Annotated in this window: 54 protein-coding genes and 2 pseudogenes (2 of these 56 cut by a window edge); 51 read left to right on the forward strand and 5 right to left on the reverse strand. The window is 45.5% G+C overall.

Annotation, left to right across the window (positions count from 1 at the left end; all coding sequences use genetic code 11):
- The 38 genes from FYJ39_RS12965 to FYJ39_RS13150 form a co-directional block, all read left to right on the forward strand.
- On the forward strand, positions 1-65 hold the 3' portion of the coding sequence (locus FYJ39_RS12965) for a YihY/virulence factor BrkB family protein (protein WP_154472894.1). Its footprint begins 787 nt before the window's first position; only the last 65 of its 852 coding nucleotides appear in the window; the start codon falls outside the window, past its left edge; its stop codon occupies positions 63-65.
- A 182-nt stretch (positions 66-247) separates the two neighbouring features.
- Entirely contained in the window at positions 248-1984 is a 1737-nt protein-coding gene (locus tag FYJ39_RS12970) for a S8 family peptidase (protein ID WP_154472895.1), read from the forward strand.
- 172 nt (positions 1985-2156) lie between these two features.
- Positions 2157-4325 carry an extracellular solute-binding protein gene (locus tag FYJ39_RS12975; protein WP_154472896.1) on the forward strand — a complete coding sequence of 723 codons (2169 nt, stop codon included), beginning with the start codon at positions 2157-2159 and terminating at the stop codon, positions 4323-4325.
- A gap of 398 nt (positions 4326-4723) precedes the next feature.
- Positions 4724-5827, forward strand: coding sequence for an extracellular solute-binding protein (locus FYJ39_RS12980; protein WP_154472897.1), 1104 nt, complete (start codon positions 4724-4726; stop codon positions 5825-5827).
- 18 nt (positions 5828-5845) lie between these two features.
- Positions 5846-6850 (forward strand): ABC transporter ATP-binding protein, encoded by a 1005-nt coding sequence (locus FYJ39_RS12985; protein ID WP_154472898.1) that lies wholly within the window; start codon positions 5846-5848, stop codon positions 6848-6850.
- A gap of 11 nt (positions 6851-6861) precedes the next feature.
- Positions 6862-8619 (forward strand): ABC transporter permease, encoded by a 1758-nt coding sequence (locus FYJ39_RS12990; RefSeq protein WP_154472899.1) that lies wholly within the window; start codon positions 6862-6864, stop codon positions 8617-8619.
- Entirely contained in the window at positions 8613-9467 is an 855-nt protein-coding gene (locus FYJ39_RS12995; RefSeq protein ID WP_154472900.1) for a glycerophosphodiester phosphodiesterase family protein, read from the forward strand. The genes FYJ39_RS12990 and FYJ39_RS12995 overlap by 7 nt, the downstream gene beginning before the upstream one ends.
- Positions 9449-10132, forward strand: a complete 684-nt coding sequence (locus tag FYJ39_RS13000) for an MBL fold metallo-hydrolase (protein WP_154472901.1) — start codon at positions 9449-9451, stop codon at positions 10130-10132. The genes FYJ39_RS12995 and FYJ39_RS13000 overlap by 19 nt, the downstream gene beginning before the upstream one ends.
- Positions 10133-10315: 183 nt before the next feature.
- Complete coding sequence (locus FYJ39_RS13005; protein WP_154472902.1) at positions 10316-11008, forward strand: MgtC/SapB family protein; 693 nt, start codon at positions 10316-10318, stop codon at positions 11006-11008.
- Between the two features lie 171 nt (positions 11009-11179).
- Positions 11180-11653: an RrF2 family transcriptional regulator gene (locus tag FYJ39_RS13010; protein WP_154472903.1), complete on the forward strand. Its 474-nt coding sequence runs from the start codon at positions 11180-11182 to the stop codon at positions 11651-11653.
- A 114-nt stretch (positions 11654-11767) separates the two neighbouring features.
- Positions 11768-13651, forward strand: a complete 1884-nt coding sequence (gene cooS / locus FYJ39_RS13015; protein WP_154472904.1) for an anaerobic carbon-monoxide dehydrogenase catalytic subunit — start codon at positions 11768-11770, stop codon at positions 13649-13651.
- An 11-nt stretch (positions 13652-13662) separates the two neighbouring features.
- On the forward strand, positions 13663-14115 hold the full coding sequence (locus FYJ39_RS13020; RefSeq protein ID WP_154472905.1) for a 4Fe-4S dicluster domain-containing protein: 453 nt from the start codon (positions 13663-13665) through the stop codon (positions 14113-14115).
- Positions 14112-15356, forward strand: coding sequence for an NAD(P)/FAD-dependent oxidoreductase (locus FYJ39_RS13025; protein WP_154472906.1), 1245 nt, complete (start codon positions 14112-14114; stop codon positions 15354-15356). The genes FYJ39_RS13020 and FYJ39_RS13025 overlap by 4 nt, the downstream gene beginning before the upstream one ends.
- A gap of 274 nt (positions 15357-15630) precedes the next feature.
- On the forward strand, positions 15631-16326 hold the full coding sequence (locus FYJ39_RS13030) for a cell wall hydrolase (protein ID WP_154472907.1): 696 nt from the start codon (positions 15631-15633) through the stop codon (positions 16324-16326).
- A 199-nt stretch (positions 16327-16525) separates the two neighbouring features.
- Positions 16526-16957, forward strand: a complete 432-nt coding sequence (locus tag FYJ39_RS13035; RefSeq protein WP_154472908.1) for a hypothetical protein — start codon at positions 16526-16528, stop codon at positions 16955-16957.
- A complete protein-coding gene (locus FYJ39_RS13040) occupies positions 16954-17910 on the forward strand; it encodes an ABC transporter permease (protein ID WP_154472909.1) in 957 nt (318 codons plus the stop codon). The genes FYJ39_RS13035 and FYJ39_RS13040 overlap by 4 nt, the downstream gene beginning before the upstream one ends.
- A 31-nt stretch (positions 17911-17941) precedes the next feature.
- The gene (gene cdaA, locus FYJ39_RS13045) at positions 17942-18814 is read left to right on the forward strand and encodes a diadenylate cyclase CdaA (RefSeq protein ID WP_154472910.1); all 873 of its coding nucleotides are present in this window, start codon (positions 17942-17944) and stop codon (positions 18812-18814) included.
- On the forward strand, positions 18795-20153 hold the full coding sequence (locus FYJ39_RS13050) for a CdaR family protein (protein WP_154472911.1): 1359 nt from the start codon (positions 18795-18797) through the stop codon (positions 20151-20153). Before cdaA ends, FYJ39_RS13050 begins: the two co-directional genes overlap by 20 nt.
- A 35-nt stretch (positions 20154-20188) precedes the next feature.
- Positions 20189-20452: an HPr family phosphocarrier protein gene (locus FYJ39_RS13055; protein WP_154472912.1), complete on the forward strand. Its 264-nt coding sequence runs from the start codon at positions 20189-20191 to the stop codon at positions 20450-20452.
- 67 nt (positions 20453-20519) lie between these two features.
- Entirely contained in the window at positions 20520-22241 is a 1722-nt protein-coding gene (ptsP, locus tag FYJ39_RS13060) for a phosphoenolpyruvate--protein phosphotransferase (protein WP_154472913.1), read from the forward strand.
- Entirely contained in the window at positions 22241-23548 is a 1308-nt protein-coding gene (locus tag FYJ39_RS13065; protein ID WP_154472914.1) for an O-antigen polymerase, read from the forward strand. The genes ptsP and FYJ39_RS13065 overlap by 1 nt, the downstream gene beginning before the upstream one ends.
- A gap of 225 nt (positions 23549-23773) precedes the next feature.
- Entirely contained in the window at positions 23774-24604 is an 831-nt protein-coding gene (gene licT, locus FYJ39_RS13070; RefSeq protein WP_154472915.1) for a BglG family transcription antiterminator LicT, read from the forward strand.
- 49 nt (positions 24605-24653) lie between these two features.
- The gene (locus FYJ39_RS13075) at positions 24654-25148 is read left to right on the forward strand and encodes a PTS sugar transporter subunit IIA (protein ID WP_154472916.1); all 495 of its coding nucleotides are present in this window, start codon (positions 24654-24656) and stop codon (positions 25146-25148) included.
- A 16-nt stretch (positions 25149-25164) separates the two neighbouring features.
- Positions 25165-25419 (forward strand): HPr family phosphocarrier protein, encoded by a 255-nt coding sequence (locus tag FYJ39_RS13080; protein ID WP_287848326.1) that lies wholly within the window; start codon positions 25165-25167, stop codon positions 25417-25419.
- Positions 25420-25563: 144 nt separating this feature from the next.
- Complete coding sequence (gene nagE, locus FYJ39_RS13085; protein ID WP_195840437.1) at positions 25564-27069, forward strand: N-acetylglucosamine-specific PTS transporter subunit IIBC; 1506 nt, start codon at positions 25564-25566, stop codon at positions 27067-27069.
- A 309-nt stretch (positions 27070-27378) separates the two neighbouring features.
- The gene (locus FYJ39_RS13090) at positions 27379-28482 is read left to right on the forward strand and encodes a DUF362 domain-containing protein (RefSeq protein WP_154472917.1); all 1104 of its coding nucleotides are present in this window, start codon (positions 27379-27381) and stop codon (positions 28480-28482) included.
- A gap of 147 nt (positions 28483-28629) precedes the next feature.
- Positions 28630-30180, forward strand: coding sequence for a cardiolipin synthase (gene cls, locus FYJ39_RS13095; protein WP_154472918.1), 1551 nt, complete (start codon positions 28630-28632; stop codon positions 30178-30180).
- Positions 30181-30655: 475 nt separating this feature from the next.
- Positions 30656-31027, forward strand: coding sequence for a GntR family transcriptional regulator (locus FYJ39_RS13100; RefSeq protein ID WP_154472919.1), 372 nt, complete (start codon positions 30656-30658; stop codon positions 31025-31027).
- Complete coding sequence (locus FYJ39_RS13105; RefSeq protein WP_456236687.1) at positions 31027-31884, forward strand: ATP-binding cassette domain-containing protein; 858 nt, start codon at positions 31027-31029, stop codon at positions 31882-31884. Before FYJ39_RS13100 ends, FYJ39_RS13105 begins: the two co-directional genes overlap by 1 nt.
- Positions 31881-32534, forward strand: a complete 654-nt coding sequence (locus FYJ39_RS13110; protein ID WP_154472920.1) for an ABC-2 transporter permease — start codon at positions 31881-31883, stop codon at positions 32532-32534. Before FYJ39_RS13105 ends, FYJ39_RS13110 begins: the two co-directional genes overlap by 4 nt.
- 87 nt (positions 32535-32621) lie before the next feature.
- Positions 32622-32819, forward strand: coding sequence for a hypothetical protein (locus tag FYJ39_RS13115; protein WP_154472921.1), 198 nt, complete (start codon positions 32622-32624; stop codon positions 32817-32819).
- Positions 32820-32876: 57 nt separating this feature from the next.
- Positions 32877-34235 (forward strand): magnesium transporter, encoded by a 1359-nt coding sequence (gene mgtE / locus FYJ39_RS13120; RefSeq protein ID WP_154472922.1) that lies wholly within the window; start codon positions 32877-32879, stop codon positions 34233-34235.
- Between the two features lie 13 nt (positions 34236-34248).
- The gene (gene mobB, locus FYJ39_RS13125) at positions 34249-35403 is read left to right on the forward strand and encodes a molybdopterin-guanine dinucleotide biosynthesis protein B (protein WP_154472923.1); all 1155 of its coding nucleotides are present in this window, start codon (positions 34249-34251) and stop codon (positions 35401-35403) included.
- Complete coding sequence (locus tag FYJ39_RS13130; protein WP_154472924.1) at positions 35390-36067, forward strand: Crp/Fnr family transcriptional regulator; 678 nt, start codon at positions 35390-35392, stop codon at positions 36065-36067. The genes mobB and FYJ39_RS13130 overlap by 14 nt, the downstream gene beginning before the upstream one ends.
- Positions 36068-36497: 430 nt before the next feature.
- Entirely contained in the window at positions 36498-37340 is an 843-nt protein-coding gene (locus tag FYJ39_RS13135; protein WP_235919837.1) for a tyrosine-type recombinase/integrase, read from the forward strand.
- Between the two features lie 487 nt (positions 37341-37827).
- A complete protein-coding gene (locus FYJ39_RS13140; protein WP_154472925.1) occupies positions 37828-39135 on the forward strand; it encodes a thioester-forming surface-anchored protein in 1308 nt (435 codons plus the stop codon).
- 3 nt (positions 39136-39138) lie between these two features.
- Positions 39139-39747, forward strand: a complete 609-nt coding sequence (locus FYJ39_RS13145; protein ID WP_154472926.1) for a Spy0128 family protein — start codon at positions 39139-39141, stop codon at positions 39745-39747.
- Between the two features lie 187 nt (positions 39748-39934).
- Positions 39935-40777 (forward strand): class B sortase, encoded by an 843-nt coding sequence (locus FYJ39_RS13150; protein ID WP_154472927.1) that lies wholly within the window; start codon positions 39935-39937, stop codon positions 40775-40777.
- A gap of 357 nt (positions 40778-41134) precedes the next feature.
- Here FYJ39_RS13150 and FYJ39_RS21525 read toward each other — a convergent pair whose 3' ends face one another.
- From FYJ39_RS21525 to FYJ39_RS21540, 5 genes and pseudogenes are all read right to left on the reverse strand, one after another.
- Positions 41135-41296, reverse strand: coding sequence for a hypothetical protein (locus FYJ39_RS21525; RefSeq protein WP_407923843.1), 162 nt, complete (start codon positions 41294-41296; stop codon positions 41135-41137).
- Between the two features lie 68 nt (positions 41297-41364).
- Positions 41365-42153, reverse strand: a pseudogene (locus tag FYJ39_RS13155) (recombinase family protein); the annotation flags it as partial.
- A 545-nt stretch (positions 42154-42698) separates the two neighbouring features.
- Positions 42699-42794, reverse strand: coding sequence for a winged helix-turn-helix domain-containing protein (locus tag FYJ39_RS21530; RefSeq protein WP_154472928.1), 96 nt, complete (start codon positions 42792-42794; stop codon positions 42699-42701).
- A gap of 65 nt (positions 42795-42859) precedes the next feature.
- Positions 42860-42970: pseudogene (locus tag FYJ39_RS21535) on the reverse strand (hypothetical protein); the annotation flags it as partial.
- Positions 42943-43194 carry a response regulator gene (locus FYJ39_RS21540; protein ID WP_407923844.1) on the reverse strand — a complete coding sequence of 84 codons (252 nt, stop codon included), beginning with the start codon at positions 43192-43194 and terminating at the stop codon, positions 42943-42945. The pseudogene FYJ39_RS21535 and the gene FYJ39_RS21540, both read right to left, overlap by 28 nt.
- 577 nt (positions 43195-43771) lie before the next feature.
- Here FYJ39_RS21540 and asrA point away from each other — a divergent pair.
- The 13 genes from asrA to radA all read left to right on the forward strand — a co-directional run.
- The gene (gene asrA / locus FYJ39_RS13175; RefSeq protein ID WP_154472930.1) at positions 43772-44815 is read left to right on the forward strand and encodes an anaerobic sulfite reductase subunit AsrA; all 1044 of its coding nucleotides are present in this window, start codon (positions 43772-43774) and stop codon (positions 44813-44815) included.
- Between the two features lie 4 nt (positions 44816-44819).
- On the forward strand, positions 44820-45614 hold the full coding sequence (gene asrB, locus FYJ39_RS13180; RefSeq protein WP_154472931.1) for an anaerobic sulfite reductase subunit AsrB: 795 nt from the start codon (positions 44820-44822) through the stop codon (positions 45612-45614).
- Between the two features lie 12 nt (positions 45615-45626).
- Positions 45627-46589, forward strand: coding sequence for a sulfite reductase subunit C (gene asrC / locus FYJ39_RS13185; RefSeq protein ID WP_154472932.1), 963 nt, complete (start codon positions 45627-45629; stop codon positions 46587-46589).
- A gap of 16 nt (positions 46590-46605) precedes the next feature.
- A complete protein-coding gene (locus FYJ39_RS13190; protein WP_154472933.1) occupies positions 46606-48771 on the forward strand; it encodes a molybdopterin oxidoreductase family protein in 2166 nt (721 codons plus the stop codon).
- The gene (locus tag FYJ39_RS13195; RefSeq protein WP_154472934.1) at positions 48758-49180 is read left to right on the forward strand and encodes a 4Fe-4S dicluster domain-containing protein; all 423 of its coding nucleotides are present in this window, start codon (positions 48758-48760) and stop codon (positions 49178-49180) included. Before FYJ39_RS13190 ends, FYJ39_RS13195 begins: the two co-directional genes overlap by 14 nt.
- Positions 49177-50418 carry an NAD(P)/FAD-dependent oxidoreductase gene (locus tag FYJ39_RS13200; protein WP_154472935.1) on the forward strand — a complete coding sequence of 414 codons (1242 nt, stop codon included), beginning with the start codon at positions 49177-49179 and terminating at the stop codon, positions 50416-50418. Before FYJ39_RS13195 ends, FYJ39_RS13200 begins: the two co-directional genes overlap by 4 nt.
- 12 nt (positions 50419-50430) lie before the next feature.
- Positions 50431-51357, forward strand: coding sequence for a TDT family transporter (locus FYJ39_RS13205; RefSeq protein WP_154472936.1), 927 nt, complete (start codon positions 50431-50433; stop codon positions 51355-51357).
- A gap of 169 nt (positions 51358-51526) precedes the next feature.
- Complete coding sequence (locus FYJ39_RS13210) at positions 51527-51937, forward strand: GntR family transcriptional regulator (protein ID WP_154472937.1); 411 nt, start codon at positions 51527-51529, stop codon at positions 51935-51937.
- A gap of 32 nt (positions 51938-51969) precedes the next feature.
- Positions 51970-52590 (forward strand): UvrB/UvrC motif-containing protein, encoded by a 621-nt coding sequence (locus FYJ39_RS13215; protein ID WP_154472938.1) that lies wholly within the window; start codon positions 51970-51972, stop codon positions 52588-52590.
- Positions 52583-53623 (forward strand): ATP--guanido phosphotransferase, encoded by a 1041-nt coding sequence (locus FYJ39_RS13220; protein ID WP_154472939.1) that lies wholly within the window; start codon positions 52583-52585, stop codon positions 53621-53623. The genes FYJ39_RS13215 and FYJ39_RS13220 overlap by 8 nt, the downstream gene beginning before the upstream one ends.
- Before the next feature lie 24 nt (positions 53624-53647).
- Positions 53648-56227, forward strand: a complete 2580-nt coding sequence (locus FYJ39_RS13225; protein WP_154472940.1) for an ATP-dependent Clp protease ATP-binding subunit — start codon at positions 53648-53650, stop codon at positions 56225-56227.
- Between the two features lie 188 nt (positions 56228-56415).
- Positions 56416-56832 (forward strand): endosialidase, encoded by a 417-nt coding sequence (locus FYJ39_RS13230; RefSeq protein ID WP_154472941.1) that lies wholly within the window; start codon positions 56416-56418, stop codon positions 56830-56832.
- Between the two features lie 213 nt (positions 56833-57045).
- Positions 57046-57671: the 5' portion of a DNA repair protein RadA gene (radA, locus tag FYJ39_RS13235; RefSeq protein ID WP_154472942.1), read on the forward strand. Its footprint extends 775 nt past the window's final position; the window shows 626 of its 1401 coding nt (coding positions 1-626); the start codon lies at positions 57046-57048; its stop codon lies beyond the right edge, outside the window.

A 57671-nucleotide genomic window follows, 5' to 3' on the forward strand; every position in this document is an offset into this window, starting at 1 on the left:
CGGAGATTAACTGTCAATGGAGGGAAGCGAAGGAATATCTGTTTAATCGGAGTATGCGAATGTAAAAAGCGGAAATAGAAGAACGCGGTTCCAAGCCGATTTTATAGATTGGAGCCGTGTTTTTATTATGGGCTTTTGCCAGTTGAGTACTTTAAAATATTGTACTATGTACTATGGGGGCGTATACAGGGCATAGTATAAATATGAAGTATATGGGTAGGGGACAGATATATTCCCAAGGAGCAAAATGGATGATCAAAAGCTGGAGAATCTGTTGAATCTGGCCTTAAGCGCTACGGAGGAGGAAAGGCTGCAATCAGAAAATCTGAATATAGGCTATAATCCGGAAGAAAAAACCTGGGAGCTGATTGTAAGGCATTCCGGCAGTCTGGAGGGACTGACGGCTCTGGGAATCCAGGTGGATGAGCTGCTGAATGGATATGCAGTTCTGATTGTTCCTGAGCATCTCATAGACGCGCTCAGCTCTTTAAATCAGATTGAATATGTGGAAAAGCCCAAGCGGCTGTTTTTCGCCAGCAAGGGAGCCAGAGCAGCTTCCTGCCTTTCGGCAGTGCAGCCGGGAGTAAGCGGTACAAGCAGCGTCATCAGCGGACTGGGGGCAGGGCTTACAGGGCGAGGAGTTCTGGTGGCTGTAATTGATTCGGGAATTGATTATTTTCATGAGGATTTTAGAAATGAGGATGGAACTACCCGGATTCTGGCTTTGATGGATCAAGACAGGAACCAGATATACCGTTCGGAGGAACTGAATGCGGCCCTGGCGGCTCCCTCCAGAGCCGAAGCGCTGGAACTGGTTCCCACAGTGGATTTAAGCGGACATGGAACAGCAGTTGCGGCTATTGCGGCAGGCAATGGACGGGAGGGAAGAGGCGTTTACCGGGGAGTAGCTTATGAAAGCCAGCTGTTGGTGGTAAAGCTGGGAACGCCTCTGACTGATAATTTCCCCCGGACGACACAGCTAATGAAAGCCCTGGATTTTGTGGTTCGCCAGGCAGAAGAGATGGGGCTTCCGGTAGCTGTGAATATGAGCTTTGGAAATACCTACGGTTCACATGATGGAAAAAGCCTGCTGGAAACTTTTATGAATGACATATCTAATTATGGACGCAGCGTTCTGGTAGTGGGAACCGGAAATGAAGGGGCTGGGGCCGGACATACCGGAGGGGAGCTTATCATGGGTCAGGAGACCAATGTGGAGCTATCGGTTGCACCTTTTGAGACGGGCATGGGAGTGCAGCTATGGAAATCCTATGTAGATGAATTCGCGATCCGGCTCATAACGCCCTCTGGAGATATCATTGGACCCATTGACAGCCGCCTGGGACCTCAGACATTTACTTACGGAGGTACCCGTATTTTGATATATTATGGAAAGCCAAGTCCTTACAGCAGCGCACAGGAGGTTTATTTTGATTTTATTCCAGTGAGAGATTACCTGGACAGCGGTATCTGGACCTTCCGATTGACGCCGGAGCGGATTGTCACTGGGCTATATGATATGTGGCTGCCGTCGAGAGGAATTTTGAATCCTTCTACCCGCTTTCTTCTGGCGGTGCCGGAGACTACTCTTACCATTCCCTCCACGGCAGCTAATGTAATTTCCGTTGGAGCCTACGATGATTCCTACCGGGCCTACGCAGACTTCTCCGGCCGGGGCTTTACCCGTCAGACCCGTCAGGTAAAGCCGGATCTGGCCGCTCCCGGAGTGGATATTATCACAGCCAGGCGTGGCGGAGGATATGAGGCGGTCACAGGCACCTCCTTTGCGGCTCCTTTTGTTACAGGAAGCGCAGCTCTTTTAATGCAGTGGGGAATCCTAGAGGGAAACGACCGGTTTCTGTATGGAGAAAAGGTAAAAGCATATCTGCAAAGAGGCGCCCGCCATCTGCCAGGTTATGAGGTCTGGCCGAATCCGCAGCTGGGATATGGGGCGCTGTGCGTGCGGGATAGTTTTCCGATATAAAAGAATTTATACGTCCGCTCATCAGGAATCAGCTAAGATAAAATGATGCAAGGAAAATTTACGCTGTTATTATTCTTAGTTGCAGTTGATTTTAAGAATATATTTTTTTATAATATGTTTCATAAAATGGTTTTTACAATTTCTTTGCGTAATATGAAGAGAGGTGATAAAAATGCCTACAATTTTAGATGTGGCCAGAGAAGCGGGGGTTTCACAGGGAACGGCATCAAATGTATTAAATGGTAAAGGGAATGTCAGTAGCGAGAAGATCAAAAGTGTACAAGAGGCGGCTCAAAAATTAGGTTATACCATGAATGAACGTGCGAAAACCTTAAGAAAGGGCAGAGGAAATATAATATGCGTGATCATTCCTTCTATAGAGTGCAAACAATATAGAGAGCTATATTACAGCATTAAAAGCTTTTCGGAAAAGAACAATTATGTGGTGGAGCTATTATTATCGGATGATAATCCACAGGTTGAAATGGAGTTGATTCAACGGGCAAAATCCATGATGGCTGCGGGGGTTGCCACTGTTACCTGTTTAAACCAAAAAAAATACAATAAAGCGTATTATGGTTTGGAAAAAGTCTGTTTTGTAGAGAGAAAACCGGTTGATGGAGGGGAATATTTTGGGTTCCATTATGAAAAAGCGGGGAAAAAAATTGCCGAATATATTGTGAAAAACAATTATCATCATATTGCTGTGATTACCGATTCGTTAGAGTATTCTAACGAAAGAGAATTCTTTCTGGGAATGAAGGTGGTATTAAGCAAGAAGCTAAAAGTGAAGATTTATCAAATTTCAACTGGGCTTAACCGGATATCACATACGCTGTTGAATTCAATTTTACTAGATGGGGAATATGATGCAATTATTACATCTAACATAGCTTTTGCAGAAAAGGTTAAGGGGATACTTGACACCTTCGATAGAGAAAGAAAAACCTGTATTTTAACACTTTCGCCTGTAGTTACTTTGCCGGAAAGAAATTTTGTTAAATATGAACTGAATTATAGCTTGTTAGGAAGAAAGGTAGCGGATAAGATCCTTAATTCTCCAGTAAAGGATTTTGTTATGGAAGATCATTTGGTTGAAAATGACGGAAACCGGAACTGGAAGAAGATTGAATTAAAAAATGCTCCTTCAAAATGTTTGAATGTCATTACTCTTGAAGGCCCGGAGGCAAGCATAATGCAAGGGCTTGCAAAATTGTACACAGAGGAAACTGGAACAGAGGTGAAGGTATCCGTTTTTTCATATAATGATATTTACGATCAATTTTCAAATGTTGAATTTTCGAATATATATGATGTTTTTAGAGTGGATGTTACATGGCTGTCATGGTTTGCCCAGCGACTCCTAGTTCCGCTGGAAGAAGTATATTCTGATATGGCTCAGTTATTTGAAGGTTATATCCAACCATTAATAAAAAAATACTCTTATGTTAGAGGCAAAGCCTATGCCCTCCCCTTTACACCAAGCGTTCAGCTGTTGTTTTATCGAAGAGATCTTTTTGAAAATACAGTTTACAAACGAATGTTTAGAGAAAGCTACAAGAGGGAATTAAGAATACCTGAGAATTTTGAGGAATATAATCAGATTGCAGAGTTTTTTGCAAAAGGGTTAGAGCCGGATGTATCGTATCATTCTTGTTTAACATTAGGGAATACAGGTGTTGCTTCGTCGGAATTTTTAGCAAGAATATTTAGCCATAAGAAAAATCTTTTTGATGAAAACGGAAGAATCGTGGTTGATGATGAAGCAGGAAAAAAAGCCCTTCACGAATTAATCATTGCGCAGCGGTATGCGAATAAAACAACCTCTCACTGGTGGAATGAATCTGCACAACGATTTGCAAACGGAGAATTTGTTATGATGATTAATTTTAGCAATTATGCATCAGAGATCTTAGGGACAAATACGAAGGTTGCAGGTAATATAGGCTTTGCCATGGTTCCGGGAGACAATCCTATGTATGGAGGCGGAGCATTAGGAATCTCTCAGAATAGTAAAAAGAAAGAAGATGCAGCGGCATTTATTAAATGGATCACGAAAGAACCGGTTGCGTCGGGAATGGCAGCATTAGGAAGTGTCTCGCCTTGTATTAAAACGTATAATAAATATGATATTATTAATACATTTCCATGGTTGGAGCTTTCTGAGCAATGTTTTAAGCGATCGCATACAGAGAGAGTATCGGAAGCTTATGATAAACCATTTGATGAAAAAACCTTTTTGAATATCATAGGAACAGCGGTAAAGAGTGTGTTAATGGGCTCGATGTCAGAAGAGAATGCATTAAATAAGGCGCAGCAAATGATTGAGCGGGAATTATAGAATGACGGGTGTGGTTGAGAACCACACCCGTTTTTTACGTGGATTTTACGTAAAGATACTAGATAATTTGACAAAAGGTATTTAAAATTTAAAGTAAATTTGAAACGTTTTAATGGTGAAGGGAGGCAAAGAACAAATGATTAAGGTGAAGTAAAATAAATACAATTAAGAATAAAACTAAAGATAAAACAAGCATGAAATATGCAAAAATAATTTTAATTTGATTCGTTTTTTCTAATATAATAAAAAAGTATATTGGCAAAATAAACGAAAATAAGGAAGGATATTTAGAAATAAAAGAGAAAAAATGCATAAATCATTGACACGTTTCAAAGTTAAATATATAATATGATTCATAAGAGAAACAGAAACAACAACCAAAAGGAGGGAAATATAAAATGAGAAAGGGAATAGGAAGCTTAATGCTGGCTGCAACGTTGGCAGTGTCATTGCTAACGGGGTGCAAACGTGGTTCTGTTCAGACAGATGCAACAAAGGAAATTGCAAAGGCAGAAGAAACAGGTGGTGTTTCAGAAGGAACGAAAGACAATAGTAAGGCAGGCGAAGGAATTGTAGTATACACCAACAGTGGATCGGATGGCCGTGATGAATGGCTGACTAATAAAGCCAAGGAGGCAGGATTTGAAGTACAAGTAGTATCATTGGGAGCCTCTGAAATGTCTGAACGAATGATTGCTGAAAAGAATAATTCTCTTTGTGACGTTGTGTTTGGACTCAATAGCATTGAGTATGAAAAATTAAAAGCAAATGAGCTGATTCAGACATGGAAACCGGATTGGGTAGATGGAGTAGATGCTGAGTTGATCGATACTGACGGGTACTATTATCCAGTTACCATTACACCGCTGCTCTTAATCGGAAATGCAGATTTTAAAGATATGCCGTCAGATTGGACAGATTTAGTAAAGGATAAATATAAAAATAAATATCAAATTCATGGATTGGGTGGAGGTACTGGCAAAACAATATTTGCAAGTATTATTAGCCGTTACGCAGATGAAGAGGGAGAGCTTGGGATTTCAGATGAAGGTTGGGAAATCGCAGAGAAATATTTAGGAAATGCACATCGGATTGCGTCAGGTGAGGATAATATTGGACAGGTAATCAACGGCGCTTATCCGCTGAGTATGCATTGGGGTTCCGGTGTTCTGGCAGAGGAAAAGGCACGAAACTATGATTTTCAGATTATGACGCCGGAAGTAGGCGAGCCATTTGTTGTTGAATCAGTAGCAATTACAAAGGGTACGAAAAAATATGATGATTGTGTAGACTTCCTTAACTGGCTTGGAAGCTCTGAGGTACAGCTTCAGTGGTCGGATCGTTTTGGCACCATTCCCTGTCAGAAAGAAGCGCTTCTTGGTGCGTCAGATGATGTAAAAGCGTTTATGGAGCATTTAAAAGCACAGGATCTGGACTGGGAATTTATTTCAAAAAATATTGACGCTTGGGTAGAAAAAGCAGAACTTGAGTATGTCCGGTAAACATCCAGGGAGAATATCATGGTAAAATATGAAAATGTTGAAATTAGTTATGGAAAGTTTGTTGCCATTGAAAATTTAAACCTTGACATCAAGGAAGGCGAATTCTTCACCTTCCTTGGCCCCAGTGGTTGTGGAAAAACAACCTCCTTAAGGGCGTTGGTTGGATTTTTAACGCCGTCAAAAGGAAAGGTTTTTGTTGGTGACAGAGATGTGACCCATTTGCCGGTGGAAAAGAGAAATATAGGGATGGTATTTCAAAGCTATGCATTGTTTCCTACAATGACAGTCTATGAAAATATTGCATTTGGAATGAAGGTAAAAAAATGTTCAAAGAACGCTATTGATAAAAAAATCCATGAAGTGTCAGAGAAAATAAAAATTACGAATGAACAATTAAAAAAGAATGTATCAGAGTTATCAGGAGGACAGCAGCAGCGGGTAGCTTTAGCAAGAGCGATTGTCTTGGAGCCTAAAATTTTATGTTTGGATGAACCTTTATCTAACCTGGATGCAAAGCTTCGCATAGACATGAGAAAGGAATTAAAAAGGCTGCAAAAGGATCTGGGGATTACGACCTTATATGTAACCCATGATCAGGAAGAGGCGCTGACGTTATCCGACCGTATTGCAGTTTTTAATAATGGCTATGTGGAGCAGGTTGGGACGCCAAATGAAATTTATAATGAATCGAAAAGTGAATTTGTTTGTGATTTTATTGGCGATATTAATCGGTTAGGAAGAAATTGCCTGATGGAAATCAACCGGCAATTAAATACGGACTTTGATTTGAAGAAAACCGGTTTCATAAGAATTGAGAGATGTTCAAGTGAAAATAAGACTGGCAGAGCCAAAATTACAGGTCAAGTAGAGGATTTGGAATTTAATGGTATTTTTACAAAGTATACATTGTCCTGCTGTGGAGAAATCATCAAATATTTACATACAAATGATGGAAATTTCTTGCGTCATGAAGGAGAGTTTATGGATCTGTATATTGCTCCTGAGGATATTATGCAGTTTTAAGGGAGGATATTATGGCAAATTTAAAAAAGAAGCTGCAGTTAGACTCTGTGAATATTCTAGGCTTAGTGATTAAGTGGGTATTAATTTGGTTTATTTTTAGCTTTTTGGTACTTCCTAATGTAAATTTGATTTTTAAAGTGTTCGTAAAAGACGGACATTTTACTTTAGAAGCGATTGATAAAGTAATGAGATCCGCCAGGGCAATGAACAGCTTAAGAAATAGCTTCCTGCTTGCAATGGCATCGGTTATTACAGTTAATATTTCGGGAATATTAATTGTACTTTTTACAGAGTATTTTGATATTAAAGGTTCTAAAATATTAAGTCTTGGATTTATGACAACCTTAATTTACGGCGGCGTTGTATTGGTAACGGGGTATAAATTTGTATATGGAGAAACAGGAATTGTTACAAAAGTGCTTATGAATTTCTTTCCGAATCTTGATGCGGGATGGTTTGTTGGCTTTGGAGCTGTTTTGTTTATTATGACCTTTTCTGGGACATCCAATCACATGATGTTTCTTACAAATGCAGTAAGAAATCTGGATTATCATACGATTGAGGCGGCGAAAAATATGGGGGCGTCCCAGGCAAGTATTTTGTTTAAAATTGTGCTTCCAACGATGAAGCCAACCATTTTTGCAATAACTGTGTTAACGTTTATTGCCGGATTGAGCACAATGTCCGGACCGCTGATTGTAGGGGGACCTGATTTTCAGACGATTAATCCGATGATTAAAACATTTGCCGGAATGACCGGTTCAAGAGATATAGCAGCCCTATTAGCAATCATTCTGGGAATTGCCACATCCATTCTTTTATTTATTATGCAGAAAATAGAAAGTAAGGGTAATTTTATTTCCGTGTCGAAAACAAAAGCCAGAATGGAAAAACAGAAAATAGAAAGTCCGGTCTTGAATGTAATTGCACATATAGTTGCCTATGCAATGTTTGTCATTTATATGTTGCCAATTATGAATGTATTGATATTCTCTTTTACAGACGGCCTGACGATTAAGACAGGTAAAATTACGAAAGAATCCTTTACGTTGGAGAACTATGCAAAATTATTTCGTTCCTCCACTGCATACAGACCATATTTGGTAAGTATCATATATTCTTTGGCGGCAGCGGCAATTGTCGCAGTTATATGTATTGTAGTTGCCCGGATTGTAACAAAAGCAAGAAAAAAATATGATAAATTGTTTGAACCGTTTATTTTAATTCCCTGGTTGTTGCCATCTACCATGATTGCATTAGGCTTGATGATGACTTATGATGAACCACGGTTTCAATTAGCAAATCAGGTATTGGTTGCGACGCCTGCCATTTTATTGTTTGCATACATCATTGTTAAAATACCATTTTCGTATCGAATGATTAGAGCGGGCTTTGTGGGACTTGACGGAAATATGGAAGAGGCTGCTCAGGCTATGGGAGCAAAGCCATATTATACAATGAGAAAAGTAATTCTTCCGATTATATTACCAGTTGTGCTTTCGGTTGTTGTGCTTAATTTTAACAGTCTTTTATCAGAATATGATTTATCTGTATTTTTATGCCATCCATTATTTATGCCATTAGGAATTGTAATTAAACAGGCAACAGATGAAACAGCAACGATCGATGCCCAAGCGATGGCATTTGTTTATACGGTTGTATTAATGGTAATTTCTATGGTGGCTTTATGGCTTGGACGATATGGTGGATTTGAGAAGATAAAAGCTATATTCCTAAAAAAGAAAAAAGGAGGCAAGGCATTATGTTAAAGGTAATGGAACAAAGAAAACAAAGAGGTGTTTTAGTTGCGGCACACAGAGGAACTTCAGGGGGGAATATTCCTCCAAATACAACAGCATCCTTCGATATTGCTTTAAAAGAAGGAGCGGATATACTAGAACTTGATTTGTTCCGCAGTGTGGATGGGAAAATATTTGTTTTTCATACAGGAATGGAACCAAGCCACTTAGATCGGCATATATACATTCAGGATTATACGTCGGAAGAAATTAAGGAAATGAGATTATGTAATGGAGACTTGTCTCAGACCTTCTTAAGGGTCAATTCTTTTGAAGAGATTCTGGAAAGATACAAAGGTAAATGCATTCTTAATTTGGACAGATGTATTGACGTTTTAGACGACGTAATGAAGGAAGTCAATTATCACAATATGGCAGATCAGATTTTGCTAAAAAGCGCTCCGTCTGAGAAGGCCTTAAAAATGGTTGAAGCGTATGCCCCGACAGTCGATTACATGCCAATTTACAAGCAGGAAGATTCTTGCTCTGAAAAAATTGAACGTATGAATATCCATTTTGTTGGAGCAGAATTGGTTTTTTCGGATGAAAAGGCTCCGGTTATACAGGAGAGCTACATTGACAGGATGCATAAAAAAGGTAAAGTTTTGTGGGGAAATTCAATTCTTTATTCCAGCCGGGTACCACTTTCAGCGGGGCATAGTGATGACGTTTCTCTGATGGATGATCCTGCGAAAGGATGGGGCTGGTTAGTGGATAAAGGCTTTGATATTATCCAGACGGACTGGACGCAGCATTGTTCGGATTACTTGATCGAAAAAGGGGTTCGAAAGGGAGGCGTATGGAACTTCAGTTTTTAGGATGCGGTTCTGCATTTAATCCTCTTTTGGGAAACACAAGTTCTTATATTGAAATTGGACGGCACTTGTATTTAATTGATGCAGGTGAAAGTGTTTTTTATAAATTATTTAAGGAAGAAATCTTAAAGCGCAACGAAGAAATAACAATTTTTATCACGCATATGCATGGGGATCATATTGGGAGTCTTGCTTCGATTATTTCCTATTGTTATTTTGTGCTGAGAAAAAAAGTGTCAGTGGTTTATCCAAAGGATGATTTGTGGAAGCTTTTGAACCTAATGGGTATTGCAAGTAGCATCTATGATCGATTGGAATGCTATGCATTTAAAAACGATGAAATAAAAATGAGAGCAATATCTGTAAAGCATGCAGATGATATTTCCTGTTATGGATATATAATGGAATGGGAAGGAAAGAAAATCTATTATAGTGGTGATTCCTATGAAATACCGCAAGATATTTACAAAGATTTTATGGCAGGAAATATAGATCGGATCTATCAGGATACCACAGAATTTAAAACTTCACATTTATCACATCTTCCGTTAGAGGAATTGGAAAAATGTATACCGGTCAACTTACGAAATAAGGTTTTTTGTATACACTTTACAACGGATTTTGCAAATAAGCTGAAGGAGAAGGGCTTTCAATATGTAAAGGTATAACTGAAATACAATATACATATATGTAGAATGCGGATATATGTCAATGTTATAGGTCGATTCGTTTCGTTGTATATAAGTTTCCACCCCTCTTTTATGATTGGATTTGAACGTTCAATCGTTTGCGCTGTTAATGCTGAACATGATAGAAGCTCATTCAAATACAGAGAGAAAGAAGCGTGGATCATGAAAATTGTTCGTGAGATGATCGATATAACATTTGATAAGGAATTTTTAAGTGCAATTTTAAGAATTTTTGCCGCTATGATTTGCGGTGGAGTGATTGGCCTTGAAAGGGGAAAAGCCAATCAACCGGCAGGAATGCGGACCTATATGTTGGTTTGTTTAGGCGCTGCGGTTGTGATGCTTACTGGAGAGTATGTTTACATGGAATATGGTGCGGGTGATCCGTCAAGACTTGGCGCACAGGTAATAAGCGGGATCGGCTTTTTGGGAGCAGGCAGCATTGTTATATCAGGAAAATCAAAAATACGCGGCTTAACAACAGCTGCGGGCTTATGGGTATCGGCTTGTATCGGCTTGATTGTGGGCATTGGCTATATTAAATGCGGTTTTATTGCAACCCTGGCTGTGTATGTCATTATTGCACGGCTCAAGCGGATAGAAGAAAGAATGCTTCGAAAGAGAAGCTGGATAGAAGTTGTAATAAAATTAGATAATGTAGACTATTTGGCTGATTTCCATGATGTGGTTGAGAAAATGGGAATGAAAATTGGCTCCATTCAAATTTATAATAAAAAAGAAGAAATTAAAAGTGTAATTATAGGTATTCAAAATTGTGTAGGGAAAGATGAAGAAGTAATCATAAACGATTTGCGAAATATAAATGGAATTAAGTCTGTAAGATATATTTCATAGTACATATCTTGCGGAATTTCATTTTTGAGCTAAGCTTGTAAACAGAAGAATGAGAGAGCAAGAAATAAACAGTTAAACCGAATAAATATCCATCTTCTACTTGATAAAAATTATCAAATTTGCTATAATAATGATAAATGTTAGAAGTTTAACAAAGAAGGCGGTATGGTCATGATGATAACAAGAGAGTCTGATTATGCAATCCGTATTCTGCGTGCTCTAAAGAACGGAGAGCAGCAGACCATAGAGCAAATTTGTCAAAGAGAGCTGGTTCCCAGGCAATTTGCCTATAAGATACTGAAAAAGCTGGATCGGGCTGGTATGGTGTCTATCCGCAGGGGGGCTGGAGGCGGATGCAGTCTGGGGAGGAGTCTGGAAACTCTTACTCTTTTGGATGTGATTCGGGCTATAGACCGGGACTTTTTTCTTAATCCCTGCCTTGGAACGGGATACCGCTGCGAATATAGAAATGGATCATTCGGTCAGGCGTCTTCCCCTGATAATAGGATTGCGGAAGGCGCATATAATATGTGCGGTTCAGACAGCGATAGACGAAGCTGCAGCGTTCATTGGGAGCTGGCAAGGGTCCAGAGGGTTCTGGAGCAGGAGCTTGGGAAAAAAACATTAGACAAACTGTTTGGCTGAGCTGAAGGCATACCATGGAAATTCAGGTAGTTTTTACTAATAAAGTGGACTAAAATAATCCACTTTAAATAAAGCATTTGCACCTACGACAAATAGCAACAGGAGGTATCTAACATGAATCATTGTTACAGTTGTACAACCTGCAAAAGCGCAGATAAGCCTTTGGAGGATTATATTGCAGGACTTCCGGTGGAAACGTCCCACCACCGTGTGGAGGGGCAGTCCGTTAAATGCGGATTTGGCCTTCAGGGGGTATGCTGCCGGCTTTGCTCCAATGGTCCCTGCCGCATTACACCTCAGGCTCCTCATGGAATCTGCGGAGCCTCTGCCGATGTTATCGTAGCCAGGAATTTTCTGCGGGCAGTAGCGGCCGGTTCCGGCTGTTATATTCATGTGGTTGAGACAACGGCTCTGAATCTGAAGCAGACGGCTCTGGCAAAGGGGGAGATCAAAGGAATGGACGCCTTAAAGCATCTCTGTGAGCTGTTTGGTATCCCTAAAAGCGATCCTCATACAGAGGCGGCCGCAGTGGCCCAGGCTGTGCTGGAGGATCTTTATCTTCCGGATTACGTACCGATGAAGCTTCAGCAAAAGCTGGCCTATGCTCCCAGGCTAGCGAGGTGGAACGAGCTGGGCATTCTTCCAGGAGGCGCCAAATCAGAGGTCTGTTCTGGAGTTGTGAAATGCTCCACTAACCTGAATTCAGATCCTGTGGATATGTTGCTTCACTGCTTGAAGCTTGGGATTTCCACAGGCATCTATGGACTGACCCTGACGAATCTGCTGAATGATGTGATGCTGGGAGAGCCGGAGATGATGCCGGCCCCGGTGGGTCTGGGAGTTATTGATCCGGATTATATTAATATCATGATTACTGGACATCAGCATTCTATCTTTGTACATCTTCAGGAGCAGCTGAAAAGGGAAGAGGTGCAGGAGTTGGCTAAAAAGGCAGGAGCAAAGGGCTTCCGTTTGGTGGGCTGTACCTGCGTGGGACAGGATTTGCAGCTTAGAGGCGTTCATTATCAGGATATTTTTAGCGGCCATGCAGGGAATAACTACACCAGTGAAGCAGTGCTGGCTACGGGAGCCATTGATGCGGTGCTCAGTGAGTTTAACTGTACTCTGCCAGGAATCGAGCCTATCTGTGACAAGCTAGATATCAAGCAAATCTGTCTGGATGACGTGGCTAAGAAGCGAAATGCGCAGCTGAAGCCTTTTACATATGAGGACAGGGAGAGGATCACGCAGGAGATTCTTGCGGAAATTATTATATCCTACAGGAAGCGCCGAAGCAGCGTAGCTTTGAACCTGATGCCGGAGCATGGCAACAAGAATACCCTTACCGGTGTAAGTGAGGTGTCCTTAAAGAAATTTCTGGGCGGAAACTGGAAGCCTCTCATTGACCTGATTGCCGCAGGACATGTTAAGGGTATTGCCGGAGTAGTAGGTTGCTCTAACCTGACAGCGGGAGGACATGATGTTCTGACTGTGGAGCTGACCAGGGAATTGATTGCCAGAGATATACTGGTGCTTACTGCCGGCTGCTCCTCAGGAGGACTGGAAAACTGTGGCCTTATGACGCCTGAGGCAGCCAGTCTGGCAGGGCCTAATCTTAAGGCTGTATGCGAAACTCTGGGGATTCCTCCAGTGCTTAATTTCGGACCCTGCCTTGCCATAGGAAGGCTGGAAATGGTGGCCACTGAGCTGGCAGAAGCCCTGAATGTGGACATTCCTCAGCTTCCACTGGTGCTTTCTGCCGCTCAGTGGCTGGAGGAGCAGGCTCTGGCAGACGGCGCCTTTGGCCTGGCTTTGGGACTGCCCCTCCATCTGGGACTTCCTCCCTTTATTACAGGAAGCGCTCTGGTAACGAAAGTGCTAACAGAAGATATGAAGAACCTGACAGGAGGACAGGTGATAGTGAATGGCGATGCGGCAGAGTCGGCCAGCATATTGGAGAAGATCATAGAAGATAAGAGAAAAGCGCTGAACATATAGGAGGGTTGGTTATGAAACGAATATGGATTGATGCTGGCAGGTGCGATGGCTGCCTGAACTGCACACTCGCCTGCATGAATGCCCACAGGGCAGATAAAGGCAGCATATATGACTTAGATTTGACAGACCCTTCCAACGAAAGCCGCAACTTTATTTACAGACAGGCAGACGGCTCCTACCGTCCTGTGTTCTGCCGGCACTGTGATGAGCCGGAGTGCGTAAATTCATGTATGAGCGGCGCTCTCTCCAAAAATCCGGCTACAGGCATAGTGGAATACGATGAAAGCCGGTGCGCAGCCTGCTTCATGTGTGTGATGAACTGTCCCTTTGGAGTATTAAAGCCTAAGGACACTTCAAAAAGCCGGATTATCAAGTGTGACTTCTGTAAGGACAGCGGCGGTGAACCAAGCTGCGTAAAGGCTTGTCCAAAGGAAGCCATCTGGGTAGAGGAGGTACAGCCATGAGATATGTGATTGTAGGAGCAGGAGCAGCTGGAATCAGCGCGGCCAGAACCTTGAGAAAGCTGGACAAGGAGGGGAATATAACCCTGGTATCAAAGGATGACAAGGTTCATTCTCGCTGTATGCTCCATAAATATCTGGGAGGAGAACGCAGCTCTAAGGAGCTAAGCTTTATTGCCCCGGACTTTTTTGAGGCGAACCGTATTCAGTGGATGCCGGGAACAGCCATGACCAGGCTAAACAGCAGTGAACATTGTATCCAAGTGGAGGACGGAAGCTCCATACCTTATGACAGACTCCTGATAGCCAGCGGCGCCTATTACCTGATACCCCCTGTTCCCGGACTTAGGGAGGCAAAGAATGTATTTGGCTTTCGGGATCTGTCAGATGCGCAGGCTATCAGGTCCGCTGCCAGAAGGGGAGCGAGGGCTGTTATCATAGGCTCTGGATTGGTGGGGATGGATGCAGCTTGGGGTCTGCTGGAGCAGGGGATTAAGCCGGTCATTGTGGAAATGGCTGACCGTATCCTGCCCCTGCAGCTGGATAAAGCGGCTGCGGCTGTATATCAGCGGCTGTTTGAATCAAAAGGCTGCAGCTTCCGGTTATCAGCGAAGGCCTCCGGTACTCGTCTGGATGAGGACGGCTATGTAAGGGCGCTGCTTCTGGACAGCCAGGAGGAGCTGCCCTGCGATTTTCTGGTGGTAGCTGCCGGAGTGCGTCCAGAAATCCGCTTTCTGGAAGCGTGTGGTATGGAAACAGGCCGCGGGCTGGTTGTGGATCAGTATCTTTCTACTACGGTTCCTCATGTCTACGGGGCAGGGGATGTCTGCGGCCTCTCCGGTATATGGCCTAACGCTATGAAGCAGGGAATAACAGCAGCTAAAAATATGTGCGGGATTCTCACTGCCTATGAAGATGTCTATGCCATGAAGAATACCATGAATTTTTTCGGCCTTCCTTCCTTATGTATCGGCGATATCAACCGAATAGGTTCAGAGACTCAGGTGATTACAGAAGAGGATACGAATAATTACCGGAAGGCTTTGGTAGAGGACGGCGTTTTAACAGGCATCCTTTTGGTAGGAAATATTTCAGGCAGCGGGATTTACCAGTATCTAATCAAAAACCGGATAAAGCTTCCGGTATTCGGACGTGATATATTCCGCCTTTCGTTTGCAGATTTTTACGGTTTCGACAATCAAAAGGGCAAATTTGTCTGGAATAAGGAAGCCTGCTGTTCATGATATTAGCCTTAAATATAATCAAATGGAAGAGCTGCTGCAAAATTGAAGGCTGATAGCAGAGGAAACAAAATGATACGTTTTAAAACAGAAAAACACGGTTCCATGGCAGCGGCTGGAGCCGTGTTTTATTATGGGCTTTAGACAGTTAGTGAGCGCTTGGCCCTGTTTTGCTAAAACCCTATGTTTTTGGGAAGGCTGTTTAAATACTCCTTTTTTGGGAACGCTATATAAAAATGCACAAATTTGGTAATGAATGCGACAAAAAGGAGTAGCTATGAAAAAATTACTGATTACAGCAATGACAGCAATTTCATTAACCTTATCTCTGCCTTTATCAGCCCGGGCGGCAGAATTCAGCCCTGAGGCGTATCAGGCAGCTCAGGAGCTGCTAAGTCACTATAAAAACCTGTTTAAAAATGCGGTAGGTATTACCACAAAATATGCAAATTGCCAGGGGGCGGATATCCGCAGAGAACCAAGTGAGGAATCAGAGCTTTTGGATCAGACGTTACTGAATAGCTCGTTTCAGGTTGTGGGGGAGGAGCAGGGATGGTCCAGGATTACCACGGAGAATGGCTATGCATATATAAAGACAGAGAGCCTTTCTGATATGCCTACAGTAGTCCGTTCCTATACAGACGAGGAGCTTTATATTTTGGCTCACGTTATCTGCGGAGAGGCCCAGAACTGTCCGGATGATGAGCAGCTGTATGTTGGGTCTGTGGTTATTAACCGTGTAGCCCATCCCGCCTTTCCAGACTCCATTCAGGGAGTGGTTTTTCAGCCGGGACAGTATGCCTGTACAAAGGATGGGAATTACTACAGGGAGCCGTCTCACAGGAATTGGGCCAATGCCAGATATTTGCTGGAAAATGGAAGCGTCCTGCCTGGCAATGTAGTCTGGCAGTCAGGAAGCAGGCAGGGAAAAGGAGTGTATTTGCAGACAAAGTATCACAGCTACTGTTATTAAAGGGCTGGAGCCTACATCTGAAAGAAAGAAAACGATGGATATGGGCTGATCCTTTCCGGGGCGGAAGCTGGTTTAAAAACCATGCTTTGGCCTCTCCTTGGTTTACGAAATTATAAAAATTCATTTAAGGTGTCGCAAAACTGAAAAAATTGTGGTATACTAAATTGATATGTCATAGGAAAACATAAGGAGTGCCTGTATGCTGAATGAGGAAAAGGTCGGTGCAATGACCGAACTGGCCATATTTGAGAAAAACGAAGGCAGGAAAATATTTCCCATCAATCGATATTTTAAGAGGGACTATGTTGGCGGACAGATGTTCCGCTCCTTTTTCGGCTATACGTTCTGTTACCTTCTGGTTCTTCTGATGTGGATACTCTATAAGCTGGAAGCGCTGCTCAATGAAATGTCTATAGATGATATGCTGAACTGTGCGGCCAAATGGGGAAAGACCTATGTGGCGGGGCTTGGGCTCTATCTGCTCATCACCTGGGCTGTGTATTCCAGACGGTACGATACGGCTTCCAGAGTTCAGCTGGTGTATGTTTCCAGGCTGAAGCATCTGCTGAAGCGGTACGAAAAAGACAGATCTGAGAAAACAAAGGATTACAGGGGAGGAAGAGTTAAATGACAAGTCTTCTGCTTTGGAAGGAACAATTAAAGACGTTTTATAACAGGTTTAGCTATGTGATCCAGCCGCTTATCCGGTTTTGCTTTGCTCTGTGTATGTTCCTGAGCCTGAATGCCAATATCGGATATATGGCAAAGCTTAAAAATCCGCTGGTAATCCTATTGGTGTGCCTTATCAGCGCCCTGCTTCCCTACGGAGCGATTGTATTCTTAGCGGGCTGTCTGATGATGGCCCATATTTATGCGGTTTCCCTGGAGATGGCGTTGATTGCCCTGGTGCTGATCCTTTTGGTAAGTATCCTCTACTATGGCTTCAAACCGGGAGACAGCGTGCTTATGGTACTTACGCCTCTGGCTTTTTTGTTCCATATCCCATATGTGGTTCCTCTGCTGGTGGGGCTTGGCGGCAGCCTGGCTTCTGCCATTCCCGTAGGCTGCGGTGTGTTTATGTATTACCTTTTAATGTATGTAAAGCAGAACGCAGGCGTTCTCACAACTGAGGCATCGGTGGATATAGTGCAGAGATACAGCCAGATTCTTAAATCCGTCCTCTTTAACCAGACTATGTTAGTGATGGTGGCAGCCTGTGGAGCAGGCGTTATTATTGTATATCTGATCCGCCGCCTGTCCATGGATTATTCATGGATGGTAGCTATTGTGGCAGGCTCTGTGGCAGAGCTTTTGGTGATATTCGTGGGATATGTCGTGTTTGGGGTTTCTGTGGAGATAGTTCCTTTGATTCTGGGGATGATAGCTTCCGCAGCCATTGCGGCTGTGTATAACTTTTTTATATTTTCAGTGGATTATACCAGAACGGAATATGTTCAGTTTGAGGATGACGATTATTATTATTATGTGAAGGCAGTGCCAAAGATGACTGTGAGCACGCCGGATGTGAAGGTGCAGAAAATCAGTACCCGAAAACGCATCACAAGGGAGAGAAATGTGTATTAATGAAAAGAAATAAATATAAGGAGGTGAGGGCATGGCGGATCTGATGGAGAAGGTTTCATCTTGGTTGTCTCTGCTGCCTAGAATATCACTGGGAAATCTTCTGGAAATTGTGATTATTTCCTTCCTGGTATATGAAATTCTGGTTTGGATTAAAAATACCAGAGCGTGGACCCTGTTAAAAGGCCTGGTGGTTATTCTGGTATTCGTTGTATTTGCCGCTGTGCTGCACCTGACAACCATACTGTGGATTATGGAAAATGCCACAACTATTGCTGTGACCGCGCTTCTGGTGGTATTTCAGCCGGAGCTAAGGAAGGCTCTGGAACAGCTGGGGAGCCGGAATTTCCTGGCCGGAATTCTTTCATTTGATGACGGGAAGGAAAAACAGAGCTTTAACGAAAAAACCATTAACGAGCTGGTAAGAGCCACCTTTGAGATGGCAAGGGTCAAAACCGGTGCACTGATGGTAATTGAGAGGGGCTTTTCCTTAAAGGAGATTGAGCGGACTGGGATTGAGATTAACGGCCTTGTGACAAGCCAGCTTTTGATCAATATTTTTGAACATAATACTCCGCTCCACGATGGAGCCGTTGTGATACGGGGGAACCGGATTACGGCTGCTACCTGTTACCTTCCTCTGTCCGACAGCATGTCCATCAGTAAGGACTTGGGCACCCGGCACAGGGCGGCTGTGGGAGTCAGTGAGGTGACGGATAGCATTACAATCGTAGTTTCCGAGGAAACAGGCAGGGTAACGGTGGCGGAAGAGGGGATTCTGACAAGAGTGGAGGACGCAGACGGTTTAAGGAAAATTCTTTCTGCCGCTAAGGAGGAGCAGCCCGTGGTTAATCGGTTTAGCAGAATATGGAAGGGAAGGCTGAGAAATGGGAAAAAGGCTGTCTAATAATCTGGGGCTTAAAATACTTTCTGTCTTCCTGGCATTTTTTGTGTGGCTGGCTGTGGTTAATATATCAAACCCTGAGGACACAGATACCCAGGAAGTTCCGCTGGAGATTCTCAATGAGAATATACTGGCCTCCAGCGGTAAGACCTATGAGCTTCTGACGGACAAAAACACCGTCACGGTAAGCTATCGCGTGAGAACCCTGGATTCCGGCAGTATCCGGGCTTCAGATTTCAGGGCTTATATAGACTTAGCTGATATGTATGAGCCCACAGGCTCTATTCCGGTGAAGGTGGAGGTAAAGAACAACAAGAGCCGGCTGGTGGATTCTCCGGTAGCAAGGCCCGGTGTCATCCGGGTGTTGACAGAGGATTTGCAGCGTAAGCCTTTTAATTTGGTGGCTGAGGTGGAGGGACAGCCGGCTGCTGGGTATAAGAGGGGGGCGGTGACGCTGTCGCCTTCCTATGTGTATGTAAGCGGACCTGTATCAATGGTGGGAAGAATCAGCAAGGTAGGAATCGTCATTAATATTGAAGGAGCAGATTCTGACCGGACCGGCACAGCTTCAGTACGATGCTTTGATGCCAACGACAATGAGCTAACTGAGTTTGCCGAGGATGACAGACTTACTTTCAGCCGTTCTGAGATTAACTATTCTCTGACCATTCTTAAGAGCAAGGATCTTCCTCTGGATTTTAGGCCTGAGGGAAGGGTGGCTGAAGGCTACCGGTTTACAGGAATTGAGAGCAGCAGAAATTCAGTGGCTGTAAAGGGGCTTAAATCGGATCTGGCAGACATTCATTCCATCACTATATCAGGCCCGGAGCTGAATATGGATGGGGCAACCTCTGACAGGGAAGTAACGATCGATCTGAAAAAATATCTTCCAGAGGGAGTGGAACTTGTGGATTCCTCCGGAGAGATAAAGATTGTAATGAAGGTGGAGGCTCTGGAAAGCCGGACGTACCGCTTATCTTCCGGTCAGATTCGTTTGGTGGGCTCTGACAGCCGGTATAACTACCAGTATGGCTCAGAGTATGTGAATGTGGTTGTAAAGGGACTGAAGGAGGATTTGGATCATCTTACGGAGGCTGAGGTGGAGGCAGAGCTGGATGCAAGCTCCCTCAAACCAGGAACTTACAATACAGATCTCACCTTCCGTCTGGGAGCAGCCTATGAGGTGGTCAGCTATGACCGGCCTCAGATAACCATTCAGGAAAAGGGAATTGAAGGTACATCGGAGGCTTTTGAACCATCGGAAAGTAAGAAGGAGGAAGCTGCCTCCACGGAAGCAGGGGAAGAAGGAAGCTCCGCTGTCACTCATCAGAATGGGGAGTGAAGGAGATTGATTTGTTATGCAAGGAGAGCGGTAAGATGGTAAGTGCGGCAGCAGTAATTAAAAATCCAACCGGCCTTCATCTGAGGCCGGCAGGCATCCTCTGTAAAGAGGCGTTGCTTTATAAATCCAAGATATCGTTTAAGATAGGCAATACAACGGCCAATGCCAAGAGTGTATTAAGCGTTCTTGGAGCCTGTGTCAAGTCTGGAGATGAGCTTACGTTTATCTGCGAGGGACCAGACGAGGAGGAGGCCTTGGCAGCTATCGTGAAGATTGTTGAGGATGGATTGGGAGAGTGAGGTCAGCCAGAGCTTGGTGAGCCTGTAAACACAAAATGCGATAATAATTAATAAGGAGGTACAGGGAATGTACAAGGGAACAAGCGCGTCTGCGGGAATTGGAATTGGAAAAGCGGTGATCGTGAAGGAGGAAAAGCTGGTTATTACCAGAAAGGCAGTCAGTGATACCGCTGCTGAAATCCGGCGCTTTAAGGGAGCGCTGGAGAAAACTATCAAGGATACAGAGCGTATAGCTGAGGATTTGGCCGCAAGAGTGGGGGAGAAAGAGGCTGAAATTATGAAGGGGCATATGATGCTTCTGTCGGATCCGATGCTTACAGGCGAAATTGAAGGCTCTATTCAGAATGAGGGCATAAACAGCGAGATTGCAGTTGAGAATGTGTGCAGCATGTATGCGGATATGTTTGCCTCCATGGGGGACGAGCTGATGCAGCAGAGAGCGACAGATATGCGTGACCTTAAGACGCGCCTGCAGAAAACGCTTATGGGTATCCAGTCTGTGGATATATCTTCACTGCCAAAGGGAAGCGTTATTGTGGCTGAGGATTTGACCCCTTCTATGACAGCGGGAATTAATCCGGACAATGTGACCGGTATTGTAACGGAGCTTGGGGGGAGGACATCCCACAGCGCTATTTTGGCAAGGGCGCTTGAGATTCCGGCTGTGGTTGCAGTCACCGCGTTTTTATCTGAGGCGAAGGATGGGGATGACATAGTGCTGGACGGAAGCACAGGAGAGATATATCTGAATCCGGAGCCTGCTGTGAAGGAGGAGTATCAGCATAAAAAGAATCAATTTATGGCAGAGAAAAAGGAGTTGGAGCAGTATATTGGGAAGCCGTCAGTGACAAAGGATGGAGTGAAGGTAGAAATTGTGGCCAATATCGGAAAACCGGAGGATGTTGACAAGGTACTCCGGTATGACGGCGAGGGTATCGGCCTCTTTCGTACGGAGTTTTTGTTTATGGACAGAACAGCTGCACCTACTGAAGAGGAGCAGTATGAGGCATACAAACAGGTTGCTATTGCCATGAAGGGCAAGCCTGTGATTATCCGTACGCTGGATATTGGCGGAGACAAGGAAATCCCTTATCTGGGCCTGGAAAAGGATGAAAACCCATTCCTGGGCTACCGTGCCATCCGCTTCTGCCTGGATCGTCAGGAAGATATCTATAAGCCCCAGCTGAGAGCGCTGCTGAGAGCCAGCGCCTATGGCAATATTCGCATTATGGTGCCTTTGGTAACTTGTATTGAGGAGTACCGCCAGGCCAAGGCGCTGGTTGAGGAGCTGAAAGCAGAGCTGGACAGCAAGGGAATCGCATATAAGAGGGATATTCAGGTAGGCATTATGGTGGAGACTGCGGCAGCGTCCCTGATTGCGGATCTGTTTGCAAAGGAAGTGGACTTTTTCAGTATCGGAACCAATGACCTTACCCAGTATACCATGTCTGTGGACAGGGGCAATAAAAAGGTATCTTATTTGTACTCCACCTTCAATCCCGCAGTGCTCAGAAGCATTCGGCATATTATTGCTAGCGGCCGGGAAGCAGGAATTATGGTGGGCATGTGCGGAGAGGCAGCCAGCGATCCAATGATGATTCCGCTGCTTCTGGCATTTGGGCTTAATGAATTCAGTATGAGCGCGTCCGCGATTTTGAAGGTCAGAAAGATGGTGACAGAGTACAGTTTGGCAGAGCTTCGGTCTGTGGCTGATAAGGCGATGACCTTTGCAACGGCAGCTGAGGTGGAAAGCTACATGAAGGCCTTTGTGGAAAAGGTTAAGTTTTAATGGCTGTATATTTGATTTGCTACGTAATAAGCTTTATATTGGCCCGGCAGCATGCTTACATACTGTCCGGGCTGGTTTTAGTTGCCGCTGCCCTGTGGCTATATGGAAGGGATTACAGATGCAGCAGGAACCTGATTCATCTGCGGGGGCTGTTCTGTCTTTTCTTTGTGGGAGGACAGGGGATCTCCTGCTTTAAATTAAGCCGTCTTCAAACGGACTGGAGTACAGAAACCTGGGTATGCCTTTTTTGGGGAGTGGTGTCTTTTTGGGGAGTGTTTGAGGCTCTTTCCAGACGGATGACCAGCTGGAGGGAGAGGGATTTTCAACTGGTGCGCCGGTACAATGCTTCCGTGGATTCTCCCCTTCAGGGAAGAAGAATTTTAAAGGCCATGGGCGGATTAACCGCGGTATCCCTTCTGTCCTTTTTGTTTGAGGCGTGGAGGCTGGGCTTTGTGCCATTGTTTTCCTTTGGTGTACCTCATGCTTACTCTTATTTTCATGTCAGCGGAGTTCACTACCTGACTGTGTCCTGTGTGCTGACACCCAGCCTGTTTGTTGTGTATGTGCTGATGCGTGCGCACAGGGGAAGAGGATTTTCCAGAGACAGAGGCTTCTGGACGGGGCTGGCGTTTACAGTGCTTTCTTTGGCTGTGCCTGTGCTTTGCGTGTCCAGATTTCAGCTGATATTGGCTGTGGGTATGGCTGCATTTACCTATATTTCTATGACGGGCACCTTTAAGCTCCGATATGTGGGGCTTCTTTTGTGCTGCATGATCCCGGCTTATCTGGTTTTAACTGTGATGCGCAGCCACAGCGTGGAATACCTAAACGGGATATTTGAGATGAAAAACAGCAGAATGCCTATCTTTATTACCCAGCCCTATATGTACATTGCCAATAATTATGATAATTTTAACTGCCTGGTAGAGCAGCTGGGAACCCCTGCCATGGGACTTAGAATGCTTTTTCCTGTTTGGGCTCTTACAGGGCTTAAGTTTCTGTTCCCTGAGCTGGTGTCCTTTCCCCTCTTTGTAACAAAGGAGGAGCTGACTACAGTAACCTTATTCTATGATGCCTACTATGATTTTGGAGCTCTGGGAATGCTTTTGCTGGGCTCTGTACTTGGAGGGGCCTGCTGCTGGCTGGTGGAAAAAAGAAGAAAGCTGTCCTGCCCGGTTGGTCATGTGGTTTATGCCCAGATTGCCATGTATATGATGCTGTCCTTTTTCACTACTTGGTTTTCCAATCCTGCCACTTGGTTCTATCTGGCAGTTACTGCGGTTGTGTATGTTTATGTACGGATATAGGAGAAGAAAAAATTATAAATATAAAAAATATATAAATTATTATTGACTTTTTTCTTAAAATTTGTTATGCTTTTTACAGCAAAAGAAAATATAATTTTAAATAGGATTGTTACTGTTTGGCAGGCAAAACCAGGTTTGTTAAAGAGAGGATAGACCAAAGCAAAATTAGGTTTGGATATATCTTTTTAACAAATTTGGTTTTTTTGTTTTTAATCAGGAGCAGGGATGAAGATAGTAAAGGTTATTAATAACAATATAGTCAGCACCTGTGATGAGGATGGCAGGGAAATTGTGGTGATGGGCAGGGGTATTGGCTTTAAAGCCAGGGAGGGCTCTGTTATCGATCAGGAGAAAATAGAGAAGGTGTTCCGGCTGGACAGCCAGAATACAATGGATCGGTTTAAAGAAATGCTTGTAAATTTACCCATGGAGCATGTGCAGATCTCGGCAGAAATTATCAGCTATGCAAAGTCGGTTCTGAACCGTCCTATTAACCCAAATGTGTATATTACCCTTACGGATCATATAAATTTTGCATTGGAGCGTTTTAAGCAGAAAATGATGTTCTCAAATCCTTTAATTAGGGAGGTGAAGGCATTTTACAATGAGGAGTACCTCATTGGCGAATATGCCATCGCGATGATAGAGAGGGATCTGGGAGTCAAGCTTTCTGTGGACGAGGCGGCCTCCATTGCCCTTCATATTGTCAATGCAGAATACGATGGGCCTATGGGTGATACAATAAAGATCACAAATTTGATTCAACAGGTGCTGGAGGTGGTAAAGGAGTATTTTCAGGTGGAGCTGGATAAACAGTCCCTCTACTACGAACGTTTTATTACCCATCTGCGGTTTCTGGCACAGCGGGTATTTACAGGGGAGCGTATGGAACTGGATAATCTGGAATTTCAGGAAATGATTGACCGGATGTATCCGGAGGAGTATGCCTGCAGCCAGAAGGTAAAGGCATTGATTCAAAGGGAGTATGGGCATGAGGTGACGGAGGAGGAGCTGGCTTACCTGACTCTTCATATCCGCAGAATTAGAAGCAGATAAAAAATGGAGAATGCCCGAAATTTATGCATATTGAAAGGAGTTAATAAGGATGCTTGGTGTATTTAAAAAGATGTTTGGGGGAGAAAATCAGATAGAGCGGTGCATTGCCGCGCCAGTTACGGGAAAGGCTGTCTCTATGCAGGACGTGGCTGATCCAACCTTCAGCCAGGAGATACTTGGAAAGGGAACGGCAGTAGTCCCCTCTGAGGGAAGGGTCGTCGCTCCATGTGACGGACAGGTGACTATGGTTTTTGACACAAAGCATGCGGTAAGCATTCAGACAGATTACGGTGCGGAGCTGATCATCCACATCGGATTGGATACGGTGCAGCTTAAGGGACAGTATTTTGAGGCCCATGTGTCGGCAGGTGACAAGGTAAAGCAGGGAGATCTGCTGGTGGAGTTTGATCTTGCTAAGATTAAGGAAGCTGGATATGATGTGACCACACCGGTGATTGTCTGCAATACGCCGGAGTTTCCAAAGCTGGAATCCATCTACGGCATGGATGTAAGTGCGGGAGAGTCGGTGATTATCAAACTGTAAAGAGGCGGGCGTTACTGTGATTGAACGCAGATTTATACTAAAGGATGAGATGGGGCTTCATGCAAGGCCGGCAGCCATGCTGATGATGAAAATGAGTAAGGTTCTCTCAAGGGTGGAAATTATATGCAAGGGAGAACGTGCAGACGGAAAGGATGCTATGAGCATTATGGCTTTGGACGCTGTGGCTGGAGATGAGGTGGTATTTTGCATAGAGGGACCTGATGAAGAAGAAGCCATGCAAGCGGTGGAGCTTCTAATGAATCAGAGATAGAACCTTCATGAGCTGAAAAGCCTTGGGGTTGCCGGTACATGATTTAAACCCGGTGGGTTTAGATAGAGCAATAACAAATATATAATTCAGAGTATTCCCATTAAGCATGCATGGGAGCTCTCATTAAGAAAGGGGATTTAAGTTATGATGAAGTATTTGCAGAAGCTGGGTAAGTCACTGATGTTACCAGTAGCAGTTCTGCCGGCAGCAGCGCTGCTCATGGGTATTGGTTACTGGATTGACCCAAATGGCTGGGGTGCAAACAACCAGATTGCAGCGTTTCTAATCAAGGCCGGCGGTGCGCTGGTGGATAACCTGCCTTATCTGTTTGCCATCGGTGTGGCAGTTGGTATGGCTAAGGAGCAGGATGGAGCAGCTGCCCTGTCGGGTCTGGTTGCTTTCCTGGTGGTAACTACACTTTTGAGTACCAGCGTTGTGGTGATGCTGAAGGGAATCAAGCCGGAAGGCGATTTGGATGCTGTAGGCGTATTTGCCCGTGACAACATGGATGCTAAGCTTGCATTTGATGCAATTAAAAATGCTTTTACCGGTATTATATCCGGTTTGGTTGCAGCTGGCTGCTATAATAAGTTCAGTAGAACGAAGCTTCCGGATGCCCTGTCTTTCTTCAGCGGTAAGCGCTGTGTAGCTATCATTACTTCTGTTGCTATGCTGGGAGTGTCTATTATTCTGTTCTTTATCTGGCCTGTTATCTACTCCGGCCTGGTAGGACTTGGAATGGCTATCAAGGATATGGGCGCCATCGGAGCCGGTATCTATGCATTCTTTAACCGTTTGCTGATACCTACAGGACTTCACCATGCGCTGAATCAGGTGTTCTGGCAGAACCTGGCCGGCATCAATGATATCGGAAACTTCTGGAGCCCCACTGAAGAGCTCCTTGCAGCAGGCGGAGTGATCGGAAATTACCGTGTAGGTATGTATCAGGCTGGTTTCTTCCCTGTTATGATGTTTGGTCTTCCAGCGGCAGCTCTGGCTATGTACCATACCGCCAAGTCTGACAAGAAGAAGATCGCATACGGCCTTTTACTGGCAGGCGCTGTATCTTCCTTCTTTACAGGCGTAACCGAGCCTCTGGAGTTCGCATTTATGTTCCTTGCTCCAGGATTATATCTGGTGCATGCGATCCTCACAGGTATTGTGGTAGCAGTGACCGCTATGTTCGGCTGGACTGCAGGTTTTGGCTTCAGCGCAGGCTTTGTGGATTTCTTCTTAAGCAGCCGGCTTCCTATGGCACACCAGCCATATATGCTGCTGGTAGAGGGTGTTGTAGTAGCAGTTATTTACTATGTTATCTTCCGTACCGCTATTGTAGCCTTTAATTTAAAGACTCCGGGGCGTGAGGATGAGGATCTGGACGCCGAGATGGCAGCCGTTCTTGCAAATGATGACTTTACACAGGTAGCCTCCATCGTTCTGGAGGGCTTAGGCGGCAAGGACAATGTAACCTCCCTGGATAACTGTATCACAAGACTTAGACTTGAGGTTAAGGATTATACCTTAGTGGATGAGAAGAAGATTAAGTCTGCAGGAGTGGCAGGCGTAATGCGCCCCAGCAAGACTGCCGTACAGGTAATTATCGGAACCAAGGTTCAGTTTGTGGCCGATGAGATGAAGAAAATGCTGTAGAATGCCAGAATAGAAAATAAAACAAATGTTATAAAAGGCTTTTATGGTATGCTCCCTTTTATGTAGACAGTTGGAAAATAAAACTGTTTACTTAGAAGGGAGCATTCTTTATGTCTGGAAATGAAAGGTATTACCTAATGAAAGGTATTACCTTGAATTATTTTAGAGGGGAAAAGCGGAGCCCAATCTAATTTTAGAAGTATGAATTATGTGCCCTTTATGCCCTTTTGGCTGCACTCTTTTTATGATTGAAAGTGTGAAAAAATTGAAGTATAATGAACTAATATAACGATTCAAAAGGAGGATACCATGGCAGCATCAAACGTATATTACACGAATATGAGAACTACATTGACAGAAAATCTCCTGCAGAAGCTGGAGCGTCTTGTTAAAAAGGCCGGTATGATGGACATTGATTTTAATAACAAATACACAGCCATCAAAATCCATTTCGGAGAACCGGGCAACCTTGCTTATCTGAGGCCAAATTATTCCAAGGTGTTGGTGGATCTGATTAAAGAACAAAAGGGAAGGGTATTTCTGACGGACTGCAATACGCTTTATGTAGGCAGGAGGAAAAATGCGCTGGACCACTTGGATGCAGCCTATGAGAACGGCTACAATCCCTTTGCTACAGGCTGTCATGTGATTATTGCAGACGGACTGAAGGGAACGGACGAAACGCTGGTTCCCATTGAAGGGGAGTATGTGAAAGAGGCCAAAATCGGCCGTGCCATTATGGACGCGGATATTGTGATATCCCTTACTCATTTTAAAGGACATGAAGCAACTGGATTTGGAGGAGCCTTAAAGAACCTGGGAATGGGCTGTGGCTCCAGGGCGGGAAAGATGGAGATGCATAATGCGGGAAAGCCCTTTGTCCATAGGGAAGCATGTATAGGCTGCGGAGCCTGCAGGCGGGTATGCGCCCATAGTGCCATTACGGTAGCGGATCGCAAGGCCTCGATTTCTCCGGCTCAATGTGTGGGCTGCGGCCGCTGTATCGGCGTCTGTCCGGTGGACGCAGTTACCTCTATGTATGACGAGGCTAATGATATACTGAATCGGAAGATAGCGGAGTATACTCTGGCTGTTTTAAAGGATCGCCCCAGCTTTCATGTAAGCCTGGTAGTGGATGTTTCCCCCAACTGTGATTGCCATGCGGAAAACGACGCCCCCATTGTGCCTGATGTAGGCATGTTTGCTTCCTTTGATCCGGTAGCTCTGGATATGGCGTGTGCGGATGCGGTGAACAGACAGCCTGTGCTGGATGGCAGCTTCCTGGCAGAGCAGGCGCAGCACAGCCATGATCATTTTATCAACGCTCACCCTGATACGAATTGGGAGAGCTGTATTGACCATGCGGTAAAGCTGGGGCTGGGTAATAAAGAATACAACCTGATTACGATTTAAAGGGGAGTATATTATCAGTATATCCGTCAGGCACTGGAATAAAGGGGCTTTAGGGGAAGCCTGAAAAAGGAAGGATACGGGGAAATAGTGGGATAGCATAAGATAAGATAGGGTATGGGCTGCAAGAGAGGAGATATATTGATTACAATGAAAAAACTGCGTGTATTATTTCGGATTATTTTCGGCAGAACCGCATTTGTCATTCTGTTTATGATGGTTCAAATAGGGATCTTGGTGGGCTCCTTTCGGCTGTTGGAGGATTATGTGCCGCTTATTTATGGGGTATCCCTTCTGCTCAGTGCTGCGGTCATCATCTATATTTTTAATGAACCTATTAATTCCAGCTTTAAGCTGGCCTGGATTGTGCCGGTTTTGGTGATTCCTGTGTTCGGCGTGCTTTTTTATATCCTGGTACAGACGCAGCTTCAAACAAAGCTTTTGGCTAAGCGAATTAAGATGAATATAAAGGCTACACAACCGTTTCTGAATCAAGATCAGAGGGTTCAGGACAGGCTCAGGCAGCGCAGTCTTCAGGGCAGTCACCTGGCGGATTATATGAACAATATGGCAGGCTATCCGATTTATGAGAACACCTATGTAGAATATTTTCCTCTGGGAGAGGATAAGTTCGAGGCATTGAAAAGAGAGCTGAGGTCTGCCAGAAAATTCATTTTTATGGAGTATTTCATTGTGGATCGGGGATTTATGTGGGACAGTATTCTTGAAATACTGGAAGAGAAGGCGAGAGAAGGTGTGGAGGTCCGGTTTCTATATGACGGTATGTGCTGTCTCATGTTACTTCCTTACCATTATCCTCAGGAATTGGAGAGAAAAGGGATTCGCTGTAAGATGTTTTCACCGATAAGGCCTACGCTGTCCACCTACCAGAATAACCGGGATCACCGGAAGATTGCGGTCATTGACGGGCATACCGCATTTACAGGCGGTGTGAACCTGGCAGATGAGTACATCAATCAGAAGACCCGCTTTGGACATTGGAAGGATACGGCTATTATGCTGAAGGGGGACGCGGTTCTCAGCTTTACCATGATGTTTCTTCAAATGTGGAATATAACAGAACGTACTCCGGAAGCTTACAGCCGTTATCTGACGCCTGCTGATTATCAGCTTTCTGAGGGGCTTGACAGCAACGGCTTTGTCCTTCCCTATGGGGACAGCCCAATGGATCGGGAGCAGGTAGGAGAGCAGGTGTATATGGATATATTGAATCAGGCTAAGTCCTATGTTCATATTATGACGCCCTATCTGATTTTGGACGACGAGATGAAAAATGCCCTCTGTTATGCAGCCAAACGGGGGATTGATGTGAAAATTATTATGCCCCACATCCCGGATAAGAAATATGCCTATATGCTGGCAAGAACCTATTATCCGGAGCTGATTCAGGCAGGAGTTAAGATATACGAGTATACGCCGGGGTTCGTTCATGCAAAGGTATTTGTAAGTGATAATGAAAAGGCAGTGGTGGGAACCATTAACCTGGATTTCAGAAGCCTGTACCTGCATTTCGAATGTGCCGCATACATCTATGACCATCCGGTGGTGCTGGATGTGGAGAAGGATTACCAGGAAACCCTTGAAAATTGTATGCTGATTACGATGGAGAATTGTAAAAATTACAGCTGGTCAGGCAAAAAGCTGGGCCGCCTGATGCGCCTGGTGGCGCCGCTAATGTAACAGGCCGGAGCGGTTGCGGCTTTTATCATATAGTACCACGCATGTTCGCTATTCCCCCAATGCTAGATCGAAAAAGAGCCTTCTGTTCTTACCACATGATTGTAACCAAGCTTTTTCTATTTGAGTCAGCCTCTCAGCCTCCTTGCTGTAGGTTGCTCTATCATAACTTAAATAAATCTAACATTTTTGAATCGAGAAATCTCTCTTTATATTCAAACGAGTATTCTGTTCTGCCATCTTAGCTATGGCTTGCCACCAGGACTTGACTGTTTTAAATTGTCAAAACATTTGGCATATGCCGGCTTTTTCCTTATTATGGAATCGAGAAGGTGTGATGCACATGCTGAAGAAAGAATATCAGGCTATCATACATTGGAAATAATAAGTGAAGCAAAGATGATAAACAGTATATAACACTTGACAACAGTTATTGCCTGTTATATACTGTTATAGAACAAAGGAGGAAATTCCAGAAATGAAAATCATTATTAATACGTCCTCAATGGTTCCTATATATGAGCAGATTGTAGACCAGATAAAAAGGCTCATACGCAACGGGGAGCTAAAGAGAAATGATAATCTGCCCTCCGTCCGCATACTGTCCAAGGAATTAAAGATAAGTGCTTTAACGGTCAAGAAAGCATATGACAATTTGGAAAGTGAGGGTTTTACAGTAACCGTACATGGAAAAGGAACGTATGTAGCGGCAGTGAATACGGAGCTTTTACTGGAAGAACAAAAAAAGGAATTGGAGGCAGATCTAGAACAGGCAATTCAGAAAGGAAGACGTTGTGGAATTAGTGATGAAGATATAAAGAGTTTATTTGATTTGATTTTGGAGGGTTGATGTTTATGTTGAAAATCGAGCATTTAAAAAAGAATTATGATAATTTCTCCCTGGATTGCTCCTTAGAGGTCATGCAGGGCTGTGTAACAGGACTGATTGGACAAAATGGCGCTGGAAAGAGTACGACCTTTAAAGCGATATTAGGCCTGATTTCCATTGGCGGTGGAAAAGTTACCATTCTGGGAAAGGATTTGCAGAGGTTTACCCCAGAAGATAAAGAGAATTTAGGCGTTGTACTTTCTGATTCTGGGTTCAGCGGATATTTGACAATCAAGGATATTGTTCCTGTCTTAAAAAAAATGTACAGGAATTTTGACGATTCATTTTTCATGGAACAGGTAAACAGGGTTCAGCTGCCGTTCAATAAGAAAATCAAAGACTTTTCAACGGGTATGAAAGCAAAATTAAAAGTGCTTGTGGCAATCTCACACAATGCAAAGCTGCTAATACTGGACGAGCCAACAGCAGGCTTGGATGTTATCGCCAGAGATGAGCTGCTGGAGATGTTAAGAGAGTTTATGGAAAAGGACGAGGAACGTTCTATTTTAATTAGTTCGCATATTTCCAGTGACTTAGAAACCTTGTGTGATGACCTTTATATGATACATGAGGGAACTATTATTCTGCACGAAGATACAGATGTTCTATTGAGTGATTATGCTTTGCTGAAAGTTGAAGCAGAGCAATACAGCAAGCTGGATAAACAGTTTATTCTCCGCTCAAAGAAAGAAACATACGGATACAGCTGTTTGACAAATCAGAAACAGTATTACATGGATAACTACCCGAAAATTGCAGTGGAAAAAGGAACGATTGATGAAGTGATTACAATGATGATAAGGGGGCAAGAACAATGAAAGGTTTATTAGTAAAGGATTTCAAGCTGCTGAAAATGCAAAAGAATTTCTTCATAATCATTGTTGCCACAGCAATCGGCATGATGGTTCTTTATGAGGACATAGCATTCATGATCGGCTTTTTGACATTTGTAATATCTCTGTTTACGTTAAGCACAATCAGTTATGATGAATTTGACAACGGCTATGCGTTTTTGTTTACATTGCCTGTCAGCCGTACAGGCTATACGGTCGAAAAGTATTGTTTCAGTTTATTGCTCGGTGGCAGTGCATGGATTGTTTCAGTACTTTTAGCAGTCATTGCCAGCCTTCAAAAAGAGGCGGCATCCCTTTCTGATACAATGATGATAGCCTTGATGCTTGTGCCTTTCATGCTTGTTATTCAAGCGGTAATGATACCGATCCAGCTTAAATTCGGCGGAGAAAAAGGTCGAATTGTAATTACTGCTACAATCGGCTTGTTATGTATCATTGGTATTGCTATTGTGAAAGGGGCTGAAATATTGGGAATTGATATGCTCAATGTCATCAACCATCTTCCAAGGATACCTTTGGGAACGTTAATTGCAGCCGCAACCGCTGCCGCTATTGGTGTTTGGTTAGTATCTATGAAAATCAGTTTCTCGATTATGAACAAGAAAGAATTTTAAAAGACGGATAATCAAATCAATTAATTCTTAACATTTAGGGGTTGATTTTACTGCCGTATGCTGGTATGCTTGATAAAGATAGATTGGATGAGGAAAGGAAGTGAACCGGAGTGGAAGGTCGAAGTCGTAAGATGGAAGCAGACAATTATCATAGGCGTATGGTGGTGGGAGCTGCGTATGCGGCTTTGGGCTCGCTTTGCTTTCACTGCCGGTAAGAATCTATTAGAACTGGAGTACGTTTATGATGATAGCCATAAATTACAGGTGTATGAGAGTACAATGTAATTGTGGCTATTTTGTATGCTGCTTTCATGGATTAGTACCCTTCATGAACGGAATAACATGCAGGAGAATGTGAATTTAAAGAAATTGATGGAGCTGCTGGAGAGCAGGCAGTTCCGGCTTTTAAAGGAAAAGCTGTCGGAGATGAATGAGGTGGATATTGCCGCCTTTATTGAGGAACTTGATTCTGAGCGGACGGTGGTGGTATACCGTATGCTTTCCAAGGAGCTTGCCAGCGATGTGTTCGCCTGTCTCCCTGTGGAAACCCAGGAACACATTATTAACAGCATTACCGACTATGAACTGAGCGCCATTGTCAACGATCTGTTTGTAGATGATGCGGTGGATATGCTGGAGGAGCTTCCGGCCAATGTAGTAAAGCGTGTGCTTAAGAACTCCACTTCTGATACCCGGCAGCTTATCAACCAGTTTCTCCAGTATCCGGAGAACAGCGCGGGAAGCATTATGACTGCGGAGTATGTGGGGCTTAAGAAGGCTATGACTGTGAAGGAGGCGTTTTCCTATATTCGCAGGCATGGAGTGGATAAGGAGACGATCTATACCTGCTATGTGATGGATGCCAAGCGTACTCTGGAAGGGGTGGTTACAGTGAAGGATTTGCTGATGCACCCTTATGAGGAAATGATAGAGAATATTATGGACACGCATGTGATCAAGGCGATTACTACCGATGATCAGGAGGAGGTAGCGGAGCGCTTCCGAAAGTACGGCCTTTTAAGCCTTCCGGTGGTGGATCATGAGGATCGGCTGGTAGGGATCGTTACCGTGGACGACGTAGTGGACGTTATGGAACAGGAGGCCACGGAGGATTTTGAAAAGATGGCAGCTATGATTCCAAGTGAGAGGCCCTATCTAAAGACAGGAGTTGTGACGCTGGCGAAGAACCGTCTGGCCTGGCTCCTGATTCTTATGATCAGCAGCATGATTACAGGCGGGATTCTGGCTAAGTATGAGGCAGCCTTTGCAGCTATACCCCTGTTGGTTACGTTTATCCCCATGCTTACAGACACAGGGGGAAATGCAGGCAGCCAGAGCAGCACCATGATCATTCGGGGCATGGCAGTGGGAGAGATTAAACCGTCGGATATTCTCCGGGTTATCTGGAAGGAGCTTCAGGTGGGGCTGCTTGTGGGTATGCTTCTGGGGCTGGTAAATTATCTTCGATTGGTTATTCTTTATCCGGGACAGGAGCTGCTTTGCCTTACTGTAGTTTTGAGCCTGATAGCAACGGTGATTATCGCCAAGACCATCGGCTGTATCCTGCCCATAGCAGCCCAGATATTTCATATGGATCCGGCGATTATGGCTGCGCCGTTGATTACCACCATCGTGGATGCGGTGAGCTTGGTGCTGTATTTTCAGCTGGCATGCAGGCTGCTTCAGTTAAACGGCGGGTGAAAGGAAAAATCTTATGGGGAATGACTGGAGAAGCTTGATTCTCATGGGAGGCAGAGGGCGCCGCATGGGATATGTGGATAAGGGACAGCTTATATATCGGGGAAGGACATTTTTAAACAGGATTAAGGATGAGCTTCTTCCCCTGGGCTTGCCCTGTGTTATCTCTACGGCAGACAGGGAGAACCTGACAGGAGAGGATGGGACGATTTATGTGAAGGATATTCCAAAGCTGCCTGACGGCAGCGGAGCGGGGCCGATGGGGGGAATCTGGTCATGCTTTCAGAAAACCGGAGCAGAGGGATTTTTTACAGTTTCCTGCGACATGCCTTTATTTCGCAGGGAAATGTTTCTGGCGCTGATGGATCGTGTCAGGCCGGAGTATGACGCAGTGCTTTGGAGAACCAGGGACGGCCGGATTCAGCCGATGTGCGGTTATTATTCCAGAGCTTGTCTTTTTTCTCTTACAAAGTCTATTAGGGAAAGAAATTACCAGATGACGCGGTTCCTTTCACAGCTTAACTGTCTGGTGGTAGACACCTCCTTGGAGCATATTCCAGATTACTGGTTTACCAATGTCAATTCACCAGACGCTCTTGAAACGCTAAAAGGCCGCAAGCTCCCAGTGCTGGCTGTCAGTGGAAGAAAAAACACAGGGAAAACCACCCTGCTGGAACAGCTGGTCAGGAGTCTTTGCGCTGCTGGTATCCGCGTGGCAGTTATCAAGCATGACGGACATGAGTTTGAAGCCGATGTGCCAGGGACGGACAGCCGGCGCATGAAGGATGCAGGCGCCTATGGCACAGTGGTTTACTCCGGTACAAAATTTTCAATGGTAAAAGAGAAAGAGGGGCTTAAAGCAGAGGACTTTTTTGGCTGCTTTTCTGAGGCGGACATCATCCTTTTGGAAGGACAGAAGGATTCTGATTACCTGAAGCTGGAGACGGTAAGACAGGAGATTTCCACGGTTCCTGTATGCAGATCAAATACGGTTCTAGCTTATGTGTCGGACGGTAAGGTGGAGCAAAGGGCAGCTGCTGCGGATAAAGAGGCTGGTACAGAGACCTATGGGCCAGCTGCGGTTATGACCAGCCCAAAGCCTGTTTACCATTTTCAGGATACGGACCAGCTGACAGAGCTGATTGTGGGGGTGTTGGATGGACATTTTTGAGGTTTCGAATATACTGAAAGCAGCCAGTTCTGCCAGCCGTTCAGAGATACTGTCCTTTGCTTTTTTCAAACGATATGAAAAGGGTCAGCATGTATTTTTCGACAGGGAAGAAAACAGAAGCCTTTATATTTTGGCAGAAGGAATGGCTTCTCTTTACAAGCTGAACTCTTTGGGGGAGAAGAAGGTTATATTTGCCTTTGGGCCTGGAAATTTGTTAAATGAGGTCATGTTCCAAGCCTTGCCGGCATCGATTAGCTGTGAGGTGAGGGAAGACTCTCTGGTGATGGTGATGCCCAGAGATCGGTTCCTTTATGTGATGGAAAAGGACAGAAGCCTTAACAGAGCGGTGATGGATGCCATGGCCTTGCGGATACGCCGCCTTTACCGTCAGCTTAAAAATACCACCAACGCGCTGAGCGGAGAGAAACGTCTGGCAGCCAAGCTTTTCAAGCTGGCTAGAGATAACGGAGTGAAAACAGAGAGAGGCGTTTTGATTGATATGAGCTTAAGCATTACCTATTTGGCTGATATGCTGGGCTCCAAACGGGAAACGGTATCCAGGCAGGTAAAACGTCTGACGGAGCTTAAGCTGATTTGTATGGAAAAAAACAGAATTTTTGTGCCGGATATCGCTGAATTAAGCAATTATTTTAAACAGCCGTGATGGAAATTCACGGCTCAATTCTGACTTTTTGTTGTTCCAATAAATGAGCATGTATGATAGCTTTATTTCATATCCATATGGATGAAAAGCCCTTTCTTTTGCCTTAATAAGCATTAAACCAGCAATTCCTTTCCTCATGTAATTCACACTTACTCTTAAACGTTCTAAATAGAAAGTCTTACTACAATCACAGATTCATTCCAAGCCTTTGTTAGCTTTAGTTATATCACATAATGCAAATGCTGATACAATTTCACATATGTGAACAGAGCCTGTTTTTTAGACAGTTTTTTTTTGCCTTGTTCTATTTTGAGTTGAACGTTGTTTCGAATAATCTGCTGCTTCAAGAGGTTTACTTTCTTGTTCCACCTCCGATAAAGAATAGGTTATAAAAATTTTAGAAATAATGCTTAATGGAGGTGAAACATCTATGCTTGAAAAACGAATGGCAGATGAATATTTAGAAGACTACCAATTATATCTGAGGGAGAATGAAAAATCGAACTTGACGATAAAAAAGTATGTCCATGAGCTGATGTGTTTTTTTCAATTTCTGAATGGAGATACGATTACCAAAGCAAAGATCCTGGAATACCGGGAATGGTTGCAAAATCAGAATCAGGCACGAACGGTTAACGCGAAGCTCTCAGCTATCCATTCCTATCTGGAATATACAGGACTTTCCTGCTGCAAGGTTCGATTTTTAAAAATACAGAGAAATGTCTTTATGGATGATGAAAGGGATTTAAATGAAGCAGAATATCGCCGCTTGCTGGAGGCAGCAAAAGGCAGTAAGAACCGTCGCCTTTATTATGTGATGGTTGCTATTTGTGGAACAGGAATCCGGGTTAGCGAGCTTCCCTTTTTAACAGTGGAGGCAGTATGCAGAGGAAAGGTTGAGATTTGCATGAAAGGGAAAACGCGGACCGTTCTCTTAACGAGGGAGTTATTGAAAAAGCTGAAGGCATATGTAAAGGTATGTGAAATCCAAAGCGGAGTTATTTTCCGCACAAGAAATGGAAAGCCGCTGGACCGCAGCAATATCGGTCATGATATGAAAAAGCTGTGCAAAGCGGCAAGGGTGAATCCACGGAAAGTATTTCCTCATAACCTACGACATTTATTTGCTAAGAGTTATTATGCTATTAAAAAAAACTTGGCTAATCTGGCAGACATACTTGGCCACTCGTCGGTTGAAACAACCCGTATTTATGTGGCAACAGGCGTTCGTGAGCATGAACGTACTCTGCAAAAAATGAGGCTAATCCTATAAACCACAGAATCAACATTCGGAGGTATTGTTCCTGCAATGCGGCCAGTCTTATGAACCGCAGAATCAACATTCTGTGGTAATGGTTGACTTTCGCCTGGACACAAACCCTATACATAGTGGTGTATTATACAACCTTCAGTCATAAAAAGCAATCATTTTTTATTAACTTCTAAAAAAAAGCATGCTAAAGAAGCCTGTGAGTTCATAAAAAGCTTGCAGGTCTACTTTGCGTTTCCGTATTTCTTATCGTTAAAAAACATACTCGATACCCATTGGGTCAATCAAATACTATTACCACAGAATGTTGATTCTGCGGTATGAATGGAAGAAAATATTAAGAAGAGTTGATTTTCAAGACATTTAATACAGGTGAAAGGAGGAGTGATACTGCACATGCTGGAAAACCAGAATAATAGAGAACGCGGACTACAGGGAATTGCTTGGAAATGAGGATACTATACAGTAAAACAAATGAAAGGAAAATACGATGATAACGAGAACAATGAAAGCAAGGATGCTTTCTCTGGCTCTTAGTCTATTGATGATGGTGATACTGTTAGGTAACAGCCTGCTTGCTTACGCCGGAGCAGAAGGATTGTCTGATGTAAGGGCTGAGTCTATTGAGAAAGCAACTTCATCCGACGCCAGAAGAGAGGAAGTGAGCAGCGTAGAAATAGAAGAAGATGCTAATACACTAAGAGAAGAAATAATAGAAGATATAGTTACTGCCACAGATTCAGAAGCGGATAAGATGGATGTGATCGATGGTGAAGTATTAGAGCTGCCGGAAACTCTTGCATTTAGAACCAGAGCGGCTATTCCAAATAATGATATGGATCTTGATGCAGATAGTTTATATTATGCCAAGGATAAGGGAGAATATTTATCTGTAGTGGATGCAGAAACCAAAGAAGTGGTAGAAGAATGGGCATTCTGTATACAGAGTAATTATGGAACACCGTCCTATTATGGTGGAGATAGCCATATAGGGGAATATAAACTTCTGGAGGAATATGATGCAAACGCATTGTATCAGGAGCTAAGAGAAGCCAGTCCGAAAGCAGACTCTGAAACCTGCTTTGTAAGAATCAGAAATGCTATGTATCTTTTTGCCAGCGATCCAACAAAGATACAGGAAAGATATAGTCTTCCCCGATTTACTTTTTATACGCTGACACAGGATGAGATATATGGATGGAGCAATGGTCAGAGAAAGACGAAGTATGGTGTGCAAAATTGGAACGATGCACGCAGTGAGATAGAAACTCTTATATTAAAGGATGATCTGATTCCTTCAAATGTAGCTGTTGAGATGCGTATATATGACGCTCAGAGAAGAATAGGACATAGCGTACAGTCACTTGCAACATTAAGGATAGCTGAGGAAATAGTTCCTGAGCTTCCTGAGGACAAGGCATCCTTACGAACCAGCGTGAGCATAGATGGAAGAAGCGCCAGTGACAAGGAGGCGTTACAGGAGGAAGCAGGCTCTAACAAAACAGTTGTGGATACAATAAGCTATAAGGGCCTGGTGCCAGGTAAGGAATACACCTTGACGGGAAGTCTGATGAAGATAGAGGGAGAACATGCAGTCCAGGTAGGAAAGAGCGTAAGCAAACGGTTTACCCCTGCGAAGGAGGAGGGAACAGAAAGCATAAGCTTTACCAATGTAACACTGGAAGCGGGAGTGACCTATGTGGTGTATGAGGAGGCAGAATCCACAGAGGAATTAACCTTTGCCACAGGAACCAAGAAGCACCGGATCGAGCATAAGGATAAGGACGACAAGGCCTAAACGGTGGTTGTGGAGAAGCCGGATACGCCGCCGGTAGGCGGAGAGAAGCCCAACCTACCTTCAAAAGGAGGCGGGGACAGTCATACACCTGGTTCAGCCAATGTTACGCTGACGGCGATTAAGACCGTGGACGGCCTCATTCCCAATGGAGATTCCTTCACCTTCCTTTTGAAGGATGAAAACGGACAAACGCTCCAGGCTAAAAATAATGAGGGCGGCAATATTACCTTTGACAGTATAGCCTTTAATCAGACTGGAACATTTATTTACTATATTACCGAGCAGCCAGGAGAGGATCGTGGCGTCAATTATGATACTGCCTCTTACAAGGTGCTTGTGACTGTAACACGGGAGTATGATTATACAGCAAGCGTGGTATACGAGAAAGAGGGACAGCCATATGACGGAACGCCTGCCTTTGCTAATACCACAACGCCTGTATTGGAACGAGTGGGAGGCTTCAGGCTGGATATTGTACCCAAAACAGAGGATACTAGTGGTATAGAAATCTGGGCAATGCTTGCGGCACTTTCCTTCCTGAGTCCGTGCAGCCTGTATCTTTGTGGGAACAGGAAAAAAGGGCAGTATAAAGGAAAGCGTGGAAACCGTTAATATAAATCATTGATTTATGGCTGGGAGCTATGGAAAACCCACGGCTTTCAGTCAAATATCAAACAAAGGAGAAAAACAGAGATGCATCAAAACGAATTGGTTTTCCACATTATAAAGTCAATTCCTGACGCGAAGGTATCTGTATTTGAGCTGTGCGGAAAGCAGGATGGGAAGGTAAACAGCAGGTATGAATAGACCGGATCAATCAGACAGACTGATACAGAGAGGCAGATCACGCCGCAGAAGGAGGCGTTGGTATGTATTGCCGGGGCTGGCCTTTTGTGCCACTTTATTTTGCGTTTCATTATTTATGCTGCTTTCTGGCTTGCTGGGATTATCCAAAGACCAGACAGACTTTGGAAAGCTTTCTGCCAGGGTAAGGAAAGAGCCTTTGGTGGCAGCAGAACTAAGTGCTTCTATTATGAAAACCTCCGTAGTTCCTATATCAGAACCTTCCCCCTTGCCCCAGTATGCGGAGCTGGCAAAGGAAAATAGCGATTTGTTTGGCTGGATCAAGATTGAAGGGACGAAGGTAGATTATCCGGTGATGTATACGCCGGACGAACCAGAATACTATCTCCACAGAGCATTTGATAAAACAAAATCCACAAGCGGAATCCCCTTTCTGGACGGAGACTATAAGGAACAGGGGAGCAACTACCTTATATACGGTCATAACATGAAAAATGGGACAATGTTTAAGACCCTGCTATCCTATAAGGATAAAGAATTTTATAGGAAGCATTCCACCATAGCATTTGATACGATTTATGAAACAGGAACATATGAGGTTGTGGGAGCCTTCTATTCCAGGGTTTTTTATCAGAATGAGCAAGGTGTGTTCCGTTTTTATAAATATACTGATTTGAGCAGTCCTTCGGTATTTTCCGAGTATGTGGAAAAAGTGAAAAAGGCTTCTCTGTATGATACCGGAATATCTGCGAGCTATGGAGATACGTTATTAACATTGATTACCTGTAGTTATCATACGGAGCATGGACGGTTTGTGGTTGTAGCTCGAAAGAAATGAGATACAGGATACATGTTTGCTTGTCCATGACCAGATGTATGCCGTGGTGCTACTATGTGTAAACAAACTTATTATAATATGTTGCTGTCTCTGAAAAACAAAGGTGTAATTATCTATAAGCATTCCAACTTGACCAATGATGTTGATATAACCAGTTTGGACAATGACTTTTCATATCCATCTGCGTATAAAGAAGGTTATATTAAACAGGAAAGTATTATATTACATATCTGGCGTCTATATTTAACCCCAGAAGGCCGGAAACTGAAAACGCACAGAAACAAGAATATGTTGTATATGTTAGCATCGCTTGACAAGGGCACACAGGCGATGCAAAGTGTTTGTTGAATTTCAAAGTTAGATTTTCCACTCAATCGACACATGGTCGCTGGTGGCGCGGATTTGAGAGATCAGGCCATCGGCCGCTTGCCGCCTGTCCTCAAAATCAATGTTCAGCCAGTTATCCAGATGGGCCGGCATGAGCTCGGCCTGTCCAGCCGGCCTTGTTTCCGCCGGCATTTCCGCGATGGCCTTAATCAGCGTTTGGCGGTGGGTATCCAGCTCCTCAATCTTGCGTTGGCATAGGAGAGCAAAACTGCGTTTGTCCCGGCGAAGTCCGCCGCCTCGTTGACTACTACCGTCCCTTGACTCTTGAAAAATTCATACATTTCCAAGTCCGCCTGTGCATAAATGGGATTTTGGAGCAGTTGGGAGATAAAACCCCGTTTGAGCTCCTTATCATAAATCTTGATCCCCATTTCCGCAAAGTGCTGGGCAATGTCCCCGAATGAGGTGGAGGGGCCGGCGTACATTTCAAACATGAGCCGGGCAATATCCGCGCACTCTTCATCGGGCACCATCATTTTTGTGCGGATACCCTGAATGGTGGTGGGCTCCAGCTTGAAATAAAAGGGGGCTGCGCCGCTCATGTGGAAACCACGCTGGCACCGGGAGTAGTAGGCGTCCGTCACACGCTTCTGGATCGTTTTCTGTTCCAGTTGGGCGAACACGATGCAGATATTGAGCATCGCCCGGCCCATCGGGGGCGAGGTATCGAACTTTTCCGTTGAGGACACAAACTCCACATTGTATGCCTGAAAGGTCTCCATCATGGTTGCAAAGTCCAGAATGGAGCGGCTGATGCGATCCAGCTTGTAAACAACAACCTTTTTTATCAGGCCCCGCTTAATATCCGCCAGAAGCTCGTGAAACTTGGGCCGGTCTGTGTTCTTGCCGGAATAGCCCTTGTCCGTGTATTCCTGGAAGCTGCCTCCCCGCAATTCATATTTGCAAAACTCGATCTGGCCTTCAATGCTGATGCTGTCCTTGCGGTCTGCCGGCTGACTGCTATAAATAGCGTCTATATGATTTTCCATGTTGGTCTCCTTTCCGTATCGGAACGGGGCTGCCAACCTTTACATCGCCGGCACAAGCTTTAATCATTCGCAACCGTCTAAAGCCGATTGCTCATTCATGCCGCGGTGCCTCCTCTCCTCACAAAGTCTGCGACTTTGCGGGGTTCCCCTTTATTATAACTCTGGCGGCCCCGCCCTGCAAGGCTGTCCCACCCCTGGCCGCCGTGACCAGAAATGCCGGAGCGGGAAAGACAAGGTTTGACAAAATGCGCTCTGTGGGGTAAAATGAATTCGCCCCGCAAGGGGCAGGGCGTTGTCATAAGACGGAGCAACCCGTGGCAGGCGGTTAGCCACATCACCCGAAAGGGGGTGAGGCCATGCGCATCACATTACATATCGGAGCCTTTACGGTAACGATCATTGTGAAAAGCAGAAACCGCCACTCTGCCAAGTGACGGTTTCCAAGGTTTAAATTTGTAAACTCGTTTCTGGGCTAACCGCTTGTCGGCAACGCCCTTTCTATGTTTATTATACTACGCGCCGGGGGATTGTCAAGTCGCCCGGATTTATTTTTGCAACTCGGCGGCTTTCTTGAAGCGATACCCCACAACTCGGACGGTTTCGATGGGATCGTCCTCCAGCTTTTTTCGGAGCCTCCGCATACTGACCGGATGGCGTTGCTTTCGTCCCCCATGAAGTCATCGCCCCAAACATGGAGGCGGATCTGCTCATGGGTCAGCACCTGCCCGGCATGGATCGCCAGCAGATGGAGCAGATCAATTTCCCGTCCGTTGTAGCAGACATACCGGGTTATGGGGGGGGGGGGGTAGATCCGCATATCTCAAAGTTGACAATGGTATAGCGCTGCTCACTGGGCGGGGCATTGTATCTCCGCATCAGGGCCTGCACCCGGAACAGACACTCACGGGGGACAAGGGGCTTTTCCATGAAATCGTCCGCGCCCATTTGATAGGCCCGCTCCTTGCTTTCATAGTCGCTCTGCGAGGACAGCACAAGGATGGGCATATCCCGCATATTCCGCATGAAGCGGAGCAGCCGCAGCCCGTCCTGATCGGAGAAAGCAGATAAAACGGCCTTTACACCCGCCCAGACTCATTTAAAGGCCGTTTAAAGCCGTTATTTTTTTGGATATTCTATTGGTAGTGAGAGAGCGTCTAATCCAATCCTTCTGAAGCCAATTTGTGATTGCACTAGCGGTCTTAAACCGTACTCAGCATTCATTCTCCATTGCCCCTAGGGGACGGGGGAAAGGCCTGGACTATCTATCTCCTCTTGTTTGATTAGATTCAGCCAGGGGAACATTAAGAGAAATCTTTGTACTTGATTTTCCCTTAGGTCTGCCAACTTTAGGAGTTTTTTTGGTAGGTGTCTTAGGTGTTGCAGCCTTTGTATTCGGCTTTTCTTCTGTCTTTTTAGGTTCTGCCTTAGGTTTTCTTTAACTTCTGTCGTGGTGGTTATAAGGGCTTTTGCTGTGGTCTGTGTGGTTTCCTTTATCATTTAGAATAAAGCCCGAATGCTTGGCGCCGTGATGTAGATCACGGCGTTTTTTGTGCATTTCTGCCATACTTTATATGTATCGTTTAAAATTTATTTAACATAAACAGAGGAGAGTACCAAGATGGGATATCAATTACAGAAAGGTGAGATGCAGCAGCTGTTTGATGCTTTAAGCCGCGATTACATTCTTCTGGGCCCTGTAAAGAGGAAGGGAGAAGGAATGTATTCGGACACGGATGTAGTTCGTTACGGCGAGCTAAAGCAGTGGAAGGATTTGGAATGGGATGTAAAGTCTCACTATTCCTTTAAGGAAGCGATTCTTCCAATCACACAGATTCTCTTTTATTTTATAGAGGATGAAATAAAGGAGGCGGATGCAGAGCACAGGAAGCCGGCTGTTGTATTTATGCGAAGCTGTGATGTTCACGCTTTGAAACGGCTGGACGAGATTTATCTGAGGAACCGTTTTGAGGACTACTATTATAAGCGGCTTAGGGAAAAGGTTAAAATCGTTCTGATGGGATGTGAGAGCAGCTGTAAAAGTGGCTTTTGCGTTTCCATGGGAACCAACAGAACCGAGGATTATGATTGTGCGGTCAACATAAGACAGAATGGAGAAGCTGCTGAGCTAGACAGCAGATGGGTTGTGCTGGATGAACTGCTGGGGGGATCAGATAGGGCTTTGGGCAAATCGGCTTTCAAAAGTCTGATGCTTAAAAGTGTAATTCCTGATTCCGTTACAGAGAACTGGGTTAAAGTAGCTGTCCCTAAAAACTGCGGTTCGGATCTGGTTCATGGAGACTTCTGGAAGGAGTATGACAGCCGCTGTATTGCCTGCGGCCGCTGCAATTTTGTCTGTCCCACCTGCACCTGCTTTACCATGCAGGATATTTTCTACCAGGACAACGGCAGGTCAGGGGAGCGCCGGAGGGTTCACGCTTCCTGTATGGTGGATGGATATACCGATGTAGCCGGAGGCGGCTCCTATCGGAAGTCCAATGGACAGAGGATGCGGTTTAAGGTTCTTCACAAGATTTCCGATTTCAAGAAGCAGTTCGGCTATCAGATGTGCGTAGGCTGCGGCCGCTGCGATGACATTTGCCCGGAATATATATCGTTTTCGGACTGTGTAAACCGCATTGCGGATATGGAACAGGAGGTGTAAAGGGATGAGAAAGCAGGAGTATGCTCCATTTTTATCGCAGATACAAGGTGTAAAGAAGCATACAGACATAGAATATACCTTTTCTGTGTCCTATAGCGGGGAAGTGAAGCCGGGACAGTTTTTCGAGGTGTCCATACCAAAATACGGGGAGGCTCCCATCTCGGTCAGCGGTATAGGAAAGGACTATGTGGATCTCACCATCCGCCGTGTGGGCAAGGTGACAGATGAGGTGTTTGAGCGATACCAGGGGGATAAGCTTTTCATGAGGGGCCCCTACGGAAATGGCTTTGATGTAAACGACTATAAGGACAGCGAGCTGGTGATCATTGTCGGAGGAACAGGGGTATCCCCAGTGAGAGGAGTCATTGAGTATTTTTCAGAGCACAGGGAGCAGAGGCAGTCCATGACCTTGATAGCCGGCTTTAAAAGCCCTCATGATATACTGTTCAAAGACGACTTTAAGCGCTGGGAGAAGCACATGAACCTGATTCTTACGGTAGACGGGGCAGAGGAGGGCTACCAGGGAAGGGTGGGCCTTGTGACAAGGTATATTCCTGAGATAAAGCTTGCAGATGCCTCCAGAGCAAAAGCGGTTGTGGTAGGCCCCCCTGCTATGATGCGCTTTTCTGTTATGGGACTTTTGGAGCGGGGCTTTGCTGAGGAGCATATCTGGGTTTCCTATGAGCGGAAGATGTGCTGCGGTATTGGCAAATGCGGCCATTGCAGGATCGGTCACAAGTATGTATGTGTGGACGGGCCTGTATTCCCGTATACAATAGGAAAGAAGCTTTTGGATTAGGAGGCGGCAGCGATGGATGTGAATACAAAGAAACTAAAGAAGAATGCATTTCGGGTTACGAAGGAGCGGGGATTGACTGCTGCCAGAGTGAGGGTTCCGGGAGGGCACCTAGATGTGCGGTATCTGGCTGTGATCCAGGGAATTGCACAGACCTATGGCAACGGCTCCGTACATATGACGGTACGCCAAGGCTTTGAGATCCCAGGGATACGTTTTGAAGATATGGATAAGGTCAATGCGCTGCTTCAGCCTGTGATTGAGGGGATGGGCATTAATCAGACGGAGCGGGGAAAGGGGTATTCTGCTTCCGGCACCAGAAATATTTCTGCCTGTGTGGGGAACAAGGTCTGTCCCTATGCCTGCTATGATACCAGTGAGCTTGCCTTTAAGATTGAGAAAGCGGTATTTCCGGACGATCTTCATGTAAAGGTGGCTCTTACAGGCTGCCCAAATGATTGTGCCAAGGTGAGGATGCATGATTTCGGAATTATGGGAATGACCCAGCCGGAGTACCGGCCTGAACGCTGTATTAGCTGCGGCGCCTGTGAGCGGGCTTGCAGGAAGAAATCCGCAGACGCTCTTGAGATGATAAACTACAGGATAAGAAGAAACCATGAAACGTGTATCGGCTGCGGCGAGTGCGTGATTCAGTGTCCCACCAGGGCCTGGGTGCGCAGCGAAAAGAAGTATTACCGCCTGACCCTGCTTGGAAGAACAGGAAAGAAGAATCCAAGGCTGGGCGAGGATTTTATCAAGTGGGCGGATGAGGAAAGTATTTTAAAGATCATTACAAATACCTACGACTATGTGCGGGAATATATTGACCCAAAAGTGCCAGGGGGCAAGGAGCACATCGGCTATATCGTGGACAGAACCGGCTTTGAGGAGTTTAAGAAATGGGCTTTAAAGGATGTGGCCCTTCCCGAAATAGCTAAGATTCAGCATCGGATCTACTGGAGTGGAGTAAACTATTAATAGGAGGGACAAGAGGATGAAAATTGTACAATCAACCTGCAACTACTGTGCCCTGGACTGCAATATGGATTTTTATGTGGAGAATGACAAAATCGTAAAGGTGCTCCCTACCAAGGGCTATCCTGTGAACGATGGCTTCTGCTGCATCAAGGGCCTGTCACTGGACAAGCAGCAGACAGTGGTGAAATCCTCTCCGCTGCCAAGAATCCGCCAGGCAGACGGGCAGATGAAGGAGGTTTCCTGGAAGGAGGGCTTCTCCTATGTAGCAGGGAAGCTTAAGGAGTTTCAGGCCAAATACGGACAGGAGAGCGTGGCGGGTATCAGCACAGGGCAGCTGACAATGGAGGAATTTGCCCTTTTCGGCCATGTGATGAGAAACTACTTAAAAACCAATGTAGACGGCAACACCAGACTTTGCATGGCAACCGCTGTGGTGGCCCATAAGCAGAGCTTCGGCTTTGACGCACCGGGATATACCTTAAATGACCTGGAGCTGTCGGATACCATCATCTTCATAGGATCGAATCCGGTGGTGGCCCACCCTATTTTGTGGAAGCGGGTTAGGATGAACCAGAATCCTGACAAGAAGGTAATTGTCATTGATCCGAGAAAGTCAGAGACAGCCATGAACGCGGATTACTGGTATCCGGTCAGGAGTAAGGGGGATTTGCTTCTGTTCTACATTCTGGCCAATGTGCTGATTGAGAAGGGATATATTAATCAGGAGTATATTAAGGCACATACGGAGAAGTTCGGGGAATTTAAGGAGTTTGTGAAGGGCTTCTCACTGGAAAGGGCCTTAAAGGATACGGGACTTTCCAAAGGACAGATTCTGGAGCTGGCAGAGCTGATTCATAACGGAAAGCGTGTCTCCTTCTGGTGGACCATGGGCGTGAATCAGGGATATGAGGCAGTGCGCACAGCCCAGGCTATTATTAATATCGCATTGATGACAGGAAATATTGGCCGGCCCGGAACAGGAGCCAACTCCATAACAGGACAGTGCAATGCAATGGGTTCCAGGACTTACAGCAATACAGCTGTTTTCTTTGGAGGCGGAGATTTTACAAATCCGGCTAGAAGAGAACGGATCGCTAAGGTGCTGGGAGTGGAGTCATCTATGCTTGCAGAAAAGCCAACAGCCACCTACAACCAGATCATAGAAGGGATCAATGAGGGCAAAATCAAGGGACTGTGGCTTCTCTGTACAAACCCGCGCCACAGCTGGACGAATAATGAAACCTTTGCCAGTGCGGTGAGGAAGCTGGAGCTGTTCGTGGTACAGGATATTTATGACACGATTGAGAGTGCGGAGGGGTGTACGGTATTCTTTCCGGTGGTGCCTGGAATCAAGAAGGAGGGTACCTATATCAACCTGGAGCGCCGGCTTTCTGCTATGCGTCCTTGCCTTAGCCGGAAGGAGAATGAGCGTTCGGACTACGAGGTTATATTAGGCGTAGGGCGGGCGCTGGGAATGGGAGAAATGCTGAAGGGCTGGGAGACTCCTAGAGACTGTTTTGAGCTTATGAAGAAATGCTCTGAGGGCATGCCCTGTGATATTACAGGAGTTACCTGGGAAGGGCTTGAAAATTCCAGAGGCATTCAGTGGCCTTTTCGGAAAGGAGAGACGCTAAAGGAAGATCAGAGAAGGCTTTATGAGGATGGAAATTTCTTCACTCCCAGTAAAAAGGCTCAGTTTATGTTCGAGGAGCCCAGAGAGAATCCTCTGCCTCTTACAGAGGAATATCCCTTCCTGCTTAACACTGGAAGAGGCTCTGTTGGGCAGTGGCACACTCAGTCTCGCACAAAGGAGGTTCGGTTTATAGAGGATACGGCCGCCAAGGAGGCCTATTTATTCATGCATCCTTCCGATGCTCAGAATAAGGAAATCTGTGAAAATGACAGAATTTTGGTACATTCCGTCAATGGACAGGAAGCCTGTTTTAAGGTGAGAATTTCGGAGCAGGTGAGAGCGGGAGAGCTTTATGCACCCATCCACTATGTGGAGTGCAATAAGCTGACCCCTTCCATATATGATCCGTATTCTAAGGAGCCATCCTACAAATCCACTCCTGTATGGTTTGAAAAAGGAGATGGAACCGGAGAAACGGCTTTGCAAAATGATAGAGACGGAAGGGATGCTATGGAAAGCAAAGGAGGAAACAGGCATGTACAGGATTAAAATTGATAGAGACCGCTGCATCGGCTGTCTGACCTGCGTTACCGCCTGCGTGGTCAGCCATGAGAGCAATGATGCCAGAAACAGAGTAGTGATTGACAGCCAGTCAAAATGTGCTCCCATATTCTGCCGCCATTGTGATAAGCCGGAATGTGTATACACCTGCATGACAGGAGCGATGCATAAGAACCCCGATACAGGCTTTATTGAGTATGATAAGAATAAATGTGCCAGCTGCTATATGTGTATTATGGCCTGTCCCTACGGAGTGCTGAAAAGCGACCGCATGGAGCATAAGGAAATTATGAAATGCGATATGTGTGTGCACCGCACAGAGGATGGCTCTCCCAAGCCTATGTGTGTGGAGCTTTGTCCTATGCGGGCAATTACACTAGAGGAGGTGGATATATGAGATACGTGGTGATAGGAGCGTCCGCAGCAGGGGTGAACGCTGTCCGTGAGCTTAGAAGGCTTCAGCCGGATGCAAAAATCCTGCTTGTGTCAAAGGATGAAGAGATCTACTCCCGGTGTATCCTCCATCACTATATGGGGGGCATACGGACGAAGAAGGAGCTTATGTTCGTAGAAGAGGATTTTGAAACCAGATACAAGGTGGATTGGATGCGGGGCGTTGCCTGTACAGGACTGGATGTCCATGAAAAGAGGGTATGCCTTTCCCAGGGCGCCGGCCCTTCTTATCTTTCCTATGATAAGCTTTTGCTGGCTGCTGGTTCCCGCACCTTCCTTCCTTCTGTAGAGGGTCTGCGAGAGGCCGGGGGAGTATTTGGCTTCCGCAATATGGAGGATGTGGAACAAATTGTAGAAGCGTCAGCCGCTGCCTCCCATATTGTTGTGATGGGAGGCGGCCTCACAGGAATGGACTGCGTCGCAGGCTTTCTTCACATGGGTAAAAGCTGCTCTCTGGTGGAGATGGAAGAACGGCTTCTGGCAAAGCAGCTAGATGACAGAAGCGCCTCTGCCTATCAAAAAGCATTTGAGGAAAAAGGCGTGTCCTTCTATCTGCATACTGGGATTTCCAGAGTTTGCCGGGATGGGAAAGGAGCCGTCGCATCTCTGATTCTTACCGATGGAAGGGAGCTTCCCTGTGATTTGCTGGTGGTAACGGCAGGGGTGCGCTCAAATATAGAGTTTTTGCGGGACACTGGAATCGCTTGCGATAACTGCGGCTTGCTCATAGACCAGTACGGGCAGACCAATGTGCCTGATATATACGGTGCGGGGGATATTACAGGCCGTTCTCCCATCTGGCCTGCGGCTGTAAAGCAGGGAATGGTGGCAGCCTCCAATATGGCAGGGGTGAGGACCACGGAGGACGCCTTTTTTGCCAGCAAGTCCACCATGAATTTTTTGGGAATTCCCACTATGTCTTTGGGACTTCCTGTTAAACCAGACGACAGCTATGAGGAGATATTGGAGGATAAGGGAGAGCTGTACCGTAAGGTAATCCATAAGAATGGGAGGATTTACGGCGCTATTCTCCAGGGGGATTTGTCCTACGCAGGTGTGCTGACCCAGCTGATTGCGGCGAAGATCGATGTGTCGAGGGTGAAGAAGCCTCTGTTTGAGATAGACTACTCTGATTTTTTCCATACTAAGGACAATTTTGAATTTTACTACGATGAAACATAGAGGAGACGCAAGATGAAAGAGAGATTAAAAAATATGCCCATTCCTGCGGTTGCAACGATGCTGGGAGCAGCAACCTTAAGCAATATCTATCAGTCCCTGGGTTATGACTGGGTACGCCACCTTACTATGTGGGCAGCTACCGTTGTGCTGATTTGCTACATCGGAAAGCTGATTCTTTATCCTGCTGTGGTAAAAAATGAATACAAGAATACCGTGCCTGCCAGCCTTTATGCAGCTATTACCATGGTTACTATGATACTATGCAGTTATTACAAAGACTGGTTTCCCACAGCGGCAAAATATATTCTCATGGCAGCCGTATGCATTCACGCCTTACATATACTGGTATTCCTGTTCAATAATGTATTTCACGGAGTGAATCTGGATACCTTTGTGCCAAGCTGGTTCGTAACCTTTAATGGCATTATGGTATCCACGGTAACAGGCGCGGCTATGCTTCCGCCGGTTATGGCTAAGGCGGTTCTGTTCTGGGGACTGGGAATTTATACTGTGACGATACCTTTTATGGTTTGGAGACTGGCATCCAGAGAGGTTAAGGCTCCTGTATATCATACTCAGGCCATTGTCCTGGCCCCATGCAGTCTGTGCCTTGCAAGCTACCTGAACCTGGCTGGGGAGCCAAATCAGGCGTTGGTATCAGTTCTGTTTATCTGCGTTCTGGCTTCTCTTTTATTTATAGTAGTGAAGCTGCCCTCTTTTTTTTCCGTTCCATTCTATCCTGGCTTTGCCGGACTTACCTTCCCTATGGCCATTGGGATCGTGGCTTCCAATAAGGCCGGCGCTTACTTTATGGGAGCTGGCCAGGAACTGCTTGGAAATGTGATCAAGCAAATTGCAGGCTTCCAGATTTACCTTACCACAGCTATCATCGGCATGGTGCTGATGGGATTCTTAAAAATGCTGAAGGGAAGTAAATAAGAGATGCTCAAGGCCTCCTGCCGCTTTTGCCGGCAGGGGGCCTTGATCTGTATGTAGCTTCCTCTTGACGAATTTCCATTCTCTTGTTATAGTAATAGCAACAAGTGTTATATTGCTTGTAGAACAAATATAACTTTCAAGCGTTACAGAAACGAAAGATGGTGGAATTATGGTATTAAAGATTGATTTCAACAGTGATGAAGCAATCTATATACAGCTGCGTAATCAGATTATTATGGGGATAGCAACGGATATGATACGAGAAGGAGATACTCTGCCCTCCGTACGTCAGATGGCTGATTATATTGGTATCAATATGCATACAGTAAATAAAGCATATTCCGTACTGCGCCAGGAGGGCTTTGTAAAGCTGGATCGGCGCAGAGGCGCTGTGGTAAGCTTGAATTATGATAAAATTCAGGCCGTCAGAGAGCTGAGCCAGAATCTGGATGTAATGCTGGCCTGGGGCATATGCAGGCATATTACCAGGGAGGAGGTTCATCAGCTGGTAGATGAGATTTTTGACAGGTATACCAGGGGATGTATGGAAACAGAAGAAAAAGAGGCAGATGAAGGATGACAAATTCTATTTAGTAAAAGCGGAGGATTCCTATGTTATGTGAAAATTGTAAGATTCGTGAAGCCAATATCAAATACACGGAGATAATAAACGGTATTAAGACAGAGCACAACCTTTGCTCCCGCTGTGCCAGAGAGATGGACTTTGGGCAGTATTCTGCCATTCTGGACGGTGAGTTTCCCTTAGGCAAGCTGCTGAGCGGCCTTTTGGGACTGGAGGATGACGAGGAGGAGACGGATGTAAGAGGACGTGTGGCATGTCCCACCTGCAAAACCAGCTTTGAGGACTTTGTGGAAAACAGCCGTTTTGGCTGTCCGGACTGTTACGGTGTTTTTGATCTGTTTATCAGCGACAAGATGAAGCAGCTTCAGGGGAGCGAAAGCCATAAGGGCAAGCATCCCAAATTCAGCAGCGCCTTTGAAAAGAGGCATCCTGATGCTGCCGGAGAGTCTCAAGGCAAAGAAGTGTCAGAGGGACCGTCAGGTGAGGAAGCCTGCGGCGGACAGAATTCCCAGAGGGCCCGATCCAACCGCCGGATTCGGGAGCTGGAAGGTAAGCTTAAGGAGGCGGTAGCCAGGGAAGATTATGAGGAGGCGGCTTCTTTAAGAGATCAGATTAAGGAATTGAAGAAGGAGGCCGGCATCAATGAATAAATGGTTCGAGCGCATGGATAGCAAAAGTTCCAATATAGTTTACAGCCGAATCCGCCTGGCCAGAAACTGGGATGAGTACGCCTTTCCCTCCAAAATGACAAAGGTTCAATGCAAGGAGATGGTCGGACGTTTGCAGGAAGGGCTTAAGAGCATCGGAGAGCTGGATGGAAGGGAGTATCAGTACAGGCAGTTGGATACAGCTCAGGAAATGGAGAAAAGGGCTCTGAGGGAGCGGAGGATTCTGAATCTGGCAGCTGTGAATAAAAAGGAGCCGGCAGGCCTTTTTATGTCGGAGGATGAGGGAAGCAGCCTGGTTCTTGGCGGGGACGACCATATCAGGATACAGCAGATTGGAGCGGGGCTGTGCCTGGATGAGCTTTGGCAGCAGGCAGATGCTATGGATGATTATGTGAATGAACGTTTTTCCTATGCTTTTGATGATAAATACGGCTATCTGACCTCCTTCCCCACCAATGTCGGAACCGGCCTGAGGGCCTGTGTGGTGCTCCACCTGCCTACCTTATCCCAAGTCAGAAAGTTTCAGAGCATTGTAGGAGATATGAGCCGCTTTGGAACTGCCATCCGCGGCCTTTATGGGGAGGGAAGCGATAATTACGGCAGCCTTTACGAGATATCCAATCAGAGGACGCTGGGACAATCTGAGAAGGAAATTGTGGAGCTGGTTACAAAGGCGGCGGCCCAGCTGAATAACCAGGAGCTGAGGGTGCGCAGCGCGTCGCTTAACACGCAGCGTCTGGAACGCGAGGATGAGGCGTATAAATCCTACGGAGTATTGAAGTATGCAAGAAAAATAGCAGAGAAGGATGCCAGAATCTTCCTTTCCCAGCTTATGGCAGGGGAGGAGGACGGCCTTTTGAAATTTGATAAGAAATGCTCCCTTTACAGTCTGATTATAGGAATCAAACCGGCCAATCTGAATCTGTGGTTTAAACGGCCGCTGGACAAGGGAGAGCTGGACGCTGTAAGGGCCGCTTACATCAGGCAGAATCTGCCTGAGATAGCGGGAGCGTAATACTTATAAGGAGGACAATGCAATATGATGGAACGATATACACCACAGGCTCAGGAAGCACTGGGACTGGCAGTAGGGGTGGCAGAGACCTTAAACCATGGATATGTGGGGACGGAGCATCTGCTTATCGGACTATTGCAGGAGGGAACCGGCGTGGCAGCCAAGGTGCTGGAGGAAAACGGCGTGGAGGAGGACAGGGTTATGGAGCTGGTAAGCCAGCTTATCGCGCCGAATCCTGCGGTACAGACGGCAGACCGGGCTGCCTATACGCCAAGGGCGCGCCGGGTGATAGAGAACAGCTACCGGGAGGCTGTCCGCTTTAAAGCGGTTCAGATAGGGACCGAACACATTTTAATCGCTATATTGAGGGAAGGGGACTGCGTGGCAAGCCGTCTTTTAAATACTATAGGCGTCAATATACAGAAGCTCTACATCGATCTTCTGGCAGCTATGGGTGAGGATGCGCCGGCTGTGAAGGAGGAGCTTCAGGGAGGAAAAGCAGGCAGGAGGGGCAATGCCACTCCTACGCTGGACAGCTACAGCCGTAATCTGACCCAGATGGCGGCAGAGGGCCGTCTGGACCCGGTTATCGGCCGTGAACAGGAGATTCAGCGGCTAATCCAGATTCTCAGCCGCCGGACGAAGAATAATCCCTGCCTTATGGGAGAGCCGGGCGTGGGTAAAACAGCCGTAGTGGAGGGACTCGCCCAGATGATAGCAGCGGGAAATGTTCCTGAAACCATTGCTGATAAGCGTGTGATGACCCTGGATCTGTCTGGAATGGTGGCAGGTTCCAAGTACAGAGGTGAATTTGAGGAACGGATTAAGAAGGTGATTGCCGAGGTGGCCGGCTCAGGAGATGTGCTGCTGTTTATTGATGAAATTCATACAATCATCGGAGCCGGGGGAGCAGAGGGAGCTTTGGATGCTTCCAATATTTTAAAGCCGTCTCTTGCAAGAGGGGAGCTGCAGCTGATCGGCGCCACCACCATCAATGAGTACCGCAAATACATTGAAAAGGATTCCGCCCTGGAGCGCCGCTTCCAGCCTGTGGTTGTGGATGAGCCTTCCGAGGAGGAATCGATAGCGATTCTTAAGGGCTTGAGAAGCCGTTATGAGGAGCACCATAAGGTAGAGATTACCGACGATGCCTTAGAAGCTGCTGTGAAGCTGTCCAGCCGCTATATCAATGATCGGTTCCTTCCAGATAAGGCTATTGATCTGATTGACGAGGCTTCCTCCCGGATCAGGCTGATGAATTATACCAAGCCCTCAAAGCTTAAGGACTATGAAGCGCAGATAGAGGAGCTAGAGGGCCAGAAGGAGGAGGCTATCAAGAAGGAGGCATATGAGAAGGCGGGAGAGTTGAAAAAGAAGCAGGAGAAGCTTCGGGAGAGGATAAACCAGACATTGGAGAAATGGCAAAAGGAGAGAGATTTAAGAAAGCTGGTAGTCAGTGAGAATGAAATTGCCGATGTAGTATCGGGATGGACTAAAATTCCGGTGAAGAAGCTGGCGGAGGAGGAATCGGAGCGGCTCAGGAATCTGGAGCATATCCTCCACCAGCGTGTGGTGGGGCAGGAGGAAGCTGTAAATGCCATTGCGAAGGCGATTCGCAGAGGCAGAGTAGGGCTTAAGGATCCTAAGCGCCCCATTGGTTCGTTCCTGTTTTTAGGTCCTACGGGAGTGGGTAAGACGGAGTTGTCCAAGGCTCTTGCAGAGGCTATGTTTGGTACGGAAAACGCCTTAATTCGGGTTGATATGTCCGAATATATGGAAAAGCACAGCGTATCTAAGATGATTGGCTCACCGCCAGGCTATGTAGGATATGACGAGGGAGGCCAGCTAAGCGAGAAGGTTCGCAGAAATCCTTATTCCGTAATCCTTTTTGATGAGATAGAGAAGGCACATCCCGATGTGTTTAACATTTTCCTTCAGGTACTGGACGACGGCCATATTACAGACGCTCAGGGGCGTAAGATTGATTTTAAGAATACGATCATAATCATGACCTCCAATGCAGGCGCTCAGAATATTATCGCTCCCAAGCGTCTGGGCTTTGGTGTGGTAAGTGATGCCAAGGCAGATTATAATTTCATGAAGGAACGGGTGATGGATGAGGTTAAGCATCTTTTTAAACCGGAGTTCTTAAACCGTATTGATGAGGTGATTGTATTTCATCAGCTTAACAGGGAGCATATTAAGGGAATTGCGGATATTATGGTGGGAACCATCGCCAATCGGTGCAGAACCCAGTTGGGTATCGCTTTGACTGTGACGGATGAGGCAAAGGATTATCTGATTGATAAGGGATATGATGAGAAATATGGAGCAAGGCCTCTAAGAAGAACCATTCAGAATCTGGTAGAAGACAGGATGGCTGAGGAAATGCTGGAGAACCGTATCAAAGCAGGTGTTTCTGTAGAAGTGGGCCTTGACGGTGAGAAGCTAGCGTTTCATGTGAGGGGGAAGAAAAGCCCCAGGACAGGGGGAGCCGGCTCCAAAAAGACAGGCGAAAGTGCAAGCGGAAATATTAGGAAACCGTCCAGGGTAAAAACAGAAGGTAAAAGGAAGATGGAAGCCGGAACAAGAAAGAGTGAATGAAAATCGAACAAATTTTAACTGGTCATTTAGCGGGTCATGTTGTATAATTTTCATGAAAGGCAAATTGAATGTAGCCAGTCAAGCCGATCCGGGCAATCAGACAAAGCGGTAGCCGGGCTACTGTGTTAATCTGATGTGAAATGCGAATTCAGAATAGGGATTGGAATAATCAGCAGGAGGATAAAAAAATGCCGGTCATTGAGGAGTTAATCTGCATTGAGCAGGATGGTACGATTAGTTTTGGCAATTATAAGTTAGGTCAGAAGGCCAAGAAGTCCGATTTTGAATATCAGGGGGATATATACAAGGTTAAGACCTATAACGAGATTACCAAGCTGGAGCGCAACGACATGTTCGTGTATGAGTCGGTACCGGGTACTGCGGCAGAGCATTTTAAGGTTACAAATGCAGGCGTGGAATTTTCTGTGGAAGGCAGTCAGGATGCGCAGATTACCGTTCAGTTGGAAGAGGATACCGATTATGAGGTCTATGTAAATAATGTAGCTGCGGGCAATATGAAAACCAATATGAGCGGTAAGCTCAGTGTAAGCGTGGAGCTGGAGGAAGGCGTAGCCGTTCAAGTCAGGGCAGTAAAAAGAATTTAGTTTAAAGGAGCTGCTGCAAAACAGCTCCTTACGGGAAAGCTACACAAAAGCACGGTTCCAGTCACTATAAAAGTCACTTGGAACCGTGTTCTTTTGTTTGTGAAGCTGATTTTTAAGCTGTTATAGCATTTTTATTGTACAACATACTCTTTTGTGGTTACGCCGGGGAACTGTTAAAGGGACAATGACATAAAGGAGTTCAGGGAGGATAACATGGCGAAGGCAAAAACAACTGCATTTTTCTGCAAGGAGTGCGGATACGAATCAGCTAAATGGATGGGACAGTGCCCTGGCTGCAGAGCCTGGAACTCAATGGTGGAGGAGCCTGTTACAAAGGCAGCTAAGACGGTTGGAATGGGCCGAATGAGTTTGGGCGGGCAGGCCGGTCTGGGAACTGCTGGATTAGGTATTCAGGCAAAACCGGCCCGTTTGTCGGAGATTGATATAGAGGAGCAAGATCGGGTTTCTACTGGCTTTAAGGAACTGGACCGTGTGCTGGGAGATGGTATTGTAGCCGGTTCCCTGGTGCTGGTAGGAGGCGATCCTGGCATCGGAAAGTCTACCCTTCTTCTTCAGGTGTGCAGAAATCTTGCAAATGCAGGGCAGAAGGTGCTTTATATATCAGGTGAGGAATCCTTAAAACAGATTAAAATGCGCGCGAACCGTATCGGCACTGTAGAGGGAGATTTAAAATTTCTCTGTGAGACAAGCCTGGAGCGGATTGAAGGAGCGATTGATATGGAAAGGCCCCAGATAGCGGTCATTGACTCCATTCAAACCATGTACCGGGAAGAAATAAGCTCTGCTCCCGGAAGCGTGAGCCAGGTGCGGGAGTCAAC

Source organism: Clostridium porci (genome assembly GCF_009696375.1).
Taxonomy (GTDB): Bacteria; Bacillota; Clostridia; order Lachnospirales; family Lachnospiraceae; genus Enterocloster; species Enterocloster porci.

Bases quoted from the DNA above. Each gene is read 5' to 3' on its own strand.
- FYJ39_RS12970 (WP_154472895.1), top strand. From the start codon at position 248: ATGGATGATCAAAAGCTGGAGAATCTGTTGAATCTGGCCTTAAGCGCT.
- FYJ39_RS12975 (WP_154472896.1), top strand. From the start codon at position 2,157: ATGCCTACAATTTTAGATGTGGCCAGAGAAGCGGGGGTTTCACAGGGA.
- FYJ39_RS12980 (WP_154472897.1), top strand. From the start codon at position 4,724: ATGAGAAAGGGAATAGGAAGCTTAATGCTGGCTGCAACGTTGGCAGTG.
- FYJ39_RS12985 (WP_154472898.1), top strand. From the start codon at position 5,846: ATGGTAAAATATGAAAATGTTGAAATTAGTTATGGAAAGTTTGTTGCC.
- FYJ39_RS12990 (WP_154472899.1), top strand. From the start codon at position 6,862: ATGGCAAATTTAAAAAAGAAGCTGCAGTTAGACTCTGTGAATATTCTA.
- FYJ39_RS12995 (WP_154472900.1), top strand. From the start codon at position 8,613: ATGTTAAAGGTAATGGAACAAAGAAAACAAAGAGGTGTTTTAGTTGCG.
- FYJ39_RS13000 (WP_154472901.1), top strand. From the start codon at position 9,449: ATGGAACTTCAGTTTTTAGGATGCGGTTCTGCATTTAATCCTCTTTTG.
- FYJ39_RS13005 (WP_154472902.1), top strand. From the start codon at position 10,316: ATGAAAATTGTTCGTGAGATGATCGATATAACATTTGATAAGGAATTT.
- FYJ39_RS13010 (WP_154472903.1), top strand. From the start codon at position 11,180: ATGATGATAACAAGAGAGTCTGATTATGCAATCCGTATTCTGCGTGCT.
- cooS (WP_154472904.1), top strand. From the start codon at position 11,768: ATGAATCATTGTTACAGTTGTACAACCTGCAAAAGCGCAGATAAGCCT.
- FYJ39_RS13020 (WP_154472905.1), top strand. From the start codon at position 13,663: ATGAAACGAATATGGATTGATGCTGGCAGGTGCGATGGCTGCCTGAAC.
- FYJ39_RS13025 (WP_154472906.1), top strand. From the start codon at position 14,112: ATGAGATATGTGATTGTAGGAGCAGGAGCAGCTGGAATCAGCGCGGCC.
- FYJ39_RS13030 (WP_154472907.1), top strand. From the start codon at position 15,631: ATGAAAAAATTACTGATTACAGCAATGACAGCAATTTCATTAACCTTA.
- FYJ39_RS13035 (WP_154472908.1), top strand. From the start codon at position 16,526: ATGCTGAATGAGGAAAAGGTCGGTGCAATGACCGAACTGGCCATATTT.
- FYJ39_RS13040 (WP_154472909.1), top strand. From the start codon at position 16,954: ATGACAAGTCTTCTGCTTTGGAAGGAACAATTAAAGACGTTTTATAAC.
- cdaA (WP_154472910.1), top strand. From the start codon at position 17,942: ATGGCGGATCTGATGGAGAAGGTTTCATCTTGGTTGTCTCTGCTGCCT.
- FYJ39_RS13050 (WP_154472911.1), top strand. From the start codon at position 18,795: ATGGGAAAAAGGCTGTCTAATAATCTGGGGCTTAAAATACTTTCTGTC.
- FYJ39_RS13055 (WP_154472912.1), top strand. From the start codon at position 20,189: ATGGTAAGTGCGGCAGCAGTAATTAAAAATCCAACCGGCCTTCATCTG.
- ptsP (WP_154472913.1), top strand. From the start codon at position 20,520: ATGTACAAGGGAACAAGCGCGTCTGCGGGAATTGGAATTGGAAAAGCG.
- FYJ39_RS13065 (WP_154472914.1), top strand. From the start codon at position 22,241: ATGGCTGTATATTTGATTTGCTACGTAATAAGCTTTATATTGGCCCGG.
- licT (WP_154472915.1), top strand. From the start codon at position 23,774: ATGAAGATAGTAAAGGTTATTAATAACAATATAGTCAGCACCTGTGAT.
- FYJ39_RS13075 (WP_154472916.1), top strand. From the start codon at position 24,654: ATGCTTGGTGTATTTAAAAAGATGTTTGGGGGAGAAAATCAGATAGAG.
- nagE (WP_195840437.1), top strand. From the start codon at position 25,564: ATGATGAAGTATTTGCAGAAGCTGGGTAAGTCACTGATGTTACCAGTA.
- FYJ39_RS13090 (WP_154472917.1), top strand. From the start codon at position 27,379: ATGGCAGCATCAAACGTATATTACACGAATATGAGAACTACATTGACA.
- cls (WP_154472918.1), top strand. From the start codon at position 28,630: ATGAAAAAACTGCGTGTATTATTTCGGATTATTTTCGGCAGAACCGCA.
- FYJ39_RS13100 (WP_154472919.1), top strand. From the start codon at position 30,656: ATGAAAATCATTATTAATACGTCCTCAATGGTTCCTATATATGAGCAG.
- FYJ39_RS13105 (WP_456236687.1), top strand. From the start codon at position 31,027: ATGTTTATGTTGAAAATCGAGCATTTAAAAAAGAATTATGATAATTTC.
- FYJ39_RS13110 (WP_154472920.1), top strand. From the start codon at position 31,881: ATGAAAGGTTTATTAGTAAAGGATTTCAAGCTGCTGAAAATGCAAAAG.
- FYJ39_RS13115 (WP_154472921.1), top strand. From the start codon at position 32,622: ATGAGGAAAGGAAGTGAACCGGAGTGGAAGGTCGAAGTCGTAAGATGG.
- mgtE (WP_154472922.1), top strand. From the start codon at position 32,877: ATGCAGGAGAATGTGAATTTAAAGAAATTGATGGAGCTGCTGGAGAGC.
- mobB (WP_154472923.1), top strand. From the start codon at position 34,249: ATGGGGAATGACTGGAGAAGCTTGATTCTCATGGGAGGCAGAGGGCGC.
- FYJ39_RS13130 (WP_154472924.1), top strand. From the start codon at position 35,390: ATGGACATTTTTGAGGTTTCGAATATACTGAAAGCAGCCAGTTCTGCC.
- FYJ39_RS13135 (WP_235919837.1), top strand. From the start codon at position 36,498: ATGCTTGAAAAACGAATGGCAGATGAATATTTAGAAGACTACCAATTA.
- FYJ39_RS13140 (WP_154472925.1), top strand. From the start codon at position 37,828: ATGATAACGAGAACAATGAAAGCAAGGATGCTTTCTCTGGCTCTTAGT.
- FYJ39_RS13150 (WP_154472927.1), top strand. From the start codon at position 39,935: ATGAATAGACCGGATCAATCAGACAGACTGATACAGAGAGGCAGATCA.
- FYJ39_RS21525 (WP_407923843.1), bottom strand. From the start codon at position 41,296: ATGCCGGCGGAAACAAGGCCGGCTGGACAGGCCGAGCTCATGCCGGCC.
- FYJ39_RS21530 (WP_154472928.1), bottom strand. From the start codon at position 42,794: ATGCGGAGGCTCCGAAAAAAGCTGGAGGACGATCCCATCGAAACCGTC.
- asrA (WP_154472930.1), top strand. From the start codon at position 43,772: ATGGGATATCAATTACAGAAAGGTGAGATGCAGCAGCTGTTTGATGCT.
- asrB (WP_154472931.1), top strand. From the start codon at position 44,820: ATGAGAAAGCAGGAGTATGCTCCATTTTTATCGCAGATACAAGGTGTA.
- asrC (WP_154472932.1), top strand. From the start codon at position 45,627: ATGGATGTGAATACAAAGAAACTAAAGAAGAATGCATTTCGGGTTACG.
- FYJ39_RS13190 (WP_154472933.1), top strand. From the start codon at position 46,606: ATGAAAATTGTACAATCAACCTGCAACTACTGTGCCCTGGACTGCAAT.
- FYJ39_RS13195 (WP_154472934.1), top strand. From the start codon at position 48,758: ATGTACAGGATTAAAATTGATAGAGACCGCTGCATCGGCTGTCTGACC.
- FYJ39_RS13200 (WP_154472935.1), top strand. From the start codon at position 49,177: ATGAGATACGTGGTGATAGGAGCGTCCGCAGCAGGGGTGAACGCTGTC.
- FYJ39_RS13205 (WP_154472936.1), top strand. From the start codon at position 50,431: ATGAAAGAGAGATTAAAAAATATGCCCATTCCTGCGGTTGCAACGATG.
- FYJ39_RS13210 (WP_154472937.1), top strand. From the start codon at position 51,527: ATGGTATTAAAGATTGATTTCAACAGTGATGAAGCAATCTATATACAG.
- FYJ39_RS13215 (WP_154472938.1), top strand. From the start codon at position 51,970: ATGTTATGTGAAAATTGTAAGATTCGTGAAGCCAATATCAAATACACG.
- FYJ39_RS13220 (WP_154472939.1), top strand. From the start codon at position 52,583: ATGAATAAATGGTTCGAGCGCATGGATAGCAAAAGTTCCAATATAGTT.
- FYJ39_RS13225 (WP_154472940.1), top strand. From the start codon at position 53,648: ATGATGGAACGATATACACCACAGGCTCAGGAAGCACTGGGACTGGCA.
- FYJ39_RS13230 (WP_154472941.1), top strand. From the start codon at position 56,416: ATGCCGGTCATTGAGGAGTTAATCTGCATTGAGCAGGATGGTACGATT.